Origin of the sequence: Roseivivax halodurans JCM 10272 (assembly GCF_000521785.1) — a bacterium.
GTDB lineage: Bacteria > Pseudomonadota > Alphaproteobacteria > Rhodobacterales > Rhodobacteraceae > Roseivivax > Roseivivax halodurans.
The window spans coordinates 1-54,469 of the sequence record NZ_JALZ01000006.1 but is presented as its reverse complement, the minus strand read 5'-3'; the positions used below and the strand labels follow the sequence as shown (position 1 = coordinate 54,469).

General features: G+C 67.7%; 55 protein-coding genes. 32 read left to right on the top strand and 23 right to left on the bottom strand.

Annotated elements, in window-relative coordinates:
* Positions 1-61: 61 nt before the first annotated feature.
* Positions 62-1,021: a 4-hydroxybenzoate octaprenyltransferase gene (ubiA, locus tag OCH239_RS07505; RefSeq protein WP_037260579.1), complete on the bottom strand. Its 960-nt coding sequence runs from the start codon at positions 1,019-1,021 to the stop codon at positions 62-64.
* 11 nt (positions 1,022-1,032) lie between these two features.
* Here ubiA and OCH239_RS07500 point away from each other — a divergent pair, with 11 nt between their 5' ends.
* The 3 genes from OCH239_RS07500 (at position 1,033) to OCH239_RS07490 (ending at position 3,700) form a co-directional block, all read left to right on the top strand.
* Complete coding sequence (locus OCH239_RS07500; protein ID WP_037260577.1) at positions 1,033-1,755, top strand: 16S rRNA (uracil(1498)-N(3))-methyltransferase; 723 nt, start codon at positions 1,033-1,035, stop codon at positions 1,753-1,755.
* Positions 1,752-2,264 carry a hypothetical protein gene (locus OCH239_RS07495; protein ID WP_211241972.1) on the top strand — a complete coding sequence of 171 codons (513 nt, stop codon included), beginning with the start codon at positions 1,752-1,754 and terminating at the stop codon, positions 2,262-2,264. The genes OCH239_RS07500 and OCH239_RS07495 overlap by 4 nt, the downstream gene beginning before the upstream one ends.
* Positions 2,265-2,329: 65 nt before the next feature.
* A complete protein-coding gene (locus tag OCH239_RS07490; protein WP_037260574.1) occupies positions 2,330-3,700 on the top strand; it encodes a glutamate--cysteine ligase in 1,371 nt (456 codons plus the stop codon).
* Between the two features lie 72 nt (positions 3,701-3,772).
* Here OCH239_RS07490 and OCH239_RS07485 read toward each other — a convergent pair whose 3' ends face one another.
* From OCH239_RS07485 to OCH239_RS07475, 3 genes are all read right to left on the bottom strand, one after another.
* Positions 3,773-5,341, bottom strand: a complete 1,569-nt coding sequence (locus tag OCH239_RS07485) for a gamma-glutamyltransferase family protein (protein WP_037260572.1) — start codon at positions 5,339-5,341, stop codon at positions 3,773-3,775.
* A 260-nt stretch (positions 5,342-5,601) separates the two neighbouring features.
* Positions 5,602-6,108 (bottom strand): ATP-binding protein, encoded by a 507-nt coding sequence (locus tag OCH239_RS07480; RefSeq protein WP_162149986.1) that lies wholly within the window; start codon positions 6,106-6,108, stop codon positions 5,602-5,604.
* Positions 6,098-6,436 carry an STAS domain-containing protein gene (locus tag OCH239_RS07475; protein WP_037260570.1) on the bottom strand — a complete coding sequence of 113 codons (339 nt, stop codon included), beginning with the start codon at positions 6,434-6,436 and terminating at the stop codon, positions 6,098-6,100. Before OCH239_RS07475 ends, OCH239_RS07480 begins: the two co-directional genes overlap by 11 nt.
* A gap of 91 nt (positions 6,437-6,527) precedes the next feature.
* On the opposite strand from OCH239_RS07475, the gene OCH239_RS07470 reads away from it, so the two are divergent.
* The gene (locus tag OCH239_RS07470) at positions 6,528-7,697 is read left to right on the top strand and encodes an acetyl-CoA C-acyltransferase (protein WP_037260568.1); all 1,170 of its coding nucleotides are present in this window, start codon (positions 6,528-6,530) and stop codon (positions 7,695-7,697) included.
* A 23-nt stretch (positions 7,698-7,720) separates the two neighbouring features.
* Here the strand turns inward: OCH239_RS07470 and OCH239_RS07465 are convergent, their stop codons facing one another.
* Positions 7,721-8,665: a zinc-ribbon domain-containing protein gene (locus OCH239_RS07465; protein WP_037260566.1), complete on the bottom strand. Its 945-nt coding sequence runs from the start codon at positions 8,663-8,665 to the stop codon at positions 7,721-7,723.
* 183 nt (positions 8,666-8,848) lie between these two features.
* On the opposite strand from OCH239_RS07465, the gene OCH239_RS07460 reads away from it, so the two are divergent.
* The 4 genes from OCH239_RS07460 to OCH239_RS07445 all read left to right on the top strand — a co-directional run bounded on the left by OCH239_RS07460 (position 8,849) and on the right by OCH239_RS07445 (position 13,570).
* Complete coding sequence (locus tag OCH239_RS07460; RefSeq protein WP_037260881.1) at positions 8,849-9,526, top strand: cell division ATP-binding protein FtsE; 678 nt, start codon at positions 8,849-8,851, stop codon at positions 9,524-9,526.
* Positions 9,523-10,428, top strand: coding sequence for a cell division protein FtsX (locus tag OCH239_RS07455; protein ID WP_037260563.1), 906 nt, complete (start codon positions 9,523-9,525; stop codon positions 10,426-10,428). Before OCH239_RS07460 ends, OCH239_RS07455 begins: the two co-directional genes overlap by 4 nt.
* Positions 10,425-11,165, top strand: a complete 741-nt coding sequence (locus OCH239_RS07450) for a lysophospholipid acyltransferase family protein (RefSeq protein WP_037260561.1) — start codon at positions 10,425-10,427, stop codon at positions 11,163-11,165. Before OCH239_RS07455 ends, OCH239_RS07450 begins: the two co-directional genes overlap by 4 nt.
* Before the next feature lie 146 nt (positions 11,166-11,311).
* Positions 11,312-13,570, top strand: coding sequence for a DEAD/DEAH box helicase (locus tag OCH239_RS07445; protein ID WP_037260558.1), 2,259 nt, complete (start codon positions 11,312-11,314; stop codon positions 13,568-13,570).
* Positions 13,571-13,659: 89 nt separating this feature from the next.
* Here OCH239_RS07445 and lpdA read toward each other — a convergent pair whose 3' ends face one another.
* The 11 genes from lpdA to mdh all read right to left on the bottom strand — a co-directional run bounded on the left by lpdA (position 13,660) and on the right by mdh (position 25,864).
* The gene (gene lpdA / locus OCH239_RS07440; RefSeq protein WP_037260556.1) at positions 13,660-15,048 is read right to left on the bottom strand and encodes a dihydrolipoyl dehydrogenase; all 1,389 of its coding nucleotides are present in this window, start codon (positions 15,046-15,048) and stop codon (positions 13,660-13,662) included.
* A gap of 100 nt (positions 15,049-15,148) precedes the next feature.
* Positions 15,149-15,544 carry an MAPEG family protein gene (locus OCH239_RS07435; protein WP_037260553.1) on the bottom strand — a complete coding sequence of 132 codons (396 nt, stop codon included), beginning with the start codon at positions 15,542-15,544 and terminating at the stop codon, positions 15,149-15,151.
* Positions 15,541-15,723, bottom strand: coding sequence for a hypothetical protein (locus OCH239_RS07430; RefSeq protein ID WP_037260550.1), 183 nt, complete (start codon positions 15,721-15,723; stop codon positions 15,541-15,543). The genes OCH239_RS07435 and OCH239_RS07430 overlap by 4 nt, the downstream gene beginning before the upstream one ends.
* Complete coding sequence (locus OCH239_RS07425) at positions 15,716-16,303, bottom strand: uracil-DNA glycosylase family protein (RefSeq protein ID WP_051489353.1); 588 nt, start codon at positions 16,301-16,303, stop codon at positions 15,716-15,718. Before OCH239_RS07425 ends, OCH239_RS07430 begins: the two co-directional genes overlap by 8 nt.
* On the bottom strand, positions 16,303-16,686 hold the full coding sequence (locus OCH239_RS07420; protein ID WP_037260547.1) for a cupin domain-containing protein: 384 nt from the start codon (positions 16,684-16,686) through the stop codon (positions 16,303-16,305). Before OCH239_RS07420 ends, OCH239_RS07425 begins: the two co-directional genes overlap by 1 nt.
* 102 nt (positions 16,687-16,788) lie before the next feature.
* Entirely contained in the window at positions 16,789-18,417 is a 1,629-nt protein-coding gene (odhB, locus tag OCH239_RS07415; protein ID WP_037260546.1) for a 2-oxoglutarate dehydrogenase complex dihydrolipoyllysine-residue succinyltransferase, read from the bottom strand.
* A gap of 4 nt (positions 18,418-18,421) precedes the next feature.
* Entirely contained in the window at positions 18,422-21,397 is a 2,976-nt protein-coding gene (locus OCH239_RS07410) for a 2-oxoglutarate dehydrogenase E1 component (RefSeq protein ID WP_037260877.1), read from the bottom strand.
* A 145-nt stretch (positions 21,398-21,542) separates the two neighbouring features.
* Positions 21,543-22,430: a succinate--CoA ligase subunit alpha gene (sucD, locus tag OCH239_RS07405; RefSeq protein WP_037260544.1), complete on the bottom strand. Its 888-nt coding sequence runs from the start codon at positions 22,428-22,430 to the stop codon at positions 21,543-21,545.
* Positions 22,431-22,485: 55 nt separating this feature from the next.
* Positions 22,486-22,860: a hypothetical protein gene (locus OCH239_RS07400; RefSeq protein WP_051489352.1), complete on the bottom strand. Its 375-nt coding sequence runs from the start codon at positions 22,858-22,860 to the stop codon at positions 22,486-22,488.
* A 226-nt stretch (positions 22,861-23,086) separates the two neighbouring features.
* Positions 23,087-24,280, bottom strand: coding sequence for an ADP-forming succinate--CoA ligase subunit beta (sucC, locus tag OCH239_RS07395; protein WP_037260542.1), 1,194 nt, complete (start codon positions 24,278-24,280; stop codon positions 23,087-23,089).
* A 621-nt stretch (positions 24,281-24,901) separates the two neighbouring features.
* Positions 24,902-25,864, bottom strand: coding sequence for a malate dehydrogenase (gene mdh, locus OCH239_RS07390; protein WP_037260540.1), 963 nt, complete (start codon positions 25,862-25,864; stop codon positions 24,902-24,904).
* A gap of 152 nt (positions 25,865-26,016) precedes the next feature.
* Between mdh and OCH239_RS07385 the strand changes: the two genes are divergently transcribed.
* Positions 26,017-26,772: a sulfite exporter TauE/SafE family protein gene (locus OCH239_RS07385; protein ID WP_037260537.1), complete on the top strand. Its 756-nt coding sequence runs from the start codon at positions 26,017-26,019 to the stop codon at positions 26,770-26,772.
* A gap of 4 nt (positions 26,773-26,776) precedes the next feature.
* Here the strand turns inward: OCH239_RS07385 and OCH239_RS07380 are convergent, their stop codons facing one another.
* A complete protein-coding gene (locus OCH239_RS07380; RefSeq protein WP_051489367.1) occupies positions 26,777-27,085 on the bottom strand; it encodes a hypothetical protein in 309 nt (102 codons plus the stop codon).
* Between the two features lie 206 nt (positions 27,086-27,291).
* Here OCH239_RS07380 and OCH239_RS07375 point away from each other — a divergent pair, with 206 nt between their 5' ends.
* From OCH239_RS07375 to OCH239_RS07315, 13 genes are all read left to right on the top strand, one after another.
* Entirely contained in the window at positions 27,292-28,143 is an 852-nt protein-coding gene (locus OCH239_RS07375) for an HpcH/HpaI aldolase/citrate lyase family protein (protein WP_037260535.1), read from the top strand.
* Positions 28,144-28,147: 4 nt separating this feature from the next.
* On the top strand, positions 28,148-28,693 hold the full coding sequence (locus tag OCH239_RS07370) for an NnrU family protein (RefSeq protein WP_037260533.1): 546 nt from the start codon (positions 28,148-28,150) through the stop codon (positions 28,691-28,693).
* 4 nt (positions 28,694-28,697) lie between these two features.
* Positions 28,698-28,901: a DUF1737 domain-containing protein gene (locus OCH239_RS07365; protein ID WP_037260531.1), complete on the top strand. Its 204-nt coding sequence runs from the start codon at positions 28,698-28,700 to the stop codon at positions 28,899-28,901.
* Positions 28,901-29,947 (top strand): MaoC family dehydratase, encoded by a 1,047-nt coding sequence (locus OCH239_RS07360; RefSeq protein ID WP_037260529.1) that lies wholly within the window; start codon positions 28,901-28,903, stop codon positions 29,945-29,947. Before OCH239_RS07365 ends, OCH239_RS07360 begins: the two co-directional genes overlap by 1 nt.
* A 230-nt stretch (positions 29,948-30,177) precedes the next feature.
* On the top strand, positions 30,178-30,570 hold the full coding sequence (gene sdhC, locus OCH239_RS07355; RefSeq protein WP_037260526.1) for a succinate dehydrogenase, cytochrome b556 subunit: 393 nt from the start codon (positions 30,178-30,180) through the stop codon (positions 30,568-30,570).
* A 12-nt stretch (positions 30,571-30,582) separates the two neighbouring features.
* Complete coding sequence (gene sdhD, locus OCH239_RS07350; protein ID WP_037260524.1) at positions 30,583-30,954, top strand: succinate dehydrogenase, hydrophobic membrane anchor protein; 372 nt, start codon at positions 30,583-30,585, stop codon at positions 30,952-30,954.
* Between the two features lie 19 nt (positions 30,955-30,973).
* Positions 30,974-32,779, top strand: coding sequence for a succinate dehydrogenase flavoprotein subunit (gene sdhA / locus OCH239_RS07345; protein ID WP_037260523.1), 1,806 nt, complete (start codon positions 30,974-30,976; stop codon positions 32,777-32,779).
* Positions 32,779-33,096: a hypothetical protein gene (locus tag OCH239_RS07340; RefSeq protein WP_037260520.1), complete on the top strand. Its 318-nt coding sequence runs from the start codon at positions 32,779-32,781 to the stop codon at positions 33,094-33,096. The genes sdhA and OCH239_RS07340 overlap by 1 nt, the downstream gene beginning before the upstream one ends.
* Positions 33,097-33,199: 103 nt before the next feature.
* Positions 33,200-33,979, top strand: a complete 780-nt coding sequence (locus OCH239_RS07335) for a succinate dehydrogenase iron-sulfur subunit (protein WP_037260518.1) — start codon at positions 33,200-33,202, stop codon at positions 33,977-33,979.
* A 176-nt stretch (positions 33,980-34,155) separates the two neighbouring features.
* Complete coding sequence (locus tag OCH239_RS07330) at positions 34,156-34,320, top strand: hypothetical protein (RefSeq protein ID WP_157577824.1); 165 nt, start codon at positions 34,156-34,158, stop codon at positions 34,318-34,320.
* A gap of 95 nt (positions 34,321-34,415) precedes the next feature.
* Positions 34,416-34,610: a hypothetical protein gene (locus tag OCH239_RS07325; protein WP_037260512.1), complete on the top strand. Its 195-nt coding sequence runs from the start codon at positions 34,416-34,418 to the stop codon at positions 34,608-34,610.
* 201 nt (positions 34,611-34,811) lie between these two features.
* Complete coding sequence (locus tag OCH239_RS07320; RefSeq protein WP_037260510.1) at positions 34,812-35,993, top strand: type III PLP-dependent enzyme; 1,182 nt, start codon at positions 34,812-34,814, stop codon at positions 35,991-35,993.
* Between the two features lie 107 nt (positions 35,994-36,100).
* Positions 36,101-36,946 (top strand): urea carboxylase-associated family protein, encoded by an 846-nt coding sequence (locus tag OCH239_RS07315; protein WP_037260507.1) that lies wholly within the window; start codon positions 36,101-36,103, stop codon positions 36,944-36,946.
* Between the two features lie 29 nt (positions 36,947-36,975).
* Here OCH239_RS07315 and deoD read toward each other — a convergent pair whose 3' ends face one another.
* From deoD to OCH239_RS07300, 3 genes are all read right to left on the bottom strand, one after another.
* Positions 36,976-37,680, bottom strand: a complete 705-nt coding sequence (gene deoD / locus OCH239_RS07310) for a purine-nucleoside phosphorylase (protein ID WP_037260505.1) — start codon at positions 37,678-37,680, stop codon at positions 36,976-36,978.
* 4 nt (positions 37,681-37,684) lie between these two features.
* On the bottom strand, positions 37,685-37,993 hold the full coding sequence (locus OCH239_RS07305) for an H-NS histone family protein (protein ID WP_037260503.1): 309 nt from the start codon (positions 37,991-37,993) through the stop codon (positions 37,685-37,687).
* A gap of 155 nt (positions 37,994-38,148) precedes the next feature.
* Complete coding sequence (locus OCH239_RS07300) at positions 38,149-40,128, bottom strand: protein meaA (protein WP_037260500.1); 1,980 nt, start codon at positions 40,126-40,128, stop codon at positions 38,149-38,151.
* A 244-nt stretch (positions 40,129-40,372) separates the two neighbouring features.
* Here OCH239_RS07300 and OCH239_RS07295 point away from each other — a divergent pair, with 244 nt between their 5' ends.
* The 5 genes from OCH239_RS07295 to OCH239_RS07280 all read left to right on the top strand — a co-directional run bounded on the left by OCH239_RS07295 (position 40,373) and on the right by OCH239_RS07280 (position 45,032).
* The gene (locus OCH239_RS07295) at positions 40,373-41,764 is read left to right on the top strand and encodes a 1-acyl-sn-glycerol-3-phosphate acyltransferase (RefSeq protein ID WP_051489351.1); all 1,392 of its coding nucleotides are present in this window, start codon (positions 40,373-40,375) and stop codon (positions 41,762-41,764) included.
* Between the two features lie 131 nt (positions 41,765-41,895).
* The gene (ccrA, locus tag OCH239_RS07290; protein ID WP_037260497.1) at positions 41,896-43,182 is read left to right on the top strand and encodes a crotonyl-CoA carboxylase/reductase; all 1,287 of its coding nucleotides are present in this window, start codon (positions 41,896-41,898) and stop codon (positions 43,180-43,182) included.
* A 257-nt stretch (positions 43,183-43,439) separates the two neighbouring features.
* Positions 43,440-43,646 (top strand): hypothetical protein, encoded by a 207-nt coding sequence (locus tag OCH239_RS23095; protein WP_084782259.1) that lies wholly within the window; start codon positions 43,440-43,442, stop codon positions 43,644-43,646.
* The gene (locus OCH239_RS07285; protein ID WP_037260494.1) at positions 43,585-44,313 is read left to right on the top strand and encodes a helix-turn-helix transcriptional regulator; all 729 of its coding nucleotides are present in this window, start codon (positions 43,585-43,587) and stop codon (positions 44,311-44,313) included. The genes OCH239_RS23095 and OCH239_RS07285 overlap by 62 nt, the downstream gene beginning before the upstream one ends.
* A 77-nt stretch (positions 44,314-44,390) precedes the next feature.
* Positions 44,391-45,032: an acyl-homoserine-lactone synthase gene (locus OCH239_RS07280; RefSeq protein ID WP_037260492.1), complete on the top strand. Its 642-nt coding sequence runs from the start codon at positions 44,391-44,393 to the stop codon at positions 45,030-45,032.
* Here OCH239_RS07280 and OCH239_RS07275 read toward each other — a convergent pair.
* The gene (locus tag OCH239_RS07275; protein WP_051489350.1) at positions 45,029-45,778 is read right to left on the bottom strand and encodes a metallophosphoesterase; all 750 of its coding nucleotides are present in this window, start codon (positions 45,776-45,778) and stop codon (positions 45,029-45,031) included. The two genes, OCH239_RS07280 and OCH239_RS07275, sit on opposite strands and share 4 nt — an antisense overlap.
* 81 nt (positions 45,779-45,859) lie before the next feature.
* On the opposite strand from OCH239_RS07275, the gene OCH239_RS07270 reads away from it, so the two are divergent.
* Positions 45,860-47,398 carry an ATP-dependent DNA helicase gene (locus tag OCH239_RS07270; protein WP_037260489.1) on the top strand — a complete coding sequence of 513 codons (1,539 nt, stop codon included), beginning with the start codon at positions 45,860-45,862 and terminating at the stop codon, positions 47,396-47,398.
* Between the two features lie 12 nt (positions 47,399-47,410).
* On the opposite strand, the gene OCH239_RS07265 is transcribed toward OCH239_RS07270, so the two are convergent.
* Both OCH239_RS07265 and greA read right to left on the bottom strand, forming a co-directional pair.
* Positions 47,411-48,406: a hypothetical protein gene (locus OCH239_RS07265; RefSeq protein WP_037260487.1), complete on the bottom strand. Its 996-nt coding sequence runs from the start codon at positions 48,404-48,406 to the stop codon at positions 47,411-47,413.
* An 18-nt stretch (positions 48,407-48,424) separates the two neighbouring features.
* Complete coding sequence (greA, locus tag OCH239_RS07260; protein WP_037260485.1) at positions 48,425-48,895, bottom strand: transcription elongation factor GreA; 471 nt, start codon at positions 48,893-48,895, stop codon at positions 48,425-48,427.
* A 199-nt stretch (positions 48,896-49,094) separates the two neighbouring features.
* Between greA and OCH239_RS07255 the strand changes: the two genes are divergently transcribed.
* The 4 genes from OCH239_RS07255 (at position 49,095) to OCH239_RS07240 (ending at position 54,466) form a co-directional block, all read left to right on the top strand.
* A complete protein-coding gene (locus OCH239_RS07255) occupies positions 49,095-49,952 on the top strand; it encodes an SDR family oxidoreductase (RefSeq protein WP_037260483.1) in 858 nt (285 codons plus the stop codon).
* 120 nt (positions 49,953-50,072) lie between these two features.
* Positions 50,073-51,722: an electron transfer flavoprotein-ubiquinone oxidoreductase gene (locus OCH239_RS07250; RefSeq protein WP_037260481.1), complete on the top strand. Its 1,650-nt coding sequence runs from the start codon at positions 50,073-50,075 to the stop codon at positions 51,720-51,722.
* Positions 51,723-51,900: 178 nt separating this feature from the next.
* On the top strand, positions 51,901-53,625 hold the full coding sequence (locus OCH239_RS07245) for a tetratricopeptide repeat protein (RefSeq protein WP_037260479.1): 1,725 nt from the start codon (positions 51,901-51,903) through the stop codon (positions 53,623-53,625).
* Positions 53,612-54,466 (top strand): 4-(cytidine 5'-diphospho)-2-C-methyl-D-erythritol kinase, encoded by an 855-nt coding sequence (locus tag OCH239_RS07240; RefSeq protein WP_037260477.1) that lies wholly within the window; start codon positions 53,612-53,614, stop codon positions 54,464-54,466. Before OCH239_RS07245 ends, OCH239_RS07240 begins: the two co-directional genes overlap by 14 nt.
* Positions 54,467-54,469: the final 3 nt, after the last annotated feature.

The following is a 54,469-nucleotide window of genomic DNA, read 5'->3' as shown; positions in this document are numbered from 1 at the left end:
TCAAGACCGTTTGTGTCATCGTCTGTCGCGACGTGATACGCGCGACACGCAATCTCTGCAATCAGACGAGGCAGGCGGCGGCGAAAAACAGCACCGCGAGGAGCCCCGCATCGCGGTTCGAGCGGAAGAGGCTGAGGAGCCGGTCGTGATCGTCGAGCTTCACCCGCCCGAGCTGCCAGAGCATGTGGGCCCCCATGGCCAGAGGTGCGCCGAGCGCGATGACGAGCGCGAGGGTTCCCCCGGCGGGGGAGGCGACGATCACCGCGAGGCCCATCAGCAGGACACACGCCACGAGGAAGACGCGCAGCGCCGCCGGGGTCGCGTCGCCGAAGAGGCGGGCGGTGGACTTCACCCCGATGAGCGCGTCGTCCTCCTTGTCCTGATGCGCGTAGATCGTGTCGTAGAAGAGCGTCCACGCCATGCCCGCGACGTAGAGCAGCACCGCCGGCCATCCGAGCGATCCGCCATGGGCCGTCCAGACGAGCAGCGCGCCCCAGTTGAAGGCTAGGCCGAGGAAGATCTGCGGCCAGTAGGTGAAGCGCTTGGCGAAGGGGTAGACCGCGACCGGCAGGAGCGACAGCACGCCAAGCCCGATGGCCGCCCAGTTGAAGGTGAGGAGGATCAGGAAGGCCGTCAGCGACTGCGCTACCGCCCAGCCGAGCGCCTGTTTCGCGCTGACCGCGCCCGAGGGGATGGGCCGAGAGGCGGTCCGCGCCACCGATCCGTCGATGCCGCGGTCGGTGATGTCGTTCCAGGTGCACCCGGCGCCGCGCATCAGGATCGCGCCGATGCCGCAGCCCGCGAAGATCCAGATGTCGAAAAACCGTGGATCGCCGGTCGCCGCGATCGACAGGAAGAGCCCCCACCAGCACGGCAGCAGAAGGAGCCACGTCCCGATGGGACGGTCGAGGCGCGACAGGCGGAAATAGGGTTTGAAGGCCTCCGGCGCGTACCGATCGACCCAGTTGCCCTTGTAGGCGTCGGCGACGGCGCCCTCTGGCCCTTCGCTGGCATCGGACATATGTCGGCTCCATGGCTCGTGTCCGGCTCTATGTAGATCACCCCCTTGCCGAGGGACAACCGGTTCCCCTGTCCCGCGAGGAGGCGCATTACCTCTTCGGGGTGATGCGGCTCGGGCAGGGCGCCGAGGTCGCGGTCTTCAACGGGCAGGACGGGGAATGGACCGCGCGGGTGGCCGAGGCGGGCAAGCGCGGCGGTTCGCTCGAGCCCGTGGCGCAGGCCGCGCCGCAGTCCCTGCCGCCGGATGTCTGGCTGCTCTTCGCGCCGGTCAAGAAGGCGCGCACCGACTTCATCGTCGAGAAGGCGGTCGAGATGGGCGTGCGGCGGTTGGTGCCGGTCGCGACCGATTTCACCAATTCCGAGCGCATCCGGCAGGATCGCCTGCAGGCCCATGCCAAGGAAGCGGCGGAGCAATGCGGCGCGACCTTTGTGCCGGAGGTGACGGAGCTGGCGAAGCTGCCGGCGCTGCTGTCGGACTGGCCCGAGGAAAGGCGCCTGATGTTCTGCGACGAGGCCCGCGCGGGCGGCGCCGGGGCGTTCGCGTCGGCAACGGGGGACGGTCCCTGGGCGATTCTCGTCGGTCCCGAAGGCGGCTTTTCCGAGGCCGAGCGGTCGCGCCTCGACGCGATGCCGCAGGCCCATGTCGCCGCGCTCGGGCCGCGGATCCTGCGGGCGGATACCGCGGCGGTCGCCGCTCTGACGCTCTGGCAGACGCGGTTCGGAGACTGGCGATGATCCGCCCGGGAGCCCGCGCGGCGCTCTCCCGCTGGGCCGAGGCCCTGATCGGCGGCGGCGTGATCGTGCTCGGCATCCTCTGGGCGCAGGGCTGGGGCGGCATTCTAGGGTGGACCGTCGCGATCGCCGGCGCGGCGCTCGCGGGGGCGGGCATCCAGCGTGCGCGGTTCCGGTCGGGCGGTGGCGGGCCGGGCGTCGTGCAGGTGACCGAGGGGCGGATCGCCTATTTCGGGCCGCTCGACGGCGGGATCGCGGATATCGACGCGCTGCGGAAGCTCACGCTCGATCCGACCGGCAAGCCCGCCCACTGGATCCTCGCGCGGCCCGGCGAGCCGCCGCTCGCGATTCCGCTCACCGCGACCGGGGCGGACGATCTCTTCGACGCCTTCGCGGCGCTGCCCGGCCTCGACACCGAGGCGATGCTGCGCCGCATGCGCCACCGGCCAGATCACCCGGTGGTGATCTGGCGCAGACCCGACCTGCGCGAGCGCCGACTTCCGTTGCATTGACACCCCGCGCGGTTCCCTACATCCCTCGGAACGATCAACGAGACGAACCAGCGGAGCCGCCAGACATGTCCATCCCACAATCCGGCGGCGGGCCCATCGAGCACGAGGGTCAGCTGGCCGAGTATCTCGAAGCCGGCTGCAAGCCCGAATCCGACTGGCGGATCGGCACGGAGCACGAGAAGTTCGGCTATATCAAGAAGACGCACGAACCCTTGCCCTATGACGGGCCGACCTCGGTGCGCGCGGTGCTCGAGGGCCTGCGCGACAAGCACGGCTGGACCGGCGTCTACGAGGGCGAGGCGCTGATCGGTCTCGAGAAGGACGGCGCCAACGTCTCGCTCGAACCCGGCGGGCAGCTCGAGCTCTCGGGCGCGCCGCTCGAGACGATCCACCAGACCTGCGACGAGGTGAACGCCCACCTCGCCGAGGTGCGCGACGTCGCGGACGCGGTGGGCGCGGGCTATATCGGGCTCGGCGCGGCGCCGACATGGTCCTTCGAGGACATGCCGATCATGCCCAAGGGCCGCTACAAGATCATGCGGGACTACATGGACCGCGTCGGCACGATGGGGAAGACGATGATGTTCCGCACCTGCACGGTGCAGGTGAACCTCGACTTCGGATCCGAGGCGGACATGGTCAAGAAGCTGCGGGTCGCGCTCGCGCTGCAGCCGGTCGCGACCGCGCTCTTCGCCAATTCGCCCTTCCTCGACGGAGAGGAGAACGGTCACAAGTCCTGGCGCGCGCGGGTCTGGCGCGATCTCGATGCGGATCGGACCGGCATGTTGCCCTTCGTCTTCGACGAGGGCTTCGGCTTTGAATCCTGGGCGCAATACGCGCTCGACGTGCCGATGTACTTCGTCTACCGCGACGGGCGCTACGTCGATGCGTCGGGCCAGTCCTTCCGCGACTTCCTGAAGGGCGAGCTGCCGGCGCTGCCGGGCGAGAAGCCGACGCTCAGCGACTGGGCGGACCATCTCACCACGATCTTCCCCGAGGCGCGGATCAAGAAGTTCCTCGAGATGCGCGGCGCCGATGGCGGCCCGTGGCGCCGGCTCTGCGCGCTGCCGGCCTTCTGGGTCGGGCTCATGTACCACCAGCCCTCGCTCGATGCCGCGTGGGACATCGCCAAGGGCTGGGACGCGGCGACCCGCGAGGCGCTCCGCGTCGCGGCCTCGGTCGACGGGCTGCAGGCCAAGGTCGGCGACATAGACATGCGCGAGCTCGCCCGCCAGATTCTCGAGCTTGCCGAGGCGGGTCTCAAGGCACGCGCGCGGCAGGGCGCGGGCGGCCTCCTGCCGGACGAGACCCACTTCCTCAATGCGCTCAAGGACAGCGTCGAGACCGGTCAGGTGCCCGCGGACGAGCTTCTCGCCAAGTATCGCGGCGACTGGGACGGCAATCTCGACCGGATCTTCGCCGAATACAGCTACTGACGCGCCCCGGCGCCCCTTCTTCTTATTGGAAATATCCCGGGGGTGCGGGGGCAGCGCCCCCGCCGCGCCGGATCAGTGGCCGATCGCGCAGCCGTCCTTGCGGGGGTCGGACGCGCCTTCGAGCACGCCGTCGGGCCGGATGCGGATCGCCTGCGCGCCGCCGATGGCGGACGGAGCCTCTGCGACATCGTGGCCCTTTTCGGCGAGCGTCCTCGCGAGCGCCGGATCGTAGCCGCGCTCGAGCTGGAGCTGCCCAGCTTCGACGAAGCTCCGCGGGGCGTCGAGGGCCGTCTGCAGGTCGAGGCCGAAATCGCGCAGGTTCGTGACGAACCGGGCGTGGCCCGCGGACTGGTACTGCCCGCCCATGACGCCGAACGGCACGGTCGCGCCATCGGGCTCGGCGAGGTGTCCGGGGATGATCGTGTGCATCGGCCGTTTTCGGGGCCCGTACTCGTTCGGGTGCCCGGGCACGAGCGAGAAGCCCGCGCCGCGGTTCTGGAAAAGGATCCCGAACTTCTCCGAGGCGAGGCCCGAGCCGAAGCCGTGGAAGATCGAGTAGATCAGCGACACCGCCATGCGGTCGCGATCGACCACCGTGATGTAGACGGTGTCGCGGTGGACGGCCTCGGAGGCCTCGGTGGGCGAGGGCAGGGCGCGGTCCGGCTCGATCAGCGCGGCGAGACGCTTGGCGGTCTCCATCGACAGCATGTGATCGAGCCGCGCGGTGTGATCGGGGTCGGCCATGAAGCGGTTGCGGGCGTCGTAGGCGAGCTTGGTCGCCTCGGCCTCGAGATGGACGCGCTCGGCGCCGAACGGATCGAGCGATGCGAGGTCGAAGTGCGAGAGGATGTTCAGCAGCAGAAGCGCGGTCGCGCCCTGACCGTTGGGCGGATGCTCCGACAGCGTCGCGCCCGCGTATTGACCGGAGATGGGCTCGCCGAGACTCGTCTTCGAGGCGGCGAAGTCCTCGCCGGTATGGCCCGCGGCGGCGAGGGCGGAGATCATGTCCTCGGCCACCTCGCCCTCGTAGAAGGCGGCGCGGCCCTTCGCCGCCACGCGGCGCAGCACCTCGGCCTGGCCCGGCAGGCGGAAGCGGTCGCCGACGGAGGGCGCGTGACCGCCGCTCAGGAAGTGCTCGCGTGCCGCGCCCTGCAGGGCGCCCGTCAGGCCGGCCCAGTCGTTCGCCACGCGGGGGGCGACGGGCACGCCCTCGTCGAAATAGCGGATGGCGGGCGCGAGGCTCGCGTCGAGTCCGAGCTTGCCCCAGCGGTCGGAGAGGGTGCAGAAGCCGTCGATCGCGCCGGGGACCGTCACCGCGTGCGGCGCGTTCAGGGGCATGACCTCGTGACCGGCGTCGCGCATCGCCTGCGCGTCGGCGGAGGCGGGGGCGCGGCCCGAGCCGTTGACGGCGGCGATGGGCTCGCCGGGGCGCGCCACCAGCGCGAAGCAATCCCCGCCGATGCCGGTCATGTGCGGCTCGCAGACCCCGAGGAGCACCGCGCCGGCGATGGCCGCGTCGACCGCGTTACCCCCGGCCTGCAGGATGCGGACCGCCTCCTGAGCGGCGAGCGGGTGCGACGTCGCGCACATGCCGTTGCCGGCATAGACGGCCGACCGGCCGGGACGCTGGAAATCTCTCATGGGGGCCTCCTCTTGCGCGGCGCAGCCTAGAGGCCCCGCGCGCGGGGTCAACGGGTCACCGTGCCGGAGAGGTAGACCTCGGCGCCGCGCGATGGGTGGGGGCAATTCCACGCGGCGCCGAGGGAAGCCGTTTGCAGCTACGAGGATGACTATGCGAGGCCAATCGGGCCTCTTTGCGCAATCGGCCGGGCGTTTCCGAGATCGATCATGGCAGGGTTAACGCGCCGCTGCGCGGAGGCAGCGAGGGGCGCGTCCCGGCCTCAGACGGGACCGTCGAGCCGGCCGAGCGCCGGCAGGTCGAAGGCGAGCGTCAGGCGGTTTGTCCCGCCGTCGCGGACATACCGGATGTCGCTCGCCAATTGCCTGATCAGGAACCAGCCGAAGCCGCCTTCGGGAAGGTCCTCGCGCGCCACGTCGAGATCCGCCGGGGAACCTGCCGGCAGGACCAGACCCGGCATGGCCGAGCCGCGATCCGCGATCGTGAGGTCGAGACTCGGCCCGTCGAGCGCAAGATCGATGCGGATCCAGGACGCGGGCGCGTTGGCATAGGCATGTTCGGTGACGTTGTTGAGCACTTCGGCCAGGGCAAGGGCGGCGAGGCCGGCCTCAGCTGCACCGATGCCGTGGTTGCGAAGCAGCGCCTCGATGCGCATCACCGCGTTGCGTACCGAGGCGGCGGTTGGCCAGACCCGTTCGGTCGCGGTCAGCGGGCTCTTGCGGTGATCGGGGCGCTCCGCCTCCGCGCACATGACCGCGTTACCGGGCATCGGCGCCGGAGGCCGCCTCGAGCGAGGCATGGATCGCAAAAATCGTGTCCATGCGGGTGAGGCGGAAGACCTTGTCCACGTTGGGCTGCAGGTTCACGAGGTCGAGGCGGCGTCCGGGGCCGAGCTGCTTCATGGCGGCGACGATGGCGCCGAGGCCGCTCGAATCGACGAACTCGACCTCTTCGAGATCGAGCAGGATCACCGGCTCTTCCCCCGTCGTGGCCTCGCGCATCCGGTCCTTGAACTCGATCGCGACGACGGCGTCGATCCGCGGAGCGCCGACGCGGACCAGACGCGTGCCGTTGCGTGTTTCGGTGTCGAGGTGCATGACTTCGCGAGGCTCCCTTGCCAACCTTTGGGCAGGCTAGGGGCAAATCCTTTCCAATTCGTGATTGGGAATATTTCGTCAGGGGGGAGACATGGACGAGATCGTGATCACCGCAGCGCGGCGCACGCCGATGGGCGGCTTCCAGGGCAGCCTGTCGGGCGCAAGCGCGTCCGATCTTGGCGGCGCGGCGATCCGCGCCGCGCTCGGCGATGCGCCGGGGGCCGAGCCGGACGAGCTCCTGATGGGCTGCGTGCTGCCCGCGGGGCAGGGGCAGGCACCGGCACGCCAGGCGGGATTTGCCGCAGGGCTCGGCGAGGGCGTGCCCGCCACCACGGTGAACAAGATGTGCGGCTCGGGCATGAAGGCGGCGATGATGGCCTGGGACCGGCTTGCGCTGGGCCATGCGGACGTCATCGTGGCGGGGGGCATGGAGAGCATGACGAACGCGCCGTACCTTCTGCCGAAGATGCGCGGGGGCGCGCGGATCGGGCACGCGCAGGTGATCGACCACATGTTCCTCGACGGGCTGGAGGACGCCTACGACAAGGGCCGCCTGATGGGCACCTTCGCCGAGGATTGCGCCGAGGCCTACCAGTTCACGCGCGAGGCGCAGGACGAATACGCGCTGCGCTCGCTGACACGCGCGCTCGCGGCGCAGGAGGGATCCTTCGACGCCGAGATCGTGCCGGTCAGGGTGAAGGGCCGGAAGGGCGACACGGAGGTGCGCATCGACGAGCAGCCGGGAGCGGCGCGGCCCGACAAGATCCCGCAGCTGAAGCCCGCCTTCCGCGAGGGCGGGACGGTGACACCGGCGAATTCCTCCTCGATCTCGGACGGCGCCGCCGCGCTGGTGATGGAGCGCCGTGCCGCGGCCGAGGCGGCCGGGCGCGCGCCGCGGGCGCGGATGCTCGGCCATGCAAGCCACGCGCAAGCTCCGGGGCTCTTCACCACCGCGCCGGTTCCGGCGGCGCGGAAGGTGCTGGAGCGCGTCGGCTGGGACGCGGCGGATGTCGATCTCTGGGAGGTGAACGAGGCCTTTGCGGTGGTGCCGATGGCGTTCATGGCCGAGATGGGGCTCGACCCCGAGGTGGTGAACGTCGCAGGCGGGGCCTGTGCGCTCGGCCATCCGATCGGCGCCTCGGGCGCGCGCATCATCGTCACGCTGATCCACGCCCTCGAGGCGCGGGGCCTCAAGCGCGGCGTCGCGGCGATCTGCATCGGCGGCGGCGAGGGAACCGCGGTGGCGATAGAGCTGGTCTGAGGCGTCGCGGACGCGCGCCGCCGTTACGCCCCGGAGGTCGTCCCGTTCAGCCAGGCGAGCAGGGCTGTTATCTGCGCATCGAGCCAGACGCGGGCGGCATCCGCCCCGGCGACATAGAGGGCGAGCGGATCGGCGAGCGCCGGGACGGCCTCGGCGATCGCCGGCGCGGCGAGGTAGAGCGCAATCAGCAGGATGCCGATCACGAGGATCGTGACGAATCCGCGGCCGAACCCGCTCGATTTCTTCTGTTCGATGACGCGGCCGCGGGACAGGGGCGCCTCTTTCGGGCGCTTTTCGCCAGGCCGCAGGGATTGGTTGATCTCGTTCACATCCGGGAGCAGGCCGCGGCGCGATGCGATCTCGGCCGGTGTCGGTCCCTGGTCGCCGAGCCTGTCTTCGGCGCGGTCGTAGCGGCCGCGGCCGCCCACATCTCCGGTCGAGGCGGCGGCGACACGGGCACGTCCGGTCTCGTCCTTCGGCGCGCTGTGCGGATCGGCCTTGGGAGCGCCGGGCGCGGGATCGCTGCCCGATGCGCCATGCGGTCCGGGCGCGGGCGCTGCCCCTGCGGTCGCGCGCTGGCGCGACTCGCGTTCGGCTTCGGCCCGAAGGACCTCGGCCACGGCCGGGTCGAGACGGCGGGCGCGGGGCTGCTCGGGCGGGGTCGCCTGTGGATCTGCCGGCGCGGGCGTTTCGGAAAGCGTCTCTGCGCCGCTCTCATCCGGGGCTGGGGCGGAGGGCTGCCCCGCACCGGGCGTGGCTCCCGCGGGGGATGTGTCGGTGTCGGGGGCGGGCTCGGCACGGGGCGGCTCGACCGCCGGGGCGGCGTGGTCGTTCGCCGCCGAGGCCCGCGGATGGGCCTGGAACCACGTCGTGCCGCAATTCGAACATTGCACGTCGCGCCCCTCGTCGGGAATGACGTCCGTGGGGACCTCGTACTGGGCCTCGCATTTGGGGCAGATCAGCCGCATCTTTTAGTCCTGCCTCTGTCACCGGTCGCCGCCGGCTGGTCCGGCGCACATTATGGTGCCGTCAGTGCAGCCGAAAGTCCAATCCGGTCAAGGGCGGCGGATTGCAACCGAACCGTTGCTCGGGCACAAACGCGGGCGACCGCGGACCGCGGCACGCCCTCTTCCCAGCTGCGGATGGACCTGGTGATCACGTTCGACAATGTGGCCTACAGCTATGGCGGCGGGGAGCTTCTGACCGGTGTCTCGCTCGATATCGCGCCGGGGTCGTTCCATTTCCTGACCGGGCCCTCGGGGGCGGGCAAGACGACCTTCCTGCGCCTCTGCTATGCCGCGCTGCAGCCGACCGCGGGCGAGGTGCGTCTGTTCGACCGCCCTGCCCAGGAGCTCGGGCGCGACGGCATCGCGGCGATCCGCCAGAGGATCGGGGTCGTGCATCAGGATTGCCGGTTTCTCGACCATCTGAGCGTTGCCGACAACGTGGCCCTGCCGCTGACCGTGGCGGGCCGGGACGGGCCGGCGGCGCGGCGGGATCTGGACGACCTGCTCGGATGGGTGGGGCTCTCGAAACGGGCGGATGCGCGTCCGCCGGAGCTCTCGGGTGGCGAGCGGCAGCGCGCCGCGCTGGCCCGGGCGGTCATCGTCTCGCCCGACGCGATCCTCGCCGACGAGCCCACCGGCAATGTCGACTGGGAGATGTCGCAGCGGCTTCTGCAGCTGCTCGTCGAGTTCAACCGGATGGGGCGCGCGGTGATCGTCGCGACGCACGACCTCGGCCTCGTGCGCGTGGCCAAAAAGCAGGTCCCGGCGCGGGTGCTGCGGATCGCGAACCGGCAGGTCACGGCTGCGGGGGCGGATCTGTGAGGCGCTTTGTCCGACAGGCCGCCGAGATCCTGCGCGGTGATCCGGCCGCGGACCGCGTGGTGCCGCCGACCGGGATCACGGCCAGGCTGACGCTTTTCACCGCCGCCGCGATGGCGTTTCTCGCGGTCTTCGCGCTGGCGCTGTCGCTTGCCGCCGGCCGGCTCGCCGACCGCTGGAGCGAGGAGCTGGCGCGGGGCGCCACCTTGCGCGTCTCGGCTCCGGCGGGCGAGATGGAGCAGCAGCTCGCGGCGGCGCTGCGGGTGCTGGAGACAACACCGGGCGTGACGGAGGTGCAACCGCTCACGGATGACGAGCAGCGCGCGCTGCTCGAGCCGTGGTTCGGGCCCGACCTGCCGCTCGAGAGCCTGCCGGTGCCGCGGCTCATCACCTTCCAGGAGACCGGCGGCGGCTACGATCCCGACGGTCTGCGGCTGCGCCTGCAGGCGGAGGTGCCGGGCGCCGTCCTCGACGACCACCGGCGATGGCGGCGTCCGCTGCTCGCGGCGGCCTCGGGATTGCGCGTCATGGGCTGGAGCGCGCTGGCGCTCATCTTCGGGGCGCTCGGCGCGATGGTGAGCCTCGCGGCGAACGCCTCGCTTGCCGCCAATGCGCAGGTGATCTCCGTGCTGCGGCTGGTCGGCGCGACGGACGATTACATCGCCGCCGCCTTCGTGCGGCGGTTCACTCTGCGCGCCGTCGCGGGCGCCGCGCTCGGCACGGCCGTCGGACTTGCGGCGGTGGCCCTGATGCCCGACACCGGCGACACGGGGGGCGTGCTCACGGGCCTGGGGTTCCGCGGGCTGCACTGGCTCTGGCCGCTTCTCGTGCCGCTCCTCGCCGGCGCGGTGGCCTTCCTCGCGACGCGCATCGCCACCACAAGTGTACTAGGAGACCTTCCATGAAAGACGCCCTGCAATGGACGCGCTCGCTGATCTACACGGTGCATGTCTATTTCCTGATGCTGGTCTGGGGGATCGTGTTCCTGCCGGCGGCCCTGGTGTCGCGGCAGGCGGCGCGCTTCGCCTGCCGGTCCTACGCCCGCTACGCGATGTGGAGCCTACGCTGGATGGTGGGCCTGCGCACCGAGGTGCGCGGCGAGATCCCGACGGACGAGGTGATGGTCGCGGCCAAGCACCAGTCCTTCCTCGACATCCTGATGATATTCGCGGCGTTGCCGCGGGCGAAGTTCATCATGAAGCGCGAGCTTCTCTGGACGCCGGCGATCGGGCTCTACGCCTACCGCGTGGGCTGCGTGCCGGTCGACCGGGGCAAGCGCGGGCAGGCGATCTCGAAGATGCTGGCGGACGTCGACAAGGGAAAGGCGCTGCCGGGGCAGCTGGTCATCTATCCGCAGGGCACCCGCGTCGCGCCGGAGGACAAGGTCAAGTACAAGACCGGCACCGCTGCGCTCTTCCGCGAGCTCGGGCAGGATTGCGTGCCGGTCGCGACGAATGTGGGTCTCTTCTGGCCGCGGAGCGGGATCATGAAGCGGCCCGGGCTCGGCGTCGTCGAGTTCCTGCCGCGCATCCCCGCCGATGCGCCCAAGGCGACGATGCTGGCGCGGCTGGAATACGAGGTGGAGCTCGCTTCCGACAAGCTGCTCGCCGAGGCGCGGGATGCGGTCGTCGCTGCCGAATAGGCTTCTCGCGGCGCCGCGACGTTCCGGCACGCGATTTTCCGTATACATCGGGCACGCTTTACGTTAGGAGGGCGGCCTCTCCTCCTGTCCAGATGACAGATCGCGGCGCCGCTGCGCCGCTCGACCTACGCAGAACGGTTTCCCGAATGATCAAGACCCTCTCCGATGCGCTCTCGAAGCGCGGCTATGACACGTTGACGCCCGTCCAGGAGGCGGTGATCGACCCGGATCTCGTCGAGGCCGACCTTCTGGTGTCCGCGCAGACCGGGTCGGGCAAGACGGTGGGCTTCGGGCTCGCCATCGGGCCGACGCTGCTTGATGACGAGGAGACCTTCGGCGAGGCGGGCGCGCCGCTCGCGCTGATCGTGGCCCCGACGCGGGAGCTTGCCTTCCAGGTGATGCGCGAGCTGTCGTGGCTCTACGAGGGCGCGAATGCGCGTGTCGCCTCCTGCGTCGGCGGCATGGACATGCGCGACGAGCGGCGGGCGCTGGAGCGCGGGGCGCATATCGTCGTCGGAACGCCGGGCCGTCTGCGCGACCACATCCAGCGCGGCTCGCTCGACCTTTCGTCGATCCGCGCGGTGGTGCTCGACGAGGCCGACGAAATGCTCGACCTCGGCTTCCGCGAGGATCTGGAATACATGCTGGGCGAGGCGCCCGAGGACAAGCGCACGCTGATGTTCTCGGCGACCGTGCCGCCGATGATCGCCAAGCTCGCCGAGCAGTACCAGCACGATGCGGTGCGGGTGAACACGGTCTCCGAGCGCAGCCAGCATGCCGACATCTCGTACCAGGCGCTGCAGGTGGCGCAGCACGACACCGAGAACGCGATCATCAACCTGCTGCGCTTCCACGAGGCGCAGAACGCCATCGTCTTTGCCAATACCCGCGCAACGGTGAACCGGCTCGCGGCGCGTTTCGGCAACCGGGGATTCGCGGTCGTCACGCTGTCGGGCGAGCTCAGTCAGTCCGAGCGGTCGAACGCGCTGCAATCGATGCGCGACGGGCGGGCACGGGTCTGCATCGCGACGGATGTGGCGGCGCGGGGCATCGACCTGCCGAACCTCGAGCTGGTGATCCATGCCGAGCTGCCCTCGAACGGCGAGACGCTGCTGCACCGGTCGGGCCGCACGGGTCGCGCGGGCCGCAAGGGCATCTCGGCGATGGTGGTGCCGCCGAAGGTCGCGAAGAAGGCCGAGCGCCTTCTGCAGAGCGCCCGGATCACCGCCGAGTGGATGGCCCCGCCGAGCGCCGACGAGGTGCGCGCGCGCGACGAGGAGCGGCTGCTCACCGATCCCGTGTGGGCCGAGGAGATCACCGAGGACGAGGCGTCCTTTGCCGGACGCCTGCTCGCCGAACACGGGCCGGAGGCGATCGTGGCGGCCTATCTGAGGCTCTACCGCACAAAGCATTCCGCGCCCGAGGAACTGTCGGATCCCGCTGCGGCTCCGGTGCGCAAGGAGCGCGCGCCGTTCGGGCCGAGCGTCTGGTTCAGCCTGTCGGTCGGTCGCGACGACCGCGCCGAGCCGCGTTGGCTCCTGCCGATCCTGCTGCGCACGGGCGGGCTCGAGAAGGACGCCATCGGCGCGATCCGGGTGCAGAAGTCGGAAACCTTCGTCGAGGTCGCAGAGGCGTCGGCACCGGCTCTCGTCTCGGCGCTCGGAGCGGACGGCGTGCTCGAGGAAGGGCTCACGGCGAAGCGCCTCGACGGCGTGCCGGACATGGGACCGTCGCGACCCGAGGGCGGACGGCCCCCGGCGAAACACCGCAAGGGCGACGGGCCGCGCACCGGCGGGCCGGACCGGGGCGAGGACAAGCCGCGTGCCAAGCGTTGGGATGACGACAAGCCGAAGTCCAAGCGGTGGGACGACGAGAAGCCGCGCGGCCGCCACGAGGATGGCGACGCGCCGCGTGCCAAGCGGTGGGACGACGACAAGCCGCGTGCCCGCCGTGAGGACGGCGACGCGCCCCGGAAGAAGCGCTGGGAGGACGACAAGCCTCGGGACAGGTCCCGGGACGAGGGCAAACCCCGGGGCAAGCCTTGGGAGAGCGACCGGCCGCAGGGCAAACGCGAGGGTTTCGGCAAGCCGGGGCCGCGCAAGGATGGGGGCGCGGCCCGCGAGGGCGGACCTGCGCGCAAGTCGCCCGGCGATGCTCCCCGCAAGCCCGGCAAGGACGGCGCGCCGCAGAAGCGCGGCGGGTTCGGCAAGCCCGAGGGGAAGTTCGGAAAGCCGGAAGGCAAGTTCGGCAAACCCGCGGGCGAGGGCAAGTTCGGCAAGCCTGCCGGCAAGCCCAAGCCGCGGGCGGATGCCTCGGACACGTCGAAGCGCTTCAGCCCGCCGAAGGGTGCCAAGGCCGCGCCCCGCAAGGGCGGCGATCAGCCGCCGAAGCGCGGCCGGACCTGAGAGCCGGATTTTCGGGAAAGGTTGCGCGGCGCCTGTGGTGCCCGCGCGAGAGGGACCCGGGCGCTGATCGCGCCCGGGTCTTTTCTTGATCACATGTGGATCGGGCCGTCGCCGCAGGCCAGCGCCGCCTCGCGCACGGCCTCGGAATAGGTCGGGTGGGCGTGGCAGGTGAGCGCCACGTCCTCGGCCGCCGCGCCGAACTCCATCGCGACGCAAAGCTCGTGGATCAGATCGCCCGCCATCGGGCCGATGATATGCGCGCCGAGGATGCGGTCCGTTTCCTTGTCGGCGATGATCTTGACGAAGCCGTCGGCGGCGAAGTTGGCCTTGGCGCGTCCGTTGCCCATAAAGGAGAACTTGCCGACCTTGTAGTCGCGGCCCTCCTTCTTGAGCTCCTCCTCGGTCTGGCCGACCGCGGCAACCTCGGGGTGGGTGTAGATCACGCTCGGGATGACGCCGTAATTCACGTGGCCCGCCTTGCCGGCGATGACCTCGGCGGCGGCCATGCCTTCGTCCTCGGCCTTGTGGGCGAGCATCGGGCCCTCGGTCGCATCGCCGATGGCGTAGACGCCGTCGACCGATGTCATCCAGTGCTTGTCGGTCTGCACGAAGCCGCGGTCGCTGACCTCGACGCCGAGTTCCTTGAGGCCCAGACCCTCGGTCACCGGACGGCGGCCAGTGGAGACGAGAACGACGTCGGCGTCGAGCGTCTCCTCGCTGTCGTCCTTCTTGAGCTTATAGGTGACGCGGGCCTTGCCGTTCTTGACCTCCGCGCCCTGCACGGCGGCGCCGAGAACGAACTTGAGGCCCTGCTTGCCGAGGATCTTCTGGAACTGCTTCTGGACCTCGCCGTCCATCGTCGGGGTGACGGTGTCGAGGTATTCGAGCACGGTCACCTCGGCGCCGAGGCGGGAATAGACCGAGCCCATCTCGAGCCCGATGACGCCGGCGCCGATCACGATCATCTTCTTGGGGATCTTGCCGAGCTCGAGCGCACCGGTGGAGGACACGATGGTCTTCTCGTCGATCTCGACGCCCTTCAGCGGCGCGACCTCGGAGCCGGTGGCGACGATGATGTTCTTGGCCTCGTGGGTCTCGTCACCGACCTTGACCTTGCCCTTCTCGGGGATCGAGCCCCAGCCCTTCAGCCAGTCGATCTTGTTCTTCTTGAAGAGGAACTCGATGCCCTTGGTGTTGGTCTCGATGGTCTCGCGCTTGTAGGTGAGCATCTGGTCCCAGTCGACCTTGGGCGCGGAGGTCTTGAGGCCCATCTTGGCGAAGTTGTGCTCGGCCTCGTGCAGCTGGTGGGTGGCATGCAGCAGCGCCTTCGACGGGATGCAGCCGACATTGAGGCAGGTGCCGCCGAGGGTCTCGCGTCCTTCGACGCAGGCGGTCTTGAGCCCCAGTTGCGCGGCGCGGATCGCCGCCACGTAGCCGCCGGGGCCGGAGCCGATCACGATGACGTCGTAGCTTGCCATGGGTCACTGTCCTTTCAGGTTTTTTGGAACGGGGGAGGGGCGCTGCCCCTCTTGGCCTCGCGGCCAATTCACCCCGGAGTATTTTCGCCAAGAAGAAGCATCAGAAGAGCGCCGCGAGCAACAGGAGCGCGGTCGCGAGGAAGCCGATCATCCAGATGAATGAGCGGCCGGGGCGCCAGCCGAGATAATAGGCCGGCACGTAGAGGATGCGGGCACCGAGATAGGTCCAGGCGGCGAGCGCTGTGAGCGTGTTCGACGCGTCGCCGAGCGTCACGGCGAAGACCGCGATCGAGAAGAGGATGAGCCCCTCGAAATGGTTGTTCATCGCGCGCTGGAGGCGGCTCGTGCCGGTGCTGAGCCCGCGGGACGGTTCGCGGTCGCGGGGCGACATGGTGTAACCGGGGCCCAGCTCGCGGTTGGCGGGGATCGCGAAGAGCGCGAATTGCACCATCTGGAGCAAAGCGGCGAGGACGAGGGCGGTGAGTTCTGGGGTCATGGGGCCTGCAGATAGAGCCGGAGGGTGGCGAGAAAGCCCGCGCCTGGGACGAGGGTGCGCAGGACGGGAATGCCGCCCTCATGGGCGGAGGGCGTGGTCGCGGCGCTTATCTGCGCCGGCATCGTGACGATGGCTCCGAGGCCGAAGCGACGGAGCGGGGAGAGCGTGTCGTCAGGCATGTGCGGGCCTCCGGCATCCGGGCCCAGCATGGGCGCGCAGGAGCGCGTCCGCAAGGCGGCGGGCCTTGTCCTTTGCGGTCAGCCCGCGGGCGGAGGGATGCGGGAGCGCGACATGGGGCAGGCCGAAGCGGCGGCAGGCATCGGCGGCGGCACGGCCGAGGGCGATGACTGGGCGGGATGCGAGCTCGTGCCGGGTCACCGCATCCATGCTGGCGTCGATGGCGGCCCGGGGGACGGTCGCGGATCGCGCCGGCGGCAGGAGGTGGCACGAATGGGTGAGGTAGATGTCCCCGCGAGCGAGCCCCGCCAGCGAGAGCGCGGCGTCGAGCACGCGGTTGAAGAGCATGGCCGGAAGGTAGCCGGCACGGGCGAGCTCGGCCCGGCGCGCCCGGGCGGTGGGCGCGTCGAGGAAGTTGTAGGAAAGGAGCGCGGGGCCGTCCGGCGCGCCGCAGGAGATCTGGTAGGGCGAGACGAGATCGACGTCGAGGCCGACCTCGGCGAGCGGGGTCAGGCCCGCCATGCGCGGCAGGGCGCGGCGCGCGGCGACGAGCTGCGTCATGTCTCCGCGCGCGTCGCGCATCAGGCGGCTCCGTCGTAATCGTAATCGACCTTGGTGAAGCGGTCGGTCGGGAAGGTGAAGAACAGCGTCATGTCGTCGTCCGCGTCGAAGCCGTGACGGTGGCCTGCGGGGATGAAGAGCGTGTCGCCGGTCTTGATCTCGATCTCGCGGTCCTCGAGGGACACCTTCCCGGTGCCGTCGATGACGTGCACGGTCTCGTCGAGACCGTGGCGGTGCACCTTCTCGGTGTGGCCGCCATAGAGGTGGAAGATCCCCTGGCAGACACCGCCCGACGGGCCGTAATCGGCGTCGACCATCAGACGGTACTGAAGGCCGCCGTGCTGCGATTCGTGCATCACCCTCACTTCGGGGCGTTCGCCGGGGATGTGGATCGGTTGGGTCATGGGGCGTGGTCTCCTTTCGGGCCCGGAGAGGATCCCGGGCGCTTTCCGGAGAAGCTAGCGGCGGGCGCCGGCGCGAAAACCGCACCGGCGCCCGCCTGCGCATCACAGGTCCATCAGCATCCGGCGCGGATCCTCGAGGGCTTCCTTCACGCGCACGAGGAAGGTCACCGCGCCCTTGCCGTCGACGATGCGGTGATCGTAGCTGAGGGCGAGGTACATCATCGGGCGCGCCTCGATCTTGCCGTCGACGACCATGGGCCGCTGCTGGATCTTGTGCATGCCGAGGATGCCCGATTGCGGCGGGTTGAGGATCGGCGAGGACATCAGCGAGCCGTAGACGCCGCCGTTCGAGATCGTGAACGTGCCGCCCTGCATCTCGGCCATCGAGAGCTTGTTGTCGCGGGCGCGCTTGCCCTTCTCGGCGATGGCCGCCTCGATATCGGCGAAGGACATTGCGTCGACGTCGCGGATCACCGGAACGACGAGGCCCGTGGGCGTGCCGGTGGCGATGCCCATGTGCACGAAGTTCTTGTAGACGATGTCGGTGCCGTCGATCTCGGCATTGACCTCGGGGACTTCCTTCAGCGCAAAGCAGCAGGCCTTGGTGAAGAAGGACATGAAGCCGAGGCGGACGCCGTGCTTCTTCTCGAAGAGGTCCTTGTACTCGGAGCGCAGCGCCATGACCTCGGTCATGTCGACCTCGTTGTAGGTCGTCAGCATGGCCGCGGTGTTCTGGGCGTCCTTAAGGCGGCGCGCGATGGTCTGGCGCAGGCGCGTCATCTTCACGCGCTCTTCGCGGCTCTCGTCCTCGGCTGCGACCGGCGCTCGGGGCGCCTTCTTGGTCTCGGACTGGCCCTGCGGGGCGGACTTGGTGGCCTCGAGCGCCTTGGAGACGTCTTCCTTCATGACGCGGCCGTCGCGGCCCGAGCCCTGAACGTCGTCGCGGCTGACGCCCTTTTCCTGCATCGCCTTCTTGGCCGAGGGCGCGTCCTCCACATCCGAGCGGCCGGGGCCGCCATCGCCCGCGGGGGGCGTGTCGTACTGCGTCGCGCCCTTGGCCTTGGCGGGCGCATCGCCGCCATCCTCGGTGCCGGCTTTCGGCTTTTCGCCGCCCTTGTCGGGGCCCGCGCCGGCGCTGTCCTTGGCGATGACGGCGAGCTTGCCGCCGGCCTCGACGGTGGAGCCTTCCTCGGCGATGATCTCGGACAGCGTGCCCGCCGCGGGCGAGGGCACCTCGACCGAGACCTTGTCGGTCTCGAGCTCGCAGAGGGTCTCGTCGGCCTCGACCGCGTCGCCGGCCTTCTTGAACCAGGTGGCGACGGTCGCCTCGGAGACGCTCTCGCCGAGCGACGGGACCATCACGTCGACCTTGGTGCCGGTGTTGTCGCCCTGGGACCCGCCGTCATCGGCGACCTCTTCCTTCGCGGGCTCTTCCTTGGCTTCGGACTTCTCCTCCTTGGCCTCGCCGCCGCCGGAGGATGAGCCTCCGCCCGACGCGCCTTCCTCGATATTGGCGAGAAGGGCGTCGACGCCGACGGTCTCGCCCTCTTCGGCCACGATCTCGGACAGGGTCCCGGCCGCGGGGGAGGGCACCTCGACCGTCACCTTGTCGGTTTCCAGCTCACACAGCATCTCGTCCGCCTCGACGCTGTCTCCCGGCTTCTTGAACCAGGTGGCGACGGTGGCCTCGGTCACGGATTCGCCCAGGGTGGGCACGCGCACTTCGGTCATGGGATCACTTTCCTTCGATCGTCAGCGCTTCGTCGACGAGCGCCTCTTGCTGGGCTTTGTGGGTCGAGGCCAGGCCCGTGGCGGGCGAGGCCGAGGTGGCGCGACCGACATAGCGGGGCCGTCGATGATCGGCCTCGATGCGGTTGAGCACCCATTCGATGTTGGGTTCGATGAACGTCCAGGCGCCCTGGTTCTTGGGCTCTTCCTGGCACCAGATCACCTCGGCCTGCTTGAAGCGTTCGAGCTCCTTGACCGCGGAGACCGCGGGGAACGGATAGAACTGCTCGACGCGGATCAGGTAGACGTCGTCGATGCCCCGCTTGTCGCGCTCCTCGAGCAGGTCGTAGTAGACCTTGCCCGAGCACATCACGACGCGCTTGATCTCGTTGTCGGGCTTGAGGTCGTGCTCCCAATCCTTGTGGTCCGCGTCGTCCCAGAGGACGCGGTGGAAGGACGAGCCCTCGAGGAACATCTCGGCATCCGAGACGCAGAGCTTGTGACGCAGGAGCGATTTCGGGGTCATCAGCATCAGCGGCTTGCGGTAGGAGCGGTGCAGCTGGCGGCGCAGGATGTGGAAGAGGTTCGCCGGGGTCGAGCAGTTCGCGACGATCCAGTTGTCCTGACCGCAGAGCTGCAGCCAGCGCTCGAGGCGGGCCGAGGAATGCTCGGGGCCCTGGCCCTCGTAGCCGTGGGGCAGCATGCAGACGAGGCCCGACATGCGCAGCCACTTGGATTCGCCGGACGAGATGAACTGGTCGAACATGATCTGCGCGCCGTTGGCGAAGTCGCCGAACTGCGCCTCCCAGACCGTCAGCGCGTTCGGCTCGGCGAGGGAGTAGCCGTATTCGAACCCGAGCACCGCGTATTCCGAGAGCGCGCTGTCGATCGCCTCGTAGCGCGCCTGTCCGTCACGGATGTGGTTGAGCGGGTAGTAGCGCTCCTCCGTCTCCTGATCGATGAAGGCCGAGTGGCGCTGCGAGAAGGTGCCGCGGGTCGAGTCTTGGCCCGAGAGGCGCACCGGATAACCCTCGGTCAGAAGCGAGCCGAAGGCGAGCGCCTCGGCGGTTGCCCAGTCGAAGCCCTTGCCGGTCTCGAACATCTGCTTGCGGTTGTCGAGAAGGCGGCCGACCGTGCGGTGGAGCGGGAAGCCGTCCGGCGCGTTCGAGATGGCGCTGCCGATCGCCTCCATCGTCTTCTTCTTGATGGAGGTCTTGCCGCGCTGGTACTTGCCCTCCTTCTGCCGGTCGAGATGCGACCAGCGCCCGTCGAGCCAGTCGGCTCGGTTCGGCTTGTAGTTCTTGCCGGCCTCGAATTCCTCGTTGAGGTGGGACTGGAACGAGGCCTTCATGTCCTCGATCTCGCCTTCTGGGATGAGGCCGTCCTTCACCAGCCGCTCGGTGTAGAGCGTCAGGGTCGTCTTGTGACCCTTGATCTGCTTGTACATCAGCGGGTTGGTGAACATGGGCTCGTCGCCCTCGTTGTGACCGAACCGGCGGTAGCAGAAGATGTCGATGACCACGTCCTTGCCGAATTTCTGGCGGAACTCGGTCGCGACCTTGGCGGCATGCACCACCGCCTCGGGGTCGTCGCCGTTGACGTGGAAGATCGGCGCCTCGACCACCAGCGCGTTGTCCGTCGGGTAGGGCGAGGAGCGCGAGAAGTGCGGGGCGGTGGTGAAGCCGATCTGGTTGTTCACCACGAGATGGATCGTGCCGCCGGTGCGGTGGCCGCGCAGTCCCGAGAGCGCGAAGCATTCGGCCACGACGCCCTGGCCCGCGAAGGCCGCGTCGCCGTGCAGCAGGATCGGCAGGACCTGCGTGCGGGTCGCGTCCTTGTACTGGTCCTGCTTGGCGCGGACCTTGCCGAGGACGACCGGGTTCACCGCCTCGAGATGCGAGGGGTTCGCGGTCAGCGACAGGTGCACGGTGTTGCCGTCGAATTCGCGGTCGTTCGAGGCGCCGAGGTGGTACTTCACGTCGCCCGAGCCGTCGACGTCGTCGGGCTTGAAGCTGCCGCCCTGGAACTCGTTGAAGATCGCGCGGTAGGGCTTTCCCATCACGTTGGCCAGCACCGAAAGGCGTCCGCGGTGCGGCATGCCGACGACGATCTCCTTGAGGCCGAGATTGCCGCCGCGCTTGATGATCTGCTCCATCGCGGGGATCAGGCTCTCGCCGCCGTCGAGGCCGAAGCGCTTGGTGCCGGTGTACTTGACGTGCAGGAACTTCTCGAAGCCCTCGGCCTCGACCATCTTGTTGAGGATCGCCTTGCGGCCCTCGCGGGTGAACTTCACCTCCTTGCCGTAGCCCTCGATCCGCTCCTTGAGCCAGGCCGATTGCTCGGGGTCGGAGATGTGCATGTACTGGAGCGCGAAGGTGCCGCAATAGGTGCGCTTGAGCACGCCGACGATCTCGCGCAGCGAGGCGATCTCGAGCCCCAGCACGTTGTCGATGAAGATCGGCCGGTCCATGTCGCGCTCGGTGAAGCCGTAGGACTTCGGATCGAGCTCGGGATGCTCCTGGTCGACGTTGCGCATGCCGAGCGGGTCGAGCTGCGCGTCGAGATGGCCGCGGATCCGGTAGGCGCGGATGATCATCAGCGCCCGGATCGAGTCGAGCACGGCCCGCTGGACCTCGTCGTCGGTGAGCTTGACGCCCTTCTCTTCGGCCTTCGCCTCGATCTTCTGCGCCGCGCCCTTGGCCTCGGCGGGCATCATCGGCATCGGCCAGTCGCCGGTCAGCGCCGAGGTGATCTCGTCCTGCGGCTGCTGCGGCCAGTCGCGCCGCGCCCAGGACGGGCCCGCGGCCTCCTTCTTGACCGCAATCTCGTCGTCGCCGAGGCCCTGGAAGAAGGCCTGCCATGCCTCGTCGACCGCATTGGGGTCGTTCGCATACCGGGCGTACATCTGCTCGAGGTAATCGGCATTCGCCCCCTGCATGAAGGACGAGGCGTGGAAGAGGTCATTCGGAGATTGGTCGGTCATTCTCTCTGTCTCCATATCCGCCCGGGTTTCGGGCACGGACGCGCCCCGGCGCATGGCCGGGGCCTCCGGATGATGTCGTATCCCCGGAGCGGACGGTGCCGCGTCGGGGCGGGGTGGATGCCGGTGCACCCGCCCTCGGCTTGCCTCAGCCCTTCTCGATCGCCGCGAGCACGGCCTCGCCCAGCGTCGCGGGGCTGTCCGCCACGACGATGCCGGCCGAGTTCATGGCTTCGATCTTGTCCTCGGCGCCGCCCTTGCCGCCGGCGACGATCGCGCCCGCGTGGCCCATGCGGCGGCCCGGAGGCGCCGTGCGGCCGGCGATGAAGCCGGCGGTCGGCTTCCAGCGGCCCTTCTTCTTCTCGTCGGCGAGGAACTGCGCCGCGTCCTCTTCCGCCGAGCCGCCGATTTCGCCGATCATGATGATCGCCTCGGTCTCGGGGTCGTCGAGGAACCATTTCAGCACGTCGAGATGCTCCGTCCCCTTGATCGGGTCACCGCCGATGCCGACGCAGGTCGACTGGCCGAGACCGACATCGGTGGTCTGCTTCACGGCCTCGTAGGTAAGCGTTCCCGAGCGCGAGACCACCCCGACCTTGCCGCGCTTGTGGATGTGACCGGGCATGATGCCGATCTTGCACGCGTCGGGCGTGATCACGCCGGGGCAGTTGGGGCCGATCAGCGTCGACTTCGAGCCTTCAAGCGCACGCTTGACCTTCATCATGTCGAGCACGGGGATGCCCTCCGTGATGCAGACGATCAGCTCCATCTCGGCGTCGATCGCCTCGCAGATCGAGTCGGCGGCAAAGGGCGGCGGCACGTAGATCACCGAGGCGTTCGCCTCGGTCTTGGCCTTGGCCTCATGCACGGAGTTGAAGACCGGCAGGTCGAGATGGGTCTGACCGCCTTTGCCGGGGGTTACGCCGCCGACCATCTTGGTGCCGTAGGCGATCGCCTGTTCGGTGTGGAATGTCCCCTGGCTGCCGGTCAGGCCCTGGCAGATCACCTTGGTATTCGCGTCGACAAGAATTGCCATCGTATCCTTGGTCCTTTGTCCCTCGGGACGGGCGCATTGGCCCGCCCGGTGTTCGTCAGTATCGCGCGGAATCGTCGTCCACGAGTTCGTCGAGCATCCGCACGGCGATGGTCGCGGCGCCCATCAGGACGAGCGACCGGCCGAGCGTCTTGGTCAGGTTGTTCGGCATGAAACGGGCGATGCCGTCCCGCGCCGCACGGGCCGCGTCGGAGCGCGTGCGCACGTCGCGCAGCGCCTTCGGCTGCCGAGCGGGTTCGGGAAGGCGCAGCGTGTCTGGCGCCGTGCGGCGCAGCAGGATGCCCGCACCGATCATCGCCGCACCCGCGAGAAGCGGGGTGTAGGGCGAGATGCGACTCATGTCGGGCAGGTGCACGTCCGGCAGGTCGCGGACGCTGGGCAGGTGGCTTGAAGTACGGGAGAAGATCGACATGTCGGATCCCTTGTGGGTCAGGTTGGCATGAGCGCCGGGCCGGACGGCCCGGAATCGTGGCGCGGGACAAAGGCAGCCGGCCCCGCAAGGGCCTGGACGCATGTCGGGGAAACCCCCGAAAGCGCTGCTTTGTTCACGCCGATCGCCATTCCTGACGTAACTCCCGTTCCTCGGCCCGCCGCCGGGCCGGACGAAGGCCCTGACGGACCAGTCGCCCGGCCGCCGCTCAGCCCTTCACCTCGGCCACGATCTTCTGCGCGCCGTCCTTGAGGTCGTCCGCCGCGATCACGTTGAGGCCACTCTCGTTGATGAGCTTCTTGCCCTGCTCGACATTGGTGCCCTCGAGGCGCACCACCAGCGGAACCTGAAGGCCCACTTCCTTCACCGCGGCGATCACGCCCTCGGCGATGACGTCGCAGCGCATGATGCCGCCGAAGATGTTCACGAGGATGCCCTTCACGTTCTTGTCGGACGTGATGATCTTGAACGCCTCGGTGACCTTCTCCTTGGTGGCGCCGCCGCCGACATCGAGGAAGTTCGCCGGCTCCGCACCGTTGAGCTTGATGATGTCCATCGTCGCCATGGCGAGGCCCGCGCCGTTCACCATGCAGCCGATCTCGCCGTCGAGCGCGATGTAGTTGAGGTCGTACTTGGACGCCTGGAGTTCCTTCGGGTCCTCCTCGGTCTCGTCGCGCAGCTCGGCGACGTCCGACTGGCGGTAGAGCGCGTTGCCGTCGAAGCTGAGCTTGGCGTCGAGTACCTTGAGATCGCCCTTGTCGGTCACGATCAGCGGGTTGATCTCGAGCATCTCCATGTCGCGCTCGATGAACGCGGTGTAGAGTTGGCCCATCAGCTTGACGCATTGCTTGACCTGCGCGCCCTCGAGGCCGAGCGCGAAGGCGATGCGGCGACCGTGGAAGGCCTGGTAGCCGGTCGCGGGATCGACGCTGAAGGACAGGATCTTCTCGGGGGTGCTGGCCGCGACCTCCTCGATGTCCATGCCGCCCTCGGTGGAGCAGACGAAGGAGACGCGGCTGGTGACGCGGTCGACGAGGAGCGCGAGGTAGAGCTCGGTCTCGATGTCCGAGCCTTCCTCGATGTAGATGCGGTTGACCTGCTTGCCTGCCGGGCCGGTCTGGTGCGTGACCAGCGTCTTGCCCAGCATCTTCTTGGCTTCCTCGGCCGCCTCCTCGACGGACTTGGCGAGGCGGACGCCGCCCTTCTCGCCGGCATCGGCTTCCTTGAACGACCCCTTGCCGCGGCCGCCTGCGTGGATCTGTGCCTTCACGACCCAGAGCGGGCCGTCGAGACCGCCGGCGGCCGTCTTGGCCTCCTCGGCGCGGAGGACGACACGGCCGTCCGAGACCGGCGCGCCGTAGCTGCGCAGAAGCTGCTTGGCCTGATATTCGTGGATGTTCATGGAAATCCTGTCCCCGTATTGCTGCGGTTGCCCTTGGTATAGGCATGCAGCTAGGGCGGGATGAACCGGTTTTTCCAGCCCGAATGCCGATTTTCGCCGAATTCGAACCTTTGTGACCACAGGTTTGCAGGCTGTGATCACAAACTGGAGCGCCGGTTGGCGCCTTTGACCGAGTCGCGCTTGAGCGGCACCGGCAACTTGTCTGGCCCGGTGTCATGTATGACGAGGCCCGCCCACGAAGACGCTCTGCCGTGCCGGCCCGGGCCGGTCTGCCCCGGGAGCCGTGCCGGTCGTCGCGCTCGCCCGTAGCGAGGCAAACATCCTTCGGGAGTTTCTTAGTCGCTACCGGTCGATCTGCCGGCCGTCGTTATTATTCGGACAGCATCGCTGCCTTCCTGCACCACCGGTTCATGTGGGGGATCGGTGGGGGCGAAGACACGCTGGCACGGGGCAACCCATCACGACGGGTCGCGCGTCTACCTGGACATACTCTTTAGGAATAATGCGACGGCGCGCTCGCCGGTCTGGCAATATTCGCGTCGGTACGGAAGCAGCCGCTCGCTCGAAGGGCTCATCCGGGACATCCCGGCGGCGCGGTAGGTCGCGCCGCCGGGGCAGGGATCAGGCGAGCGAGTCGTCGATGCCCTTGCAGGCGTCCACGAGGCCGCGCACGGCGTTCACGGAGCTGTCGAACATCGCCTGCTCGTCCTTGGTCATCTTGATGTCGACGATGCGCTCGACGCCGCCGGCGCCGATCACCGTCGGCACGCCGACATAGAGGCCCTTAAGGCCGAGCACGCCGTCGCACCATGCCGCGCAGGGCAGGACGCGCTTCTGGTCCTTGAGATAGGCCTCGGCCATCTCGATGGCGGAGGTGGCGGGCGCGTAGAAGGCCGAGCCGGTCTTCAAGAGGCCGACGATCTCGGCGCCGCCGTCGCGGGTGCGCTGCACGATCGCGTCGATCTTGTCCTTGGTGGTCCAGCCCATGTCGATCAGGTCCGGCAGCGGGATGCCGGCGACGGTCGAGTAGCGGGTCAGCGGCACCATGGTGTCGCCGTGGCCGCCGAGCACGAAGGCGCTGACGTCCTTCATCGACACGTCGAATTCGAGGCTGAGGAAGTGGCGGAAGCGCGCGCTGTCGAGAACGCCCGCCATGCCGCAGACCTTCTCGTGCGGCAGGCCCGAGAATTCGCGCAGGGCCCACACCATCGCGTCGAGCGGGTTGGTGATGCAGATGACGAAGGCGTCGGGCGCGTTCGCGGCGATGCCTTCGCCCACGGCCTTCATGACCTTGAGGTTGATGCCCAGAAGGTCGTCGCGGCTCATGCCCGGCTTACGCGGCACGCCGGCGGTCACGATGCAGACGTCGGCCCCGGCGATGTCGGCGTAGTCGGACGTGCCCTTGAGATGCGCGTCGAAGCCTTCGGCCGGGCCCGACTCGGCGATGTCGAGCGCTTTGCCCTCGGGCGTGCCCTCGGCGATGTCGAAGAGCACGACGTCGCCGAGTTCCTTCATCGCGGCGAGATGCGCAAGCGTGCCGCCGATCTGGCCCGCGCCGATGAGCGCGATCTTGGGTCTGGCCATGGGTCTGTCTCCGGTTCCGTTTGTCGTTTCGCGCATGGCTAAGCCCTGAGCGGCGCTCGCGCAAGGGCGCCGCATCGCGGCGGAGGGGTGGGACATCCGGGCCGATAGCGGTAAACGGCGCTGATAGCGGTGGTTAAGGCACGGGTGCGCGGATGGAGCTTCTGAGCTGGTCGGTCTACGCGGTGGCGGTGCCCGCGGTGGTGTTCGCGGGCGTGTCGAAGGCGGGGTTCGGGTCGGGCGCGGCCTTCGCGAGCGCAACGATTCTCGCGCTCGTGCTGGATCCGGGCGCGGCTCTGGGGATCATGCTGCCGCTCCTGATGCTGATCGATGCGGTGAGCCTTCCGGCCTACTGGAAGCGCTGGAACTGGCGGGATGCGCGCCTGCTAATCGTCTCGGGGCTGCCGGGTGTCGCGCTGGGCGCGGTGTTCTACGACTGGGCCGATCCGGACGCGATCCGTTTCATCATCGGCTTCGTGGCGCTGGCCTTCGTCGCCTGGCAGGCGGCGCTGCGCGCGGGGTGGATCCGCCTCGGGCAGGAGCCAATGGGACCGATTGCGGGAAGTACGGCAGGCGTCGCCCTCGGCTTCACGAGCTTTGTCAGTCACGCGGGCGGGCCGGCAGCGGCGGTCTACCTGCTCGGTCGCAAGCTCGACAAGACGACGTTCCAGGCGACGACGGTGCTGGTCTTCTGGGCGATCAACCTCTCGAAATCGGGGCTCTATGCCGGGATGGGCATCTTCACCCGCGAGACGCTGCTGCTTTGTCTGGCGCTAGCCCCGTTTGCGGTGCTCGGCACCTGGATCGGAGTGCGGGCGCACCGGGCAATCTCGGACCGGGTCTTCTTCGGCCTCACCTACGTGCTTCTGACCGTCACGGGCGCGCGGCTCGTCTGGGTCGCGCTGACCTGATGCATCAGGCGGGGTCGCCCGCCGCCTCGGTCTCGGTCCATTCGGCGAAGGCCTGGCCCGTGGCCATGAGGCAGGTCACGCCCGCGGCCGAGGTCATCAGGATCGTCCATGTCCCGGTCTCGGGCGAGGCGTAGACCTCGACCATCTGCTCGTTCGCGGCGAGCCCGACCGATTGCCGCGTCTCGCCGTATCTCTTCTCGAGCTTTTCAAGCACGGTGTCGCGCGGGCCGCAGGCGCGCCCCTGCTGCGCGGAGGCTGCGCCGGCTGCGGTGAGGGCGGCCAGAGCCGCAAGTGCCAAGGTCTGCCTGATCATCGCTTCATCGCTCCAATCGTGACGATCCATCGATGGCAGAGCATCTCATGCCGCCCTCTCCACCCGGTTAACCGCGCCGCGCGCTTTCTCATCTCTTGGTTAACGGTTTCTTCCGGGTCCGCTGCATCGCGGCATTTTCCGCTTGAACATTTCGCCAAGAAATGCCCCATATCGCGCAACTTTGTTGCTTTCCCGGAGAGCCCTCCATGATGGTCCGCCCCTTCCGCTCTGCCCTCTACATCCCCGGATCGAAGCCGCGCGCGATCGAGAAGGCGCGCGGCCTGCCGGTGGACGCGATCCTCTTCGATCTCGAGGACGCGGTGTCGCCCGGCGAAAAGGGCGCGGCGCGCGAGACGCTGGCGGCGGAACTTGCGGCCGGCGGGTTCGGCCCCCGCTACCGGATCGTGCGGATTAACGGGCTCGACACCGAATGGGGCCGCGCCGATGCCGAGATGGTCGCCGGCATGGACTGCGACGCGGTCCTGTTGCCGAAGGTCGAAAGCCCCGGCCAGCTCGATGCGCTTGCCGAAATTACCGGCGATCTGCCGATCTGGGCGATGATGGAAACGCCGCTCGGCATGATCGAGGCCCCGGCCATCGCGGCGCATGCCAGGCTGAAGGGCATGGTCATGGGCACGAACGATCTGGTGAAGGATCTCGGCGCGCGGGCGACAGCTGACCGGCAGCCGGTGATAACAGGGCTCGGCCTTTGCTTGATCGCGGCGAAGGCCCATGGACGGGTGATCCTCGACGGGGTCTACAACGCCTTCAAGGACGAGGAGGGGCTTGCCGCGGAGTGCAGGCAGGGGCGGGACATGGGGTTCGACGGCAAGAGCCTGATCCATCCCGCGCAGATCGCCGTGACCAACGCGAGCTTCGGACCGTCGGAGGCCGAGGTCGAACTCGCCAAGCGCCAGATCGAGGCCTACGAGGAAGTCAGGCGCTCGGGGCAGGGGGTCGCGGTGGTCGACGGCAAGATCGTCGAGAACCTGCACGTGGACACTGCCCGCAAGATTCTGGCACAAGCCGAGGCGATAGGGCAGATCGCAGCGGAGTAAGCCAATGATCCTTCTCATCCTCGGCATCGCCCTCTGGGTCGGTGCGCATCTCTTCAAGCGTCTCGCGCCGGGGCAACGGGCCTCCATGGGCAGTGCCGGCAAGGGCATCATGGCCGTCGCCATCCTCGCGGGCCTCGTGCTGATCGTCATCGGCTATCGCGGTGCGGCCTTCATCCCCGTCTGGACGCCCCCGGCCTTCATGGTCCACATCAACAACCTGCTGATGATCGTGGCCGTGTTCGTCTACGGCATGAGCGCAACCAAGGGCCGACTGCGCGGCAAGCTGCGGCACCCGCAGCTCACGGCGGTCAAGATCTGGGCGGTCGCGCACCTCCTGGTGAACGGCGATCTCGCATCGATCATCCTCTTCGGTGCGATGCTGGCCTGGGCGGTGGTCGAGGTCATCCTCATCAACCGCACCGAGGACTGGGTGCGCCCCGAGCCGGGGCCGGCGAAGAAGGACATCCTTCTCGTCGTCATCACCGTCGCGATGTTCGCGATCATCACCGCAATCCACGCCTGGCTGGGCGTCTGGCCGTTCCCGGGGTAATCCGATGAAGCTCTACCGTTTCCTGTCGTCCGACGACACGTCGGCCTTCTGTCACAAGGTGTCCGAGGCGCTCTCGAAGGGCTGGGAGCTCTACGACGGTCCGACCTATGCCTTCGACGCCGCGAACGGCGTGATGCGCTGCGGGCAGGCCGTTATCAAGGAGGTTGACGGCGACTATTCCCCCGATCTCAAGCTCGGAGCCCAGTGATGGCCGCGGGCCGTACCGCCAAGACCAATGCCGGCCGGTTCTTCGAGGATTACCAGGTCGGTCAGGTCATCCGGCATGCGGTGCCGCGGACGGTCGGGGCAGGAGAGCGCGCGCTCTATCACGCGCTCTACCCCGCCCGGCACGCGATCCATTCGTCGGACGCCTTCGCGCAGGCTTGCGGTTTGCCCGCTGCGCCGCTCGACGATCTGATCGCGTTCCATACCGTGTTCGGCAAGACCGTCCCCGACGTGTCACTGAACGCACGCGCCAATCTCGGCTACGCGGAAGGGCGGTTCCGGAAGCCGGTCTGGCCAGGGGACACCCTGCGCTCCGAATCCGAGGTGATCGGGCTCAAGCAGAACTCGAACGGCAAGACCGGCGTCGTCTGGGTGCGCACGCGCGGCTTCGACCAGTCGGACGAGGTGGTTCTCGACTATGTCCGCTGGGTGATGGTGAAGAAGCGTGACGAAGCATCCGACGCGCCGCCGACTGTGGTGCCCGACCTCAAGCCGGCGCTCGACGTCTCCGACCTGTGCATCCCGGAGGGGCTCGATTTCTCCGGCTGCGACTTCGAGCTTGCGGGAGAGCCGCACCGGCTCGGAGATTACCAGCCGGGCGAGATCGTCGACCACGTCGACGGGGTGACGATCGAGGAGGCCGAGCACATGATGGCGACGCGCCTCTGGCAGAACACCTCGAAGACCCATTTCGACGGCACGATGCGCGAGGACGGCAAGCGGCTGATCTATGGCGGGCACGTCATTTCGATGGCGCGGGCGCTGTCGTTCAACGGCCTTGCCAACGCGCAGATGATCGTCGGGCTGAACGGCGGGGCCCATGCCAATCCCTGTTTCGCCGGAGATACCGTACGGGCCTGGTCCGAGGTGATCGAGACTGCGGATACCGACCGACCGGGCGTCGGCGCGATCCGTCTGCGGCTCGTCGCGACGACGGACGGCACCGTCGGATCGCTCAAGGACGGGGCGGGACGGTACCATCCGGGCGTGCTTCTCGATCTCGATTACTGGGCGCTGATGCCGGTCTAGGCCAGCTCTGATCTGCGCGCCCCGGCGCCGCGGCGGAGAGAATCGGTCCCCCCGAGGGGCGAACACCACCCGCGGCCGATTTCGTGATCACGCTTCCGGCGGCTGTGATCACGACATTGCCGGAGACCCGGCGTTGCGCCAAAAAACCGCGCCCCGCCAAACGGTCGCGACGTGACACCACGGCAAAAACCATTAGAACCCCGGGGCAAGGGACACGAAAGGATGCACCCATGGCAGACGTGAACCGCGGCTCGCGGCCGCTCTCACCCCACCTCCAGGTCTATCGCCCTCAGCTGACGTCGATCACCTCGATCCTCACGCGGATCACCGGAAACGCGCTCATCGTGGCGATGCTGATGATCGTGTGGTGGCTGATCGCGGCGGCGACGGGACCGGATGCCTTCGCGGTGGCGGACGGCTTCGTCACCAGCTGGTTCGGCATCCTGATCCTCGCCCTGTCGCTCTGGGCGCTGTGGTACCACTTCCTTGCGGGCGTGCGGCACCTGATCTGGGATTCCGGCGTGGGGCTCGATCTCGATACCGCCTACAAGCTCGGCTACGGGGTGGTCGGCGGATCCTTCGTGCTGTGGCTGCTGACGCTGATCATCCTGTTCGCGGTCTGAGGGAGAGACGACATGAGTTACATCACCGACCGCAAGCGGGCGAACCGCTGGGGCAGCGCCAAGTCCGGCACGCAGCATTTCTGGCGCATGAAGGTGCAATCCGTCGCGCTGCTCGTGCTGATCCCGCTTTTCCTCATCGCCGTGGCACCCGCCATCGGCAAGGATTATGCCGGCGTCACCGATCACCTGTCGCGTCCGTTCCCGGCGATCATCGCCGTGCTGACGCTGACGGTCTCCTTCCTGCACTTTGCCGACGGCTTCCAGACGCTGATCGAGGACTATGTCCACGGTCTCTGGGAGAAAGTCCTGATCATCGGCATGACCTGCCTCTGCTGGGGCGCCTCGGTCGTCGCGATCTTCGCCATCGCGCGCCTGGCCCTCTGAGAAACGGAGCGAATAGCATATGGCTGCATACGAATACGAAGTTCACGACTACGACGTCGTGGTCGTGGGCGCCGGCGGCTCGGGCCTCCGCGCGACGCTCGGCATGGCCGAGCAGGGGCTCAAGACCGCCTGCGTCACCAAGGTCTTCCCGACCCGCTCGCACACCGTGGCGGCGCAGGGCGGCATCGCCGCGTCGCTGTCGAACATGGGGCCCGACCACTGGCAGTGGCACATGTACGACACCGTGAAGGGGTCGGACTGGCTCGGCGACACCGACGCGATGGAATATCTCGCGCGGCACGCGCCCGAGGCGGTCTACGAGCTCGAGCATTACGGTGTGCCGTTCAGCCGGACCGAGGAGGGCAAGATCTACCAGCGGCCCTTCGGCGGGCACACGACCGAATTCGGCGAGGGCCCCCCGGTGCAGCGCACCTGCGCAGCGGCGGACCGGACCGGCCACGCGATCCTGCACACGCTCTACGGCCAGTCGCTCAAGCACAACGCCGAGTTCTACATCGAGTATTTCGCCATCGACCTCATCATGGGTGAGGACGGCGCCTGCGAGGGCGTGGTGTGCTGGAAGCTCGACGATGGCACGATCCATGTCTTCAACGCCAAGACCGTTGTGCTGGCGACCGGCGGCTACGGACGCGCCTATTTCTCTGCGACCTCGGCGCATACCTGCACCGGCGACGGTGGCGGCATGGTTGCGCGCGCGGGTCTGCCGCTTCAGGACATGGAGTTCGTGCAGTTCCACCCGACCGGCATCTACGGCGCGGGCTGCCTCATCACGGAAGGCGCGCGCGGCGAGGGCGGCTACCTCACCAACTCCGAGGGCGAGCGGTTCATGGAGCGCTACGCGCCCACCTACAAGGACCTCGCGCCGCGCGACTACGTCTCGCGCTCGATGACTATGGAGATCCGCGAGGGGCGGGGCGTCGGTCCGAACGGCGACCATATCCACCTCAACCTCTCGCACCTGCCGAAGGAGGCGCTGCAGCTGCGTCTGCCGGGCATCTCCGAGAGCGCGCGGATCTTCGCGGGCGTCGACGTCACCAAGGAGCCGATCCCGGTCATCCCGACGGTCCACTACAACATGGGCGGCATTCCGACGAACTACTGGGGCGAGGTGCTGAACCCGACCGAGGACGATCCGAACGCCATCGTGCCGGGGCTCATGGCCGTGGGCGAGGCGGGCTGCGCATCGGTGCACGGGGCGAACCGCCTCGGGTCGAACTCGCTGATCGACCTCGTGGTCTTCGGCCGCGCCGCGGCGATCCGCGCGGGCAAGACGGTGGACCGGGCGGCCTCGCCGCGCGACATCAACGTCGCACAGATCGACAAGGCGCTCGACCGGTTCGACGGCATCCGCCACGCCAAGGGCGGCACGCCCACGGCGGAACTGCGCGCCGAGATGCAGAAGACCATGCAGGAGGACGCCGCCGTCTTCCGCACCTCCGAGACGCTGTCTTCGGGCTGCGAGAAGATGAAGGCGATCGCCGGCAAGCTCGACGATCTCGAGGTGACCGACCGCAGCCTCGTGTGGAACACCGACCTCATGGAGACGCTCGAGCTCACCAACCTCATGCCGAATGCGCTCACGACCATCGTGTCGGCCGAGGCGCGCAAGGAGAGCCGTGGCGCCCATGCGCACGAGGATTTCGGCGACCGCGACGACGAGAACTGGCGGGTCCACACGATCAGCCGCGTGCACGGCGCGGAGGTGCAGCTGACCTATCGTCCGGTGATCGAGGATCCGCTCACGCAGGAAGACAAGGGCGGCATCGAGCTCAAGCGGATCGCCCCGAAGGCGCGGACCTTCTGATGCGGATGCTTGCACTCCTCGCGATCCTCGGCCTCGGCGCGGCCTGCACGCCGCAAACGCAGGACCAGATCGCGCGGAATGCCGCGCGCTCGACGGTCAACCGGGTGGTGCTCGAGCGCTACCCGAACCTGCCGCTCGAACCAGCGATCAACTGCGTGATCGACAATGCGAGCGCCCAGCAGATCTACGCGCTCGGCGCGGATTCGATTGGCGGCCCGACGGAATCGTCGGCGCAGATCGTCTCCGAGGTGGTGCAGAAGCCCGAGAGCGTGCGCTGCCTCGCCACCGAATACGCGCGCGCGGCGGGGGCGATATGACAGCCCCCGCGCGGATCGTCGCACGGCTTTGTCCCTGCGCCGCAAACACTTATCTGTCTGGTAGCCGAGGGGCTGCCGGCCCTTCTGTCCCAAGGAGGCTGAAATGGTCCAACTGACCCTGCCCAAGAACTCCCAGATGCGCACCGGCAAGACGTGGCCCAAGCCCGAGACCGGCGGCACCCTGCGCAAGTTCTCGATCTATCGCTGGTCGCCGGACGATGGCGAGAACCCGCGCGTCGATACCTATTTCGTGGATCTCGACGATTGTGGTCCGATGATCCTGGACGCGCTGATCTACATCAAGACCAAGATCGACCCGACGCTGACCTTCCGCCGGTCCTGCCGAGAGGGGATCTGCGGGTCTTGCGCGATGAACATCGACGGGATCAACACGCTCGCCTGCATCTACGGCATGGACGAGGTGAAGGGTGACGTGAAGATCTACCCGCTGCCGCACATGCCGGTGGTGAAGGACCTGATCCCGGATCTCACGCATTTCTACGCGCAGCACGCCTCGATCCATCCCTGGCTCGAGACGAAGAGTCCAAATCCGGCGAAGGAATGGCGCCAGTCGATCGAGGATCGCGAGAAGCTCGACGGCCTCTACGAATGCGTGATGTGCGCCTGTTGCTCGACCGCATGCCCGTCCTACTGGTGGAACAGCGACCGCTTCCTCGGGCCCGCCGCGCTTCTGCACGCCTATCGCTGGATCATCGACAGCCGCGACGAGGCGACGGGCGAGCGGCTGGACGATCTCGAGGATCCGTTCAAGCTCTACCGCTGCCACACCATCATGAACTGCGCCAAGACCTGCCCCAAGGGCCTCAACCCGGCCAAGGCGATTGCGCAGATCAAGAAAACGATGGTCGAGCGGTCCATCTGAACGCGACCTCACGCACACGAAAGCGCCGCCTTCGGGCGGCGTTTTTTTATGCGCGACCATAGGTTTGCGGACCGGTCATGGCGCGCATGCGACCAAAGAGGTTGGCAATGCCGCAGCGCGGCATCATATCGTTCGGCAGGGAGGGGCCACAGCAATCGCAAGCTCGAGGCTCTCACATGTACACATCCACACAAACCAACGTCACGGCAAAGGCGAAAGCCGCCCTCGCGCTGCTCGAGGAGCAGTTCGCCTATTTCACACCGGAGCCGCCCGTTTCCCGTACGGAGACGACCAGATCGGACGACACTCCCGGCACCTTGCCCTACCACTCCGCCGCCTGATCGCGCAGGCACTTGGCGCCGCGCCGGATGACACTAGGGTCACGGTCCCGAAGAGCGGGGGCGTGGCCCGCCCCGAGCAGGAAGGAGAGTTGCCCTTGATCGTGATCGTCGGCCTCATCGTCGCTTTCGTGCTCATCGCCGTGTTCTCGAACCGTGCGACACGCGCCTGCCGTTGGCGCGAATACCGCCAGAGTGACACGGAAGCCACATTCACCTGTGTCCATTGCGGTGCGAAGACCACCGGATCCCCGGGGCAGACGCCCGATACGTGTTTTCAGAACAACGTCTGAACGGCTCACGGAAAATTCGGAAATTCGCGCAAAAAGATGTCTTGAAGAGAATCGTCGGATACCCGATATCCGCCTCTACCGCAGACGCCAACGCACGCGCCTCTGTCCCATGGGTCCGCCCCACGGTTACGTAGCGACGGTAACGTCTCTGACAGCACTGGTCGGTCCGAACTTCGGACCGGGTCCTATTGGAGATGGAACATGAACGCATACGTCACCGAGTTTTCGGCAACCGAAGTCGTGCGCGCAGAGCGCGCTGTCTCCCGCGCCGAGGCTTATATCCGCGAAACCACCTTCGACCGCCCGACGCTCGTGATCGACACCGAGGCGGTCGCGTCCCAGTACCGCTCGCTGAAAGAGGGGCTTGGCCGCGCCACGATCCATTACGCCGTCAAGGCGAACCCGGACCCGGCGGTCATCCGCACCCTCGTCGGGCTCGGCTCGAATTTCGACGCGGCTTCGCGCGGCGAGATCGAGCTGTGCCTGGCGATGGGCGCAGCGCCCGACCGGATCTCCTTCGGCAACACGATCAAGCGCGCCTCCGACATCGCCTTCGCCTACGAGAAGGGCATCCGCCACTTCGCCGTGGACGCCGAGGAGGAGATGGCGAAGATCGCCGAGCATGCGCCCGGATCGAGGGTCTATGTGCGTCTCCTCGTCGGCTCGACCGAAGCTGACTGGCCGCTCAGCCGCAAGTTCGGCTGCGCGCCAGGCAAGGTCGTGTCGCTGATGGATCTCGCCACCGAGCTCGGGCTCGAGCCGATCGGCATGTCGTTCCACGTCGGATCGCAGACGAAGCGTGCCGCGGGATGGGCCGGCACCCTCGATCAGGTGGCGGATGTCTGGCGGACGGCCAAGGCGGCCGGGCACGACCTCTCGACCCTCAACATCGGCGGCGGCTTTCCGGCCTACTATACCGAGGAAATCGACGCGCCCAATGCCTATGCCGCGCTGGTGATGGCGCAGGTCGAGGAGCGCTTCGGCCACGTGCCGCACATCATGGCGGAGCCCGGTCGCGGCCTCGTCGCCGAGGCGGGCGCCATCGCTGCCGAGGTGATGCTGGTCTCCCGCAAGTCGGATGCGGACGTCCACCGCTGGGTCTATCTCGACATCGGCCGCTTCTCGGGCCTTGCCGAGACCGAGGCCGAGGCGATCCGCTACGCCTTCGTCACCGAGCGCGACCACGAGGAGTTCGGTCCCTGCGTCCTTGCCGGGCCCTCCTGCGACTCGGTCGACGTCATGTATGAAAAGCGCCCGGTCGAGCTGCCGCTCGGTCTGAAAGCCGGGGACAAGATCATCATCCGCAGCTGCGGCGCCTACACGTCGACCTATTCCTCGGTCGGCTTCAACGGCTTCCCGCCGCTGGACGTGGTCGCGATCTGATCGCGTCACGTCACCTGTGTTGAAGGCCGGGCACCGTCCCGGCCTTTTCTTTTTTGGCCCGGTGGGATTTGAGTATTTGAGCCAAGAAGAAGCAGGGAGGCGCGGCGATGACACGAGAGCCGGAGGATGCAAACGCGCGACGGTCCGCCCCTGCGGTAATCTGCTATCCGCCAGACGCACTGCCGACGCCACCGCTGGAGGCGTATCGCGCGGCTCTGGACGGGGCGGAGCACGTCGAGACCATCCGGGTTGCTCCGCGCGAGGCGGCGACGTTCCGCGTGCCTGCGGGGGCGTTCTTCCGGATACGGTCGGTCGAGGGGCCGCAGGTCGGCGATCTGAACCTCTGGGCCACGGACGATCTGGCGGAGCGCTTCTACTCGGGCAAGACCCGCGCGCTGCACGGCACGCATGTCGGCACAGGGGACAGGCTCTGGTCGTCCTTTCCCTATTTGCGCGCCATGGCCACGATCGTGGCGGACGACCTCGGCTGGTACGGCATCGATGCCGACGGCGGGTCGGTGCACGACGTGATCGGGACGCGCTGCGATCCCTATACCGCGCAGCTCCTCTCGGGCGCGCAGTATCACCATTGCTGCCATTCGAACCTCTCGCGCGCCCTGGCGGCAGAGATCGGCGTGACGCCGCAGGAGGCCGAAGCGCATGTCCACGACGTTCTCAACGTCTTCATGTGCACCGGCTTTACACGTGAGGCGGGCCGGTACTTCATGAAGGCCTCGCCGGTCCGGCCGGGCGACGCGCTGACCTTCTTCGCGGAAATCGGCCTTCTGGGAGCGCTCAGCGCCTGTCCGGGCGGGGATTGCGGGGCGGAGCATTCGAGCGACACCGCGGCCTGCCATCCGCTCGACGTCGAGATACTCGTGCCGCGGGCAGGGGCGCTCGAGGGCTGGGCGCCGACGGTCCCGAATGGTTACGACCGCGGCCACGGACTGTAGGCGCGCCCCGGAAGGGGCGCCGCCCGCTGTCAGGGGAAGGCGGCCTCGAGGGCGATCTGGACCATCTCCGAAAAGCCGGTTTCCCGATCCTTCGACGACAGTGCCTCTTCCCTGAGAAGATGGTCGCTCACGGTCAGCACGGCCAGCGCACGTACGCCGTGGCGGGCGGCGACATTGTAGAGCTCCGCCGCCTCCATTTCGACGCCGAGCACGCCGTGACGGGTCATGATCTCGTTGAGGTCCGGGCGCTCGTCGTAGAAGACGTCCGCCGAATAGACGCCACCGACATGGTAGGTCGCGCCGCGCGCTTCTGCCGCAAGGGTCGCGGCGCGCAGGAGGGACCAGTCGGCGCAGGGGGCGAAGCCGATCTCGCGAAAGATGCCGCGCGACGGGGTCGAGAGCGCGCTCGCCGTCATCGCGATGATCACGTCGCGCAGGGAGACCTGCTCCTGCATCGCCCCGCAGGAGCCGATGCGGATCAGGGTCTTCGCGCCGTAGTCGCGGATCAGCTCGTTCGCATAGATCGAAAGCGAGGGCATGCCCATGCCCGAGCCGTGAATGGTGACCCGTTGGCCTTTCCACGTGCCGGTATAGCCCAGCATGCCCCGCACGTCGTTGACCAGTTTGGGATCGTCGAGAAAAGTCTCGGCCGCCCATTTCGCGCGATACGGGTCTCCGGGCATGAGCACGGTTTCCGCGATATCACCCGGGGCGGCCCCGATATGGATGGTCATTCGTTCAGATCTTCAGGTCGTCGAGCGATTGGCCGTCCTCGAGGGCAGAAATCACCCAGTTGGGTTTGCGACCCCGTCCGGTCCAGGTTTGCGAGTGATCGAGCGGGTTCTTGTATTTCGGGAGCCCCTTCGATCCCTTGCCGCCATCGACCACGAGATCGTCGAGGGAGAAGCCGTATTCCTTAGCAGCCGTTTCCGCAGCGCGCTTTGCTTCGGCTTTCCGGCGTTGATCGATCGTCTTCAATGCCCGATCCACGTCGACCTTGAGCTTCTTGAGTTCGTCCTTCGAGTATTCGTCGAGATTGAGTTCCATGACTGCCTCCGAATTTTTTCAGTAATCTTGGTGTGTTCAGAATTCACGTAACGTTCACAAGACATAATTTGTGTCACCAAGAGGTTAATATCAATCCGAAAAAGAAAAGCCACCCGGAGGCGGGTGGCTTTCTGCTATGACGGGTGTTTCTGTCGCTACTCGGCTGCAATCGCTTTCGAGTCCACCAGCGTCACGATATCGCGGATGATAGAGTTCAACTCGAAGTCCTTCGGAGTATAGACGCGGGAGACGCCCATTTTGCGGAGGCGGTCGGCATCGTCCTCGGGAATGATGCCTCCGACGATCACGGGCAGATCGCCAAGACCGGCGTCGCGCAGCCTCCGGAGGGTTTCCTCGACAAGTGGCAAATGGCTGCCCGAGAGAATGGAAAGACCGACGACATGGGCTTTTCCGCTTTCTGCCGCGGCCACGATCTGCGCCGGCGTCAGTCGGATACCCTCGTAATCGATGTCCATTCCGCAATCCCGGGCACGAAAGGCAATCTGTTCCGCCCCGTTCGAATGGCCGTCGAGGCCGGGCTTGCCGACGAGGAACCGGAGCCTGCGGCCCAGTCGGCTCGAGACCGCTTCGACGGCGTCGCGCAGCTCGTCGAGACCCTCGGCCTTGTTCGACACCGCCTTGGACACGCCGGTGGGACCGCGATATTCGCCGTGGGCCGCGCGCATCTCGCCGGCCCATTCGCCCGTCGTGACGCCTGCCTTCGCCGCGGCAATCGAGGCCTCCATCACGTTGCGCCCCTCGCGCGCCGCCGCCCTCAGTTTCGCGAGCGCCGCCGTTACTGCGCTGGCGTCTCGGCTCGAGCGCCATTCGGTCAGCCGTCCGACCTGATCCGCCTCGACCGCCGGATCGACGGTCATGATGCCGCCATCCTCGCCGAGAAGCGGCGAGCGCTCGCTTTCGACATAGCGATTGACGCCGACCACCACCGTCTCGCCGCGCTCGACGCGCACCACTCGGTCCGCATTGGACTCGACGAGCCGGCCCTTCATGTAATCGATGGCTTCGATCGCGCCGCCCATGGCGTCGAGGTTCGACAATTCCGCCCGCGCGCCGGTCTTGAGCTCCTCGACCTTGCGGTCGACCGCGGGATTGCCGTCGAAGAGGTCGTCGTATTCCAGAAGGTCGGTCTCGTAGGCCATGATCTGCTGCATCCGCATCGACCATTGCTGGTCCCAGGGGCGGGGCAGGCCGAGCGCCTCGTTCCACGCGGGCAATTGCACCGCCCGGGCGCGGGCGTTTTTCGACAGGGTGACGGCAAGCATCTCGATCAGGATGCGATAGACGTTGTTCTCCGGCTGCTGCTCGGTCAGGCCCAGGGAATTGACCTGCACGCCATAGCGGAAGCGACGGTATTTCGGATCCTCGATGCCGTAGCGCTCTGCTAGGATCTCGTCCCAGAGATCGACGAAGGCCCGCATCTTGCACATCTCGGTGACGAAGCGGATGCCGGCGTTCACGAAGAACGAGATGCGTCCCGCGAGGATCGGGAAATCCTCTTCCGGCACGCGCGGTTTCAACTCGTCGAGAACCGCCGTTGCGGTGGCGAGGGCGAATGCCAGCTCCTGCTCGGGCGTCGCGCCCGCCTCCTGCAGGTGATAGGAACAGACATTCATCGGGTTCCATTTCGGAACATGCTTGTAGCAATATTCCGCGACGTCTCCGATCATGCGCAGCGACGGTTTCGGCGGGCAGATATAGGTGCCGCGGCTGAGATATTCCTTTATCAGGTCGTTCTGGACCGTTCCGGTGAGCTTCGAGATATCGGCTCCCTGCTCCTCGGCGACCGCGATATAGAGCGCGAGCAGCCAGGGCGCGGTCGCGTTGATCGTCATCGACGTATTCATCTGCTCGAGCGGAATCTGGTCGAAGAGCGTCCGCATATCGCCGAGATGGCAGACGGGAACGCCGACCTTTCCGACCTCGCCCTTGGCCAATTCGTGATCGCTGTCGTAACCGGTTTGCGTCGGCAGGTCGAAGGCGACGGAAAGACCCGTTTGCCCCTTCGCGAGATTGCCGCGATAGAGCGCGTTCGAGGCCGCGGCGGTGGAATGGCCGGCATAGGTGCGGATCAGCCACGGCTTGTCGCGGGTCGGCAGGGCTGGCGTGTCGGTCATGGCGGGCGTCACCTGTTGGATGAACTGAGAGAGTAATTTTGTTTCGTATCAGTCGGGATAGTAGAAATATTGTGCCAATGTCAATTCGCTGCGTTGCGGCACGGGACGTGATTGCCATCGCGGCGCGGCGTGCCCGATGCCGGCGACGACCGGGGCGTCTGGCGCATGCGCGCCGACCTAGCGAGACCTCGGTGCGGAGGCGCGCACACTTGCCAGCGTCCCGCGCGCCTGCGACCTTGCCGCAATGACCGCGACCGTCACTCTTCCCGTCTGGCTATTCGTTCTGATCCTGGCGTTCGCGGCGGTGACCTTCGCGTCGCATTTCCTGTTTCCGTCGGTGCGCTGGTTCCTGCGGCGGCGTCTCGAACGGGCCGTGGCGCGGCTCAACCAGCGGCTCGAACGGCCGATCCAGCCCTTCAAACTCGCCCGGCGCTACGACCTGATCCAGCGGCTCTGCTACGATCCGGAAGTGACCGAGGCGATCGTGGAGCATGCCCGCGAGACCGGCGTGCGCGAGGACGTCGCCTTCGAGGAGGCGCGCCGTTATGCGCGCGAGATCGTGCCGTCGTTCTCGGCCGTCGCCTATTTCGGCATAGCGATCCGGGCCGCGCGCGCCTTTTCCAACGCGCTCTACCGCGTTCGGATGGTGCGACACGACACGAGCGAGCTTTCGGCGATCGACAAGGACGCGACGGTGGTCTTCGTCATGAACCATCGCTCGAACATGGATTACGTGTTGGTCACCTACCTCGCGGCCGACCGCTCCGCGCTTTCCTATGCCGTGGGCGAGTGGGCGCAGGTCTGGCCCCTCTCCCGCCTCATCCGCGCGATGGGGGCCTATTTCATCCGGCGGAAGTCGCGCAACGGGCTCTATCGCCGGGTGCTGCAGCGCTACGTGCAGATGGCGACGACCGGCGGGGTGACACAGGCGATCTTTCCCGAGGGTGGTCTCAGCCTCGACGGCGCGCTCTCGACGCCGAAGGTCGGTCTTCTGAAATACATCACCGATGGCGCGGATCTCGACGAGCGGGACGTCGTCTTCGTGCCGGTCGCGCTCAATTACGACCGTGTGCTCGAGGACCGCATCCTGGTGAAGGCGGCGGCCGAGGGGGGGCGGCGGTTCGATGCGCGCATCGGGGTCGTCGCGCGCTTCGCGTTGCGCCAGCTCTGGCTTCGGCTGACGGGCCGGTTCCACCGCTTCGGCTATGCCGCGGTGAGTTTCGGAACGCCTCTGTCGTTGCGGGACAGGCCCGAACTTGCGGATGCGCCGCAGCGCCTCGGGACCGAACTTCTGAGCCGGATCGGCGCCGTGACCCCCGTCCTGCCGGTGCCGATGGTCGCGCATCTGCTGCTGTCGGAGGGGCCGCTCGACCGCGCGGGGCTCGAATGCGCCTTTGGCAAGGCCGTCGAGGGCCTGAAGGGAGGGACGGTGCACCTGCCACGGGGCCAGCGCGATTACGCGGTGGAGTTCGGGCTGCGGACGCTCATCGAGCGCGAGATCGCGGAGGAGGCCGAAGGGGGCTACCGCGTCACCGAGAGCGGCCGGGCGCTCGCGGAATATTACGCCGCTTCCATTGCGCATCTGGTCCCTGACCCGGGCGCGAAGATGAAACTTTCTGCACCTGCGGGGTCATAAAGTTTCAAACAGCCGCGTCATTCGTGTTGAATTGTTGCGTGGCGAAAGTTATCCGTCACCAAACGGGTGGCGATTCTGCGGCGCGGCAAAGGCGTCCCGGGCCCCCTCAGGACATCACGAAGGAGGCTCCGATGGCTCTCGACACGCAGACAGACATCGCCCAGTACGACGCGCCCGAGAAGGATCTCTACGAGGTCGGCGAAATGCCCCCGATGGGCTACGTGCCGAAGAAGATGTACTGCTGGTGCATCCGGCGGGAGCGTCACGGGGATCCGGACACGTCGTTCCAGGAGGAAGTCGTCGACGTCCCGACGCTCGACAGCCATCAGGTCCTCGTGCTCGTGATGGCGGCCGGCGTGAACTACAACGGCGTCTGGGCGGGCAAGGGCGTGCCGATCTCCCCCTTCGACGTGCACGGGGCCGAGTTCCACATCGCGGGCTCCGACGCGTCGGGCATCGTCTGGGCCGTGGGGGACAAGGTGCGGCGCTGGAAGGTCGGCGACGAGGTGGTGATCCACTGCAACCAGGACGACGGCGACGACGAGGAGTGCAACGGCGGCGACCCGATGCTCTCGCCGACCCAGCGGATCTGGGGCTACGAGACGCCGGACGGCTCCTTCGCGCAGTTCACCAACGTGCAGGCCCAGCAGCTCATGCCGCGCCCGAAGCACCTGACCTGGGAGGAGGCCGCCTGCTACACGCTGACGCTCGCCACAGCCTACCGGATGCTGTTCGGTCACCATCCGCACGAGCTGAAGCCCGGCCAGAACGTGCTGGTCTGGGGCGCGTCGGGCGGGCTCGGCTCCTACGCGATCCAGTTGGCGAACACGGCGGGCGCTAATGCGATCGGGGTCATCTCGGACGAAAGCAAGCGCGACTTCGTCATGTCGATGGGCGCCAAGGGCGTCATCAACCGCAAGGACTTCAACTGCTGGGGGCAGCTGCCCACGGTCAACACGCCCGAATACAACGAGTGGCTCAAGGAGGCGCGAAAGTTCGGCAAGGCGATCTGGGACATCACCGGCAAGGGCGTGAATGTCGACATGGTCTTCGAGCATCCGGGCGAGGCGACCTTCCCGGTCTCGACGCTGGTGGTGAAGAAGGGCGGCATGGTCGTCATCTGCGCCGGCACCAGCGGGTTCAACACGACGTTCGACGTGCGCTACATGTGGATGCACCAGAAGCGCCTGCAGGGGTCGCACTTCGCCCATCTCAAGCAGGCGGCGGCGGCGAACAAGCTGATGCTCGAGCGCCGGCTCGATCCCTGCATGTCCGAGGTCTTTCCCTGGGCAGAGATCCCCGCGGCGCACATGAAGATGATGCGCAACGAGCACAAGCCGGGGAACATGTCGGTGCTGGTGCAATCCCCGAAGACCGGCCTGCGGACGCTGGAGGACGCGCTCGAAGCTCGGAAGTGACGGACACGCGTGAGCGGAAGGTTAAGGGGGGCGCGCTCGGCGCCCCCTTTTTTTGGTCCGGACGAGGCGATTCGCCCCAGGGAATGGATCCGGGTCGCGGGGGGCTGGCTCGGTCCGGGACGGACGCCCAATCGGAGGAAGGCCTTCGCGCGCCGCGCCTTCCCCTGATCTGGGGAAGGACAATCCGCGAATAGGCAGCGGCCCCACGAATTGGTAATTTCGATTAACACAACGTTAACCTTTTGGGGGCGAGAACGATGAAACACGACTGGATCATCGACGTTCTGTCCGATCTCGGAGATTATGCGCGCCAGAACGGGCTGTCGGCTCTTGCGGTGCAGCTGGACGACACAAGGCTCGTCGCGCATATCGAGATCGCGTCGCGCGAAGAGGAGGCCCACGATGGGCTACGTCTCCACGATTGGCTCGATCGACCGGGTTCTCGCCGGGTTGGACTCCGCTGAGGGCATCGACGATCTGCAGGCCCTGTCCGAACGTATTCGCGACGAATACGGCATCACCAACGTGGTGTATCACTGGGTCAACAGCAACGGCGACCAATACGGGTGCGGCACCTATTCCGAGGCCTGGGTGCTACGCTATCTCGAGCGCAAGTACGTGCGGATAGATCCCGTGATCCTCGGCTGTTACCAGCGCTTCCACCCGGTCGAGTGGAAGCGCCTCGACTGGTCGAGCCGGGCCGCCCGGGGCTTTCTCGCCGATGCGATCGAGCACGGGGTGGGCAATCAGGGATACTCGATCCCGATCCGCGGGCCGAACGGGCAATTCGCGCTCTTCACCTGCAACGATTCCTGCGACGACGCCACCTGGGCCGATTTCATAGAGCGCAACCGGCGCGACATGATCCTCCTTGCGCACGACTTCAATCGCAAGGCCCTGGACCTCGAGCCCGATCGCACGCCCGACCGTGCCGTGACGCTCTCGCCGCGCGAGGTGGATGCCCTGACGCTGCTCGCGGTGGGATACAGCCGGGCGCAGGTGGCGAGCACGCTCTCGATCTCGGAGCACACGCTGCGGGTCTATATCGAGAGCGCGCGGCACAAGCTCGGGGCCGTCAACACCACCCATGCGGTGGCCCGCGCGTTGCAGCGCGGCGCGATCGTGGTGTGATGCCGCACGTGCGACTTGGAGGCCGTTAACCGCGTTTAAGCGAGTGTCCCTGCATCACGTCTGCGGAGGGACATTCCATGATCCGATACATCTACGGCACCGACCTCGTTCGCCACCCCCGCCTGCGCGACGGCATGTTCCGAGACCGCGCCGACCAGTTCGTCACGCGGCTCGGGTGGGATCTGCCCCTGCGGCCCGACGGGGCGGAGGTCGATCAATACGACGCGCTCGATCCGCTCTACGTCATCTGGGAAAAGGCGGACGGCTCGCATGGCGGCTCCATGCGGCTTCTGCCGACGACCGGGCGGACAATGGTGAACGAGCATTTCACCGACCTGATCGGCGGCGGCACTATCGTCAGCCCGCTCATCTGGGAATGCACGCGGTTCTGCCTCGCGCGGGAGACCGATCCACGCACCGCCGCCGCGCTGATGCTGGCGGGGGGCGAGGTCATGCACGGCTTCGGCGTCGAGCATTACGTCGGCGTCTTCGATGCGCGCATGGTGCGGATCTACCGCCGGATCGGCGCCTCGCCCGAGGTGCTCGGCACGACCGGGGAGGGGCGCGGAGCGATCTCCATCGGCCTGTGGGAATTCACGCCCGAAGCGCAGGCGCGCGTGGCCCAGAGCGCGGGCATCGCGCCGGACCAGTCGCGCCGCTGGTTCGACGATGCCTTCGGCCGGACCCCGCTCCGCGCCGCGGCGGCGAGCGCTGCCTAGGTGCTGACGAAGCGGACGGATCCGGGCTCCACGATGGCCGCCGTCAAAACGCCTGTGGCATAGGCGCCGGTGTCGACCGAGATGCGTCCGCCCGCCGCGGCCGGTCTCGGCACGATCGTGTGGCCGTGCACGACCCACGTTCCGTCGCGGCGGCGCATGGTCGCAAAGCTGGGATGCCCCCAGAGGAGGACGTCGTCCCGCTGGTCCGACAAAGGTCGGGCAGGGTCCGCGCCGGCATGGACGGCCGCGACATTGCCGCTCTGCCAGCGGAGCGGACGGGCACGCAGCCAGGTTTCGAGGTCGCCGCCCATCGCCCCCCGGAACCGGTCCCGCAGAGCCTCCCAGTCGGAGGCCTCGGGTCCGGCGGGCATTCCGGTCACGCCGAAGCTCTCAAGCGTCTGAACGCCGCCGTTGCGCAGCCATCTCGGTCCGGCCAGAACCGGATAATCGAGAAACTCGATCAGCATCGCCTCGTGGTTGCCGCACAGGCAGGTCACGCGGGCCTCGGCATCAAGCGCCTGCAGGCGGCGCAGCACCCCGGCGCTCGCCGCCCCGCGGTCCACGTAATCGCCGAGCAGGACCAGGGGCGCGCCTGCCGGAAGCTCCCCCTCGAGCCGTCCGAGGAGCCTCTCCAGCAGGTCGTCGCGCCCGTGCACGTCGCCGATGGCCGCGAACGGGGCGTCGGGGTCGAGGGGAGCATCGATATGCCGGCCGAGGAAGCTGCGGAGGCGGGGCAGGAAACGCATGACGACCTCCGTAATATGACCCGGCGGCGGAGCCAAGCACGGGCTCTGGTCCCGGCGGATCGGCACGGATAGGGTCGCGCCATGACGACGCCGCAGCTTACCTTCTCCGACGACCAGGCAGAGGCCTACGACCGCGTGAGCGAGATGCTGCGCGAGGCGGGCATCGACCTCACCGACGGCACAACCCGGCCTCCGGGGGGCGGCGCGTCGAAGCGACTGGCGCTTCTCGGCAAGGCAGGCTCCGGCAAGACGCTGCTGCTCGCCGAGCTCTGCAAAGCGCTGCAATCGGCCGGCGTCGATCTCGTTTCGGGCGATTACGAGGCGCGCAAGCGGCGCGAGCGGCGGACGCTGGCGGTGCTCGCGCCGACCAACAAGGCGGCGAGCGTGCTGCGGACCCGCGGCGTGCCCGCGACGACGATCCACCGCATCCTCTACACGCCGGTCTACGATCCCGAATACGAGAAGATCGCCGAATGGCTGATGGGCAATGTCGAAAAGCCCGAGATCGAGGACCTGACGCCCGAGATGCTCGACCGCGCCTTCGCCTCGTATCAGGGCCACAAGTCGGTCCCGGCGGCGCTGGCGGCCGCGGGACTGCGGGGATCGGACTTCATCACCGGCTGGAAGCGGCGGGAAGAGCCGCTGGACGTGGGCTTCGTCGACGAGGCCTCGATGCTCGACGAGCGCCAGTTCGAGGACCTCCAGGAGATCTTCCCGAACCTCGTCCTTTTCGGCGACCCGGCGCAGCTCGCGCCGGTCAACCAGTCGGGCAAGATGGTCTTCGACGACGTGCCCGAAGACGAGACGCTCGAGCTCAGCCGCATCCACCGTCAGGCCGCGGACAACCCGATCCTCGATCTCGCCCATGCGCTCGCGGATCCTGAGCTCGGCTTCGAGGATTTCGAGCGGATGGTGGAGGAGAAGGCGAGGGCGGACGACCGCGTCGTCTGGGCGCAGAGGGTCGAGGTCGACCTCATGGCGCGCTCGCCGGTCCTCGTATGGCGCAACGCTACGCGCATCCGCCTGATCAACGCCTTCCGCGCGGTGCACGATGCGCCCGAGACCGAGCTTCTGATCGGCGAGCCGCTCATCTGCGACGGGATCGAACTGCCGCTCAAGCACCGCAAGAAGCGGCTCGATCTCGAGGCGCGGGGCCTGATCAAGGGCGCGCAGGTGATCTATCTCGGGCCTGGCAAGCGTTCGGGGTTCTCGCGGCTTCACGTCGTGGGAGCGGAGGATCCGCGGATGTCGGCCGCGTCCATCGTGAAGATCGAGAAGCCGGACGAGGAGGAGCCGTTCATTCCCTTCGCCGCGCGCATGGGGGCGACCTTCCTGCACGGCGCGGCGGTGACGATCCACAAGGCGCAGGGCTCGCAATGGCAGGACGTGCAAGTCTTCGCGCCGGACCTCTACGCGGCCGCCCGGATGGGCCGGGTCGAGGCAGGGCAGCCGCTCTGGAAGCGCCTCGCCTATGTCGCGATCACGCGCGCCTCGTCGCGTCTGCACTGGGTGGTGCGCAACCGGCTTTCGAAGCCAACGACGCCGCTGACGATCGAGGATCTGCCGCGCAAGGCCGCGCCGCTCGCTCTCGAGGTCGAGACGGACGCCGCGGAGGGGTAGGGGCCTGCGGCGTCAGGTCCCCTGTGGCCCGTCGAAGGCCCCGGCGACCCGGCCGAGCAGCATGAAGGCGCGCGAGGACCGGGTGTCCGCGAAGTCGGCGATCTCCGCGTCGGTCGCGACCGGATCGAACCGCGCGATCGCCTTGTCGTAGAGGCGCAGGAAGTGATGCGCGGCGTCCCGGAAGATCGGATCCTCGCGCATCCGCTTCGCCGTCCGCTCGAGCGCGGAGCGGTCTCGTATGCCGCCGAGCGCCGCGACCTCGCGGCCGCGCACCCCTTGGGCAAAGCGGCGCCAGATCTCCGGGCGGGCCCGGTCGGGGGAGAGATCGTCCATGTAGACGCCCTCTTCGGAGAGAAGCGTCAGAACGTCCTGCGCGGACTGCACGAGCTGTGCCGCCGGCCGGTCCCGGAAGGCGCGGCGCAGGGCGTTGAAGCCTTCCTTGTCCTCCGCGGTCCTGGGAAAGTTCAGCGCGCGGATCAGGTCGGAATTCGAGAGCTGCGGCACGGTCTCTTCGGCGGCCGGTCCGAACGCGAGCGAGCCTTGGGCGTTGCCGTCCTTCGCCTCGGCGGAGGGTCCGGGCTGCGGCGGCTGCTCGTCGGTGCCGGAGGCGCGCTGCCGCTGCCGTTTCAGGAGCTCGTCGACGTTCCGGGCAATGGTCGTGATCTGCGGATCGTTCCGGCCGCCTTGCGATTGCGCCACATAGGCGTGGCGCAGCGCATCGACCGTGGCCTGCAGGCGCGCGCTCTCCTCGCGCATGATCCGCGTCGCCCGCATCGCCGTCGCCGCGACCCAGATCATTGCCACCGGCAGGAAGACCGTCATCAGCACGAGCACGAAGCGCAGGCCGTCCTGCCCCGTCGCGCCGGAGAAGAGGAAATATCCGCCCGACAGCGCGATCCAGAGCGCCCCCAGAGCCACCGCGAGGGTCTCTCCTCCGGAGGGGCCCCCGCGAGTGCTGTGGTCGCTCAGGCCGAGGGGCGCACGGCGGGCGTTGGTGTCATCGGCCATGGGCGGCCTCTCCAGAAGTCAGACGTAGGTGATCTTGAGAATCTCGTACGCCTTGTCGCCGCCCGGGGTGCGGACTTCAACGCTGTCGCCCTCTTCCTTGCCGATCAGCGCCCGCGCGATCGGCGATTTCACGTTCAGAAGGCCCTTCTCGATATTGGCCTCGTGTTCGCCGACGATCTGCCAGGTCTTCTCTTCGTCGGTGTCCTCGTCGACGACCGTGACGGTCGCGCCGAACTTGATCGCGCCCGACAACGTCTTGGGGTCGATCACCTCCGCCAGCGACAGGATGCCCTCGAGCTCCTTGATGCGGCCCTCGATGAAGCTCTGCTTCTCGCGCGCGGAATGGTACTCCGCGTTCTCCGAGAGATCGCCGTGCTCGCGCGCCTCGGAAATGGCGCGGATGATGGCCGGGCGTTCCTCGGACTTGAGGGTCTTCAATTCGGTCTCGAGCGCGGTGTGGCCCGCGCGGGTCATCGGTATCTTGTCCATGGGTGGTCCAGCGTCGTGGGGCAGATGAGCCGCAAGGTTGCGGCTCCGGTGCGTCAGTTGGCTACTGAAACCGATCGGAGGCGCCGGTTCAAGGGGGGCAGGCGGCCGCCGATGCGCATTTGCGAACCCACCGGTCCGGGGCGGAACAGGGCCGGGGGGCCGCGACTTCCACCGGCAAGCCCTCATGAGGAGACCCGCCATGGCCGACGACACCGCCTTTCCGCCGCAGCACCAGGACCGGATGCCCGCCGACGAGCACGACATGCGCCCCGAGCCCGATTGCGTGCCGCGCCATACCGGCGTCGGCAAGCTCAAGGACCGCGTCGCATTCATCTCGGGCGGCGACAGCGGCATCGGGCGCGCGACCGCCCATCTCTTCGCCCGCGAGGGGGCGAGGGTGGCCATCGCCTATCTCGACGAGCACGAGGACGCCGAGGAGACGAAGCGCCTCGTCGAGGAGGAAGAGGGATCTGAGGCACTCCTCATCCCCGGCGATCTCGGCGAGAAGGACCATGCCGAGAGCGCCATTCGCCAGACGCTCGACCGCTTCGGCAAGCTCGACGTGCTGGTCGTGAACGCCGCGCAGCAATGGCTCGACGACGGGCTCGAGGACATCTCGGAAGAGCGGCTCCGCCGGACCATCGACAGCAACGTCATGCACCCGATGTTCCTGACGCAGGCGGCGCTGCCGCACCTGAAGGAGGGCGCGGCGATCGTCTACACGACCTCGGTCAACGCCTTCAAAGGCAACGACAAGCTGGTGACCTATTCGGTGACCCGGGGCGCGACTCTGGCGCTGTCCCGCTCCATGGCGAATGCGCTGCTCGATCGCGGCATCCGGGTGAACGCTGTGGCGCCGGGGCCGGTCTGGACGCCGTTCATCCCCGGATCGATGCCGGACGAGATGGTCGCCGATTTCGGAACGCAGGCCCCGATGGGGCGCGCCGGCCAGCCGTGGGAGATCGCGACGAGCTATCTCTTTCTCGCCTGCGATGATGCGAGCTACATGACCGGCCAGACGCTGCACCCGAACGGTGGCTACGTGGTGAACACCTGAGCCGTGCGCAGGGCGTTCCGGGTCCTCGGGACGCCGTGTCACGATTGACCCTGCGGCGCGGCGCGCTTTAGTTCACCGGAACACCGACGGAGAAGGGCGCCGCCGCCCGAAGGGAGAGACATGAGCGACATCCAGCGCGAGACGATGGAATACGACGTGGTGATCGTGGGCGCGGGGCCGGCTGGCCTGTCCGCCGCGATCCGGCTCAAGCAACTCGACGCGGAGCTCGAGGTCGTCGTGCTCGAAAAGGGCTCCGAAGTGGGTGCGCATATCCTCTCGGGCGCCGTGCTCGACCCTTGCGGCATCGATGCGCTCATTCCCGACTGGAAGGAAAAGGGCGCGCCGATCACCGTGAAGGTGAAGGAGGACAACTTTTACCTCCTCGGCGAGGAGGGAAAGGCCCGCGTTCCGAACTGGCCGATGCCGCCGCTGATGAACAACCACGGCAATTACATCGTCTCGATGGGCAATGTCTGCCGCTGGATGGCCGAACAGGCCGAAGCGCTCGGCGTGGAGATTTTCCCGGGCATGTCCTGCTCCGAGATCGTCTATGGCGAGAACGGCGAGGTGAAGGGTGTCGTCGCGGGGGAGTTCGGCCTCAACCCCGATGGCACGCCGGGTGACGGCTACGAGCCCGGCATGGAACTTCACGGCAAGTACGTCTTCCTCGGCGAAGGCGTGCGCGGATCGCTGTCCAAGCAGGTCATCGCCAAGTACGAGCTCGACAAGGGCGTCGAGCCGCAGAAATACGGCCTCGGCATGAAGGAGATCTGGGAGATCGACCCCGCCAAGCATCGCGAGGGCACGGTCACCCACACGATGGGCTGGCCGCTCGGCAAGAACGCGGGCGGCGGGTCGTTCATCTACCATCTCGACAACAACCAGGTCTATGTGGGCTTCGTGGTGCATCTCAACTACGAGAACCCGCACCTCTACCCCTACATGGAATTCCAGCGCTTCAAGCATCACCCGCTGGTCAAGGACCTGCTCGAGGGCGGAAAGCGCGTCGCCTATGGCGCGCGGGCGATCTCGGAAGGCGGCTGGCAATCGATGCCCAAGATGGTCGCGCCGGGCGTGGCGCTGCTGGGCTGTTCGGTGGGCATGGTCAACGTCCCCCGCATCAAGGGCAACCACAACGCGATGCTCTCGGGCAAGGCCGCGGCCGAGGCCGCCTTCGACGCGATCAAGGCCGGGCGCGTCTCGGACGAGCTGACCGCCTACGAGACCGAGGTGCGTAACGGTGCCATCGGCAAGGATCTTAAATCCGTGCGCAACGTGAAGCCCCTCTGGTCGAAATACGGCCTATCGGCGTCGCTGTCGCTCGGCGGGCTCGACATGTGGACCAATTCGCTTTTCGGCGTCTCGGTGCTGGGTACGCTCGGGCATGGCAAGAGCGATGCCGCGGCGACGGGCAAGGCGTCCAAGTTCCCCAAGATTGATTACCCCAAGCCCGACGGCAAGATCAGCTTTGACCGGCTGACGAACGTGTCCTTCGCGATGACGAACCACGAGGAGAGCCAGCCCTCGCATCTCAAGCTGAAGGAGCCCGAGAAGCAGGTCGAGGTCGACTGGAAGGAATTCGCGGGGCCCTCCCAGCGGTACTGCCCGGCCGGTGTCTACGAATTCGTCGATACCGACACCGAGCCGCGCTTCGTGATCAACTTCCAGAACTGCGTTCACTGCAAGACCTGCGACATCAAGGATCCGGCGCAGAACATCGTCTGGACTACGCCCCAGGGCGGAGACGGGCCGAACTATCCCAACATGTGACGGCACTTCGTCACGCGACGCTCGAGGCGCCGGTCCCCTGCTGGGCCGGCGTCTGCATTTTTGGCATGACGAAACCGTGACACCGCTCGCCGGACCGCATCGAAAGCGCCGCGTTGCGTGCGCCCGCAGCGCCAGATAGTCTCCGGCAGGTATCGAGCGGCAACGAGGAGAGACCGACATGGCCGGACGGGCACGCCACTGGACCCTTGGCGCGGTGCTGGCCGCGAGCCTTGCCGCTCCATCCCTCGGTACCGCGCAAGGCTTTGCCGGCGACTACCTCGCTGCCCGCGCCGCCAGCATCGAAGGCGATTTCGAGGCCGCCGCGCGCTACTATTCCCGCACCATCGCCCGCGACGAGGACCGCCCCGGCCTTCTGGAAAACGCCGTCTTCGCGCATATGGCGCTCGGCGAGTTCGACCGGGCCGGCACGCTCGGCCAGCGCCTCCTCGATCTCGGAGAAAGCAGCCGCATCGCGCAGATGGGGCTGATCTCGCAGAGGCTCGGTAATGGCGACTATGCCGGAGCCATCGCGCTTATCGATAGCGGCAAGGGCATCGGGGCGCTCGTGGACGGCCTCGTGAAGGCGTGGGCGCTACTCGGCGAGGGCGACATGTCCGCCGCGCTCGTCGCCTTCGACGAGGTCAAGTCGATCGAGGGGCTCGGTCCCTTCGCCTCCTATCACAAGGCGCTCGCGCTCGCCTCCGTCGGCGATTACGAGGGCGCCGAGGCGATCTTCGCTTCCGGCACCATGGAAGCCGTCCAGGGCACGCGCCGCGCCATCATGGCCCGAGCGGAGATCCTGAGCCAGCTCGGTCGGTCGGCGCAGGCCGCCGATCTCATCGACGAGGCCTTCACCGCCGACATCGATCCCGCCTTGCGCGGACTCCGCGCCAAGCTCACCTCCGGCGAGAAGGTTCCCTTCACCCATGCCCGCAGCGCGCGCGACGGGCTGGCCGAGGTCTTCTACACGCTCGCCGGGGCGTTCGCCTCCGAGATGTCGAGCGACTTCCTCCTGATCTATGCCCGCGTGGCGACGCATCTGCGACCCGAACATGTCGACGCGATCCTGCTGACCGCCGAGCTCTACGACGAGGTGGGCCAGCACGATCTCGCGGTCGAGGCCTATCGCAGCGTGCCCCGTGACGATCCGTCCTTCCACGCCGCCGAGCTCGGCCGCGCCGCCTCCTTGCGCCAGTCGGGCCGGGTCGATGCCGCTGTCGAGGTGCTCGAATCGCTCTCCGAGAGCCACGGGGATCTTCCGGTCGTGATGTCCTCGCTCGGCGATCTCTACCGCCAGCTCGAGCGCTATGACGAGGCGATCGAGGCCTACAGTGCCGCGCTCGACGATTTCGCCGAACCCGATCCCGCGCAATGGTTCCTCTACTACGCCCGCGGCATCAGCCACGAGCGCATGGGCGACTGGGGCTCCTCGGAGGCCGATTTCCGCAAGGCGCTCGAGCTCAATCCCGAGCAGCCGCAGGTCCTGAACTATCTCGGCTACAGCCTGGTCGAGCAGCAGGAGAAGCTCGACGAGGCCCTGGGCATGATCGAGAAGGCGGTCGATCTCTCGCCCGAGTCCGGCTACATCGTCGACAGCCTCGGCTGGGCGCTCTACCGTCTCGGTCGCTACGAGGAGGCCGTCGGCCACATGGAGCGCGCGGCGGAACTGATGCCGATCGATCCTGTGGTGAACGACCATCTCGGCGACGTCTACTGGGCCGTCGGGCGCGAGCGCGAGGCGGAGTTCATGTGGATGCGCGCGCTGTCCTTCGTGGATTACGAGGAGGTGAGCCAGGACGCCGATCCTGACCGCATCCGCCGCAAGCTCGAGGTCGGTCTCGATCGCGTCCTCGCGGAGGAAGGCTCCGATCCGCTCGACGTTGCCGCCGATGCGGGAGAATGATGCGCGGGTGAGCGAACACGCCCCCGCCAAGGTCAACCTCACGCTGCACGTCACCGGTCGCCGGTCCGACGGCTACCACCTGCTGGATTCGCTGGTGGCTTTCGCGGATGTCGGTGACACGGTGACGGCGGAACCCGCGGATGCGCTGACGCTGGAGGTGACCGGTCCGATGGGAGCGGATGTCCCGACCGGGCCGGAGAACCTCGTCCTTGCGGCAGCCCGCCTTTTCGATGCGCCCCGCGGGGCGCGGCTCATCCTCGACAAGCACCTGCCCGCGGCGGCGGGGATCGGCGGCGGCTCCTCCGATGCGGCCGCAGCCCTGCGTCTTCTCTCGCGCCTCTGGGACCTCCCGGTGCCGGAGGGATCCGTCGCGCTCGGGGCGGACGTGCCGATGTGCCTCGATCCGCGCGTGCAGCGCGTCAGAGGCGTCGGAGACGAGCGCCGGCCCGTGGACATCCTGCCGCCCCTGCCGACCGTTCTGGTCAATCCCGGCGTTCCGGTTGCGACGCCCGAGGTGTTCAAGCGCCTGACTGTCCGCGAGAACCCGCCCATGCCGACCGATCTGCCGCTGCTGTCCTGCCCCGCGGACGCCGCCGACTGGATCGCGACGCAGCGAAACGACCTCGCCGGCCCGGCGCGGGCGATCGCGCCCGAGATCGGTGCGGTTCTCGCGGCCCTCTCCGGCGCGCGCCTCGCCCGCATGTCGGGCTCCGGCGCGACCTGCTTCGGTCTCTACGATACACGGGCCGAAGCGGATCAGGCTGCGGAGGAAATCGCCCGCGCAGAGCCCGGGTGGTGGGTGCGGGCGACCACCCTTGCGGCGCACGCCCCTTCTTCTTGAGGT

What these genes read in the sequence shown, in the direction of transcription:
- ubiA (WP_037260579.1), bottom strand. Translation starts at nt 1,021, where the DNA reads ATGTCCGATGCCAGCGAAGGGCCAGAGGGCGCCGTCGCCGACGCCTAC.
- OCH239_RS07500 (WP_037260577.1), top strand. Translation starts at nt 1,033, where the DNA reads ATGGCTCGTGTCCGGCTCTATGTAGATCACCCCCTTGCCGAGGGACAA.
- OCH239_RS07495 (WP_211241972.1), top strand. Translation starts at nt 1,752, where the DNA reads ATGATCCGCCCGGGAGCCCGCGCGGCGCTCTCCCGCTGGGCCGAGGCC.
- OCH239_RS07490 (WP_037260574.1), top strand. Translation starts at nt 2,330, where the DNA reads ATGTCCATCCCACAATCCGGCGGCGGGCCCATCGAGCACGAGGGTCAG.
- OCH239_RS07485 (WP_037260572.1), bottom strand. Translation starts at nt 5,341, where the DNA reads ATGAGAGATTTCCAGCGTCCCGGCCGGTCGGCCGTCTATGCCGGCAAC.
- OCH239_RS07480 (WP_162149986.1), bottom strand. Translation starts at nt 6,108, where the DNA reads ATGCCCGGTAACGCGGTCATGTGCGCGGAGGCGGAGCGCCCCGATCAC.
- OCH239_RS07475 (WP_037260570.1), bottom strand. Translation starts at nt 6,436, where the DNA reads ATGCACCTCGACACCGAAACACGCAACGGCACGCGTCTGGTCCGCGTC.
- OCH239_RS07470 (WP_037260568.1), top strand. Translation starts at nt 6,528, where the DNA reads ATGGACGAGATCGTGATCACCGCAGCGCGGCGCACGCCGATGGGCGGC.
- OCH239_RS07465 (WP_037260566.1), bottom strand. Translation starts at nt 8,665, where the DNA reads ATGCGGCTGATCTGCCCCAAATGCGAGGCCCAGTACGAGGTCCCCACG.
- OCH239_RS07450 (WP_037260561.1), top strand. Translation starts at nt 10,425, where the DNA reads ATGAAAGACGCCCTGCAATGGACGCGCTCGCTGATCTACACGGTGCAT.
- OCH239_RS07445 (WP_037260558.1), top strand. Translation starts at nt 11,312, where the DNA reads ATGATCAAGACCCTCTCCGATGCGCTCTCGAAGCGCGGCTATGACACG.
- lpdA (WP_037260556.1), bottom strand. Translation starts at nt 15,048, where the DNA reads ATGGCAAGCTACGACGTCATCGTGATCGGCTCCGGCCCCGGCGGCTAC.
- OCH239_RS07435 (WP_037260553.1), bottom strand. Translation starts at nt 15,544, where the DNA reads ATGACCCCAGAACTCACCGCCCTCGTCCTCGCCGCTTTGCTCCAGATG.
- OCH239_RS07430 (WP_037260550.1), bottom strand. Translation starts at nt 15,723, where the DNA reads ATGCCTGACGACACGCTCTCCCCGCTCCGTCGCTTCGGCCTCGGAGCC.
- OCH239_RS07425 (WP_051489353.1), bottom strand. Translation starts at nt 16,303, where the DNA reads ATGCGCGACGCGCGCGGAGACATGACGCAGCTCGTCGCCGCGCGCCGC.
- OCH239_RS07420 (WP_037260547.1), bottom strand. Translation starts at nt 16,686, where the DNA reads ATGACCCAACCGATCCACATCCCCGGCGAACGCCCCGAAGTGAGGGTG.
- odhB (WP_037260546.1), bottom strand. Translation starts at nt 18,417, where the DNA reads ATGACCGAAGTGCGCGTGCCCACCCTGGGCGAATCCGTGACCGAGGCC.
- OCH239_RS07410 (WP_037260877.1), bottom strand. Translation starts at nt 21,397, where the DNA reads ATGACCGACCAATCTCCGAATGACCTCTTCCACGCCTCGTCCTTCATG.
- sucD (WP_037260544.1), bottom strand. Translation starts at nt 22,430, where the DNA reads ATGGCAATTCTTGTCGACGCGAATACCAAGGTGATCTGCCAGGGCCTG.
- OCH239_RS07400 (WP_051489352.1), bottom strand. Translation starts at nt 22,860, where the DNA reads ATGTCGATCTTCTCCCGTACTTCAAGCCACCTGCCCAGCGTCCGCGAC.
- sucC (WP_037260542.1), bottom strand. Translation starts at nt 24,280, where the DNA reads ATGAACATCCACGAATATCAGGCCAAGCAGCTTCTGCGCAGCTACGGC.
- mdh (WP_037260540.1), bottom strand. Translation starts at nt 25,864, where the DNA reads ATGGCCAGACCCAAGATCGCGCTCATCGGCGCGGGCCAGATCGGCGGC.
- OCH239_RS07385 (WP_037260537.1), top strand. Translation starts at nt 26,017, where the DNA reads ATGGAGCTTCTGAGCTGGTCGGTCTACGCGGTGGCGGTGCCCGCGGTG.
- OCH239_RS07380 (WP_051489367.1), bottom strand. Translation starts at nt 27,085, where the DNA reads ATGATCAGGCAGACCTTGGCACTTGCGGCTCTGGCCGCCCTCACCGCA.
- OCH239_RS07375 (WP_037260535.1), top strand. Translation starts at nt 27,292, where the DNA reads ATGATGGTCCGCCCCTTCCGCTCTGCCCTCTACATCCCCGGATCGAAG.
- OCH239_RS07370 (WP_037260533.1), top strand. Translation starts at nt 28,148, where the DNA reads ATGATCCTTCTCATCCTCGGCATCGCCCTCTGGGTCGGTGCGCATCTC.
- OCH239_RS07365 (WP_037260531.1), top strand. Translation starts at nt 28,698, where the DNA reads ATGAAGCTCTACCGTTTCCTGTCGTCCGACGACACGTCGGCCTTCTGT.
- OCH239_RS07360 (WP_037260529.1), top strand. Translation starts at nt 28,901, where the DNA reads ATGGCCGCGGGCCGTACCGCCAAGACCAATGCCGGCCGGTTCTTCGAG.
- sdhC (WP_037260526.1), top strand. Translation starts at nt 30,178, where the DNA reads ATGGCAGACGTGAACCGCGGCTCGCGGCCGCTCTCACCCCACCTCCAG.
- sdhD (WP_037260524.1), top strand. Translation starts at nt 30,583, where the DNA reads ATGAGTTACATCACCGACCGCAAGCGGGCGAACCGCTGGGGCAGCGCC.
- sdhA (WP_037260523.1), top strand. Translation starts at nt 30,974, where the DNA reads ATGGCTGCATACGAATACGAAGTTCACGACTACGACGTCGTGGTCGTG.
- OCH239_RS07340 (WP_037260520.1), top strand. Translation starts at nt 32,779, where the DNA reads ATGCGGATGCTTGCACTCCTCGCGATCCTCGGCCTCGGCGCGGCCTGC.
- OCH239_RS07335 (WP_037260518.1), top strand. Translation starts at nt 33,200, where the DNA reads ATGGTCCAACTGACCCTGCCCAAGAACTCCCAGATGCGCACCGGCAAG.
- OCH239_RS07330 (WP_157577824.1), top strand. Translation starts at nt 34,156, where the DNA reads ATGTACACATCCACACAAACCAACGTCACGGCAAAGGCGAAAGCCGCC.
- OCH239_RS07320 (WP_037260510.1), top strand. Translation starts at nt 34,812, where the DNA reads ATGAACGCATACGTCACCGAGTTTTCGGCAACCGAAGTCGTGCGCGCA.
- OCH239_RS07315 (WP_037260507.1), top strand. Translation starts at nt 36,101, where the DNA reads ATGACACGAGAGCCGGAGGATGCAAACGCGCGACGGTCCGCCCCTGCG.
- deoD (WP_037260505.1), bottom strand. Translation starts at nt 37,680, where the DNA reads ATGACCATCCATATCGGGGCCGCCCCGGGTGATATCGCGGAAACCGTG.
- OCH239_RS07305 (WP_037260503.1), bottom strand. Translation starts at nt 37,993, where the DNA reads ATGGAACTCAATCTCGACGAATACTCGAAGGACGAACTCAAGAAGCTC.
- OCH239_RS07300 (WP_037260500.1), bottom strand. Translation starts at nt 40,128, where the DNA reads ATGACCGACACGCCAGCCCTGCCGACCCGCGACAAGCCGTGGCTGATC.
- OCH239_RS07295 (WP_051489351.1), top strand. Translation starts at nt 40,373, where the DNA reads ATGACCGCGACCGTCACTCTTCCCGTCTGGCTATTCGTTCTGATCCTG.
- ccrA (WP_037260497.1), top strand. Translation starts at nt 41,896, where the DNA reads ATGGCTCTCGACACGCAGACAGACATCGCCCAGTACGACGCGCCCGAG.
- OCH239_RS23095 (WP_084782259.1), top strand. Translation starts at nt 43,440, where the DNA reads ATGAAACACGACTGGATCATCGACGTTCTGTCCGATCTCGGAGATTAT.
- OCH239_RS07285 (WP_037260494.1), top strand. Translation starts at nt 43,585, where the DNA reads ATGGGCTACGTCTCCACGATTGGCTCGATCGACCGGGTTCTCGCCGGG.
- OCH239_RS07280 (WP_037260492.1), top strand. Translation starts at nt 44,391, where the DNA reads ATGATCCGATACATCTACGGCACCGACCTCGTTCGCCACCCCCGCCTG.
- OCH239_RS07275 (WP_051489350.1), bottom strand. Translation starts at nt 45,778, where the DNA reads ATGCGTTTCCTGCCCCGCCTCCGCAGCTTCCTCGGCCGGCATATCGAT.
- OCH239_RS07270 (WP_037260489.1), top strand. Translation starts at nt 45,860, where the DNA reads ATGACGACGCCGCAGCTTACCTTCTCCGACGACCAGGCAGAGGCCTAC.
- OCH239_RS07265 (WP_037260487.1), bottom strand. Translation starts at nt 48,406, where the DNA reads ATGGCCGATGACACCAACGCCCGCCGTGCGCCCCTCGGCCTGAGCGAC.
- greA (WP_037260485.1), bottom strand. Translation starts at nt 48,895, where the DNA reads ATGGACAAGATACCGATGACCCGCGCGGGCCACACCGCGCTCGAGACC.
- OCH239_RS07255 (WP_037260483.1), top strand. Translation starts at nt 49,095, where the DNA reads ATGGCCGACGACACCGCCTTTCCGCCGCAGCACCAGGACCGGATGCCC.
- OCH239_RS07250 (WP_037260481.1), top strand. Translation starts at nt 50,073, where the DNA reads ATGAGCGACATCCAGCGCGAGACGATGGAATACGACGTGGTGATCGTG.
- OCH239_RS07245 (WP_037260479.1), top strand. Translation starts at nt 51,901, where the DNA reads ATGGCCGGACGGGCACGCCACTGGACCCTTGGCGCGGTGCTGGCCGCG.
- OCH239_RS07240 (WP_037260477.1), top strand. Translation starts at nt 53,612, where the DNA reads ATGCGGGAGAATGATGCGCGGGTGAGCGAACACGCCCCCGCCAAGGTC.